Genomic DNA, 57,671 nt, shown 5'->3' with positions numbered 1-57,671 from the left:
CAGGAGGTGTAGTAGAGCTGCTGGAAGCTCCTCGTCCCCCTCGTCATCCGCGGCCCGCCTTCGGTACCGAACCGAACTCGCTCAGCAGCCACAGCAGCGGGTCCGCGACCCGGTAGGGCTGGATGCCGGTGTCGGCGACCCGGGACTCGGGCGTGGCGCTGTTGCCCAGCGCGGAGACTCCGAAGTAGCGGTAGCGGGCGAAGGTGTTCTCCAGGGACTGGTCGATGGGCACGCCGTCCCACTCCTTGAGCAGCTGGCGCACCTCCTCGTGGACGCTGAGGCTGTCGCCGACGTCGAAACGGCCGCGCGCGGGTGCGTGCGACCGCAGCGGGCTGCCGTTCTCCATCAGATGCCAGAACGCGTCCATCTTGGAGAAGACCACCGCGATCGGGGTGTGGACCTTCGCCGCCCTGCCGCCCTGCGCGGCCAGCAGCATGCTGCTCACCCGGCTCAGCACGTTGATCGGCGGATCGATGCCGTCCGCGTGGGGCAGCGCCGTGCCGGGTGCCGCGCTGTCCCGGGCGCCCGGCATCTGCAGCGGGTCGAGCAGCAGGATGATGCCGTCCGCGTTGGTCAGGTAACGGGTGTTGAGCTCCACGCTCTCCCGGCTGTTGAAGTCCTCGCCCGCCGTGTCGAAGAACGACAGCACGGTGTGCTGCGGCCGCTCCCCGAACAGTCCCTTGCGGCGCAGCCCGAACCGGAACACCAGCGGTTCGACCCGGTTGGCGTTGGTCGTCGCGGTCTGCGTGGGCGGGAACATCTGCCGGTCGCGGTAGAGCCGGTCCTCGTACTCCGAGCTGTAGCGGCGCATGGTGGTGTCGTCCAGGCCCATCAGGGAGGCGCCGTAGGCCTCGCCGACCTGGTTGCGCATCTCGTGCAGCAGCACGGTCATGTAGATCGTCTTGCCGGAGGACCGCGCGCCCACCATCGCGATCAGCCGGTTCTCCACCATCCCGAACTGCACCGGCAGCTCGACGTGACAGACCGGGCAGATGCGGTACGTCGTCTCGCCGTCGCAGTCCGGGCACACCGCCGTCGACCTGCGGCCGTCGGCGCCGAAGTCCGGACCCACGTCGTGGCTGGGGCGCTTGCCGAAGCGTTCGTCGAGGACCGGGTCGCGGCGGCGCGGGCACTGCTTGCGGGTGCGGCTGAGCCGGCTGTTGCAGCGGAACCGGATCTCCCGCGGGGCGAAGGTCTCGTAGCAGTAGGGGCAGGTGAGTCGTCTGGCCATTCAGGTCACTCGCAGCCGGTGCAGCGCCGTGGGGCGGATGTCGATGTCGCGTTCTTGGTCGGGGCCGGGGCCGGAGTCGGGGCCGTCCGCCGGGAAGCAGACGAGCCAGGAGGGGCCCTTGGTGCCGGGGAGCGGGAACTCCACGGTGAGGGGGGTGCCGGCGGTCAGGCGCTGGGCGGGGACCTCGTGCAGGACGGTGCCCTCGGCCGTGCTGGTGGGCCGGTAGCGGCCGAGGCCGTGGACGATCCGCAGGGCGGGCAGGTCACAGCCGGTGCGGGCGGTGAAGGTGACGGTCGCGACGCGGGCGCCGGTGAGACGGCGGCGTACGGAGGGTTCGTACTCGACGATGGGGGGTTCGGCCGGGATACGGAGCGAGGCCGCGCCCTCGGTGTCGACGGCGGGGTCGGGGACCAGCGCCTCGACGGTGAGCGTGACCGCGCCCCGGCCGACGGGCAGGTCCAGGCCGCCGTCGTGTTCGTAGACCCGGCGCCGGCAGTGGATGTCGCCGTCGCGGGGGCCGTCGCCGGCCGCGGTCGCGTCCTCACGGCGCCAGCGGACGCGAGCGGTGAGGGCGGAGTCGGGCCAGGCCCACAGGACGAGGAGGTGGTCGTCCCGGCGGATGTACTGGAGCTGGGTCACCGGGACGGAGCGGAGGGTGGGGGACGGGGCCGGGTGCGGGTGAGTCCCGGGGTGTGGCTCCGGCTCCGGCTCCGGTTCTGGCTCCGGTTCTGGTTCTGGTTCGGGTGTGGGGAGGGGCGGGGTGGTTGCGGGGGGTGGTTCGCGGCGGGGCGGTGGGGGCTCCTCGCGGCCACGCGGCGGAGGCGCACATGTGTCGGCCTCGCGCCCCTTCGGGGCGCCTTTTGGTTCGGGATCCGCTACGGGAGCGGGCCAGGACTGCGGTTCCGGGTCCTCCAACGGCGGAGGGAAGTCGGTCCTCGTCGGTGCCGGGCCCGTGGCTATGCGGAGGAGGCCGAAGTCCTCCAACAGCAGGAGGCCGTGCACGACGGCCAGTTCGGGGGTGGTGCAGCGGACCGTCACGCCCTGGGCCCCGGGGAGGTTCTCGATGTCCTCGCGGCGGGCCGGCGTGGCGTACAGGTCGCCGGAGAGGAGTACGGCGTCCGGGGTCGCCTCGGACAGTTCCCGGGCTGTCGCCGTACGGGCGTGGTCGTCCGCCAACTCCTCGGTGCGCGTGGTGAGGACGCGTACCGTCAGGTCCGGGGTGACGGCCAGGACCGTCAGCTCCACCGTTGCCCCGGACTGGTTCACCACCAGGACCGTGCGGTGCACGCCCTCGTCGATCGCGCCGTAGTGCAGGGCCACCGCGACCGGTTCCGGGACGATCCTGTGGACGCGGAGGCCGGCGTCCTCGGCGGCGCGGCGGAGCCGGGCCTCGGCCTCGCGGCCGGCGGCTGCGGGCAGGGCGAGGACCGCCTCCTCACCCGTGGCTCCGTCGAGGAGCGCGGCCAGTGCGGCGGCGGGGTCGGCCACGCCGTCCGTTCCGGCCAGGTCCGCCACCGTCACGGTGGGGCGGCCCTGCGGGCCGGGCCGGCCGGCGCGGGCGACGCGGTGGCCGATGTCGATGCCGAGCATGAGTTCAGCCGTTCCCTTCCTCGGTCCTGACCCACGGGGTGCCGTCGGTGGCGGTGCCGAGCCGGATCCGGCTGCCCGGGGCGGGGCGGTGCGCCAGGAAGTGTGCGACCACGGCCGCCCGCAGCCGCTCCAGTTCGTTGCGGATCTGGCGGCCGCCGTAGGCCTGGTGTTCCGGGTCGCTCATCCGCCCGGTGATCCAGGGGTGCAGGCTGCCCGTGTCGGGGACCAGCTCGACCTGGTGGCGTTCGCGGACGGACTCGGTGAGCTGGCCCAGCAGCCGGTCGGCGATCTTCACGATGTGCTCGCGGCGCAGCATGTCGAAGACGACCACGCCCGGCTTGAGGCGACCGTAGATCTCCGGGCGGCCGATCGCCCGGAACTTCTCCTCCACGGCCCGGGTGAAGTGCGCCTCCAGGGCGGAGTACGGCACTTCTTCGCCGCCCTCGGACAGCAGACCCTGGACCGCCTCCGCGCCCGTGTTGGAGGTGAAGATGATCAGGCACTGGGAGAAGTACGCGGTCTGGCCGCGGCCGTCGGTGAGCCGTCCGTCCTCCAGGATCTGGAGGAACTTGTCCAGCACCCGCGGGTGCGCCTTCTCGATCTCGTCGAAGAGGAGCACGCTGAACGGCCGCTCCTGGACCCGGCGGGTCAGCTCGCCGCCCTGTTCGTGGCCGATGTAGCCGGGCGGGGCGCCCGCGAGCCGCTCGGCCGCGTGTTCCTGCTGGTACTCGCTCATGTCGAAGCGGGCGTACGCGCTCTGGTCGCCGAACATCAACTCCGCGACCGCCTTGGCGAGTTCGGTCTTGCCGACGCCTGTCGGGCCGACGAAGAAGAACGCGCCCCGAGGGCGTGCCGTGCCGGAGCCGCCGAAGTCGACGCCCACGAAGGCCGCCTGCAGCGCGGCGGCCACCGCGTCGACGGCCTTGGACTGGCCGACCACCCGGGCGCCCAGGACGCCGGCGGCGCGGGCGACGGTCTCCCGGTCCAGCTGGGTCCACGGGTCGACGCTCACGTTGAGCCGGTGCAGTTCCAGGAGCTTGTCCGGCTTCTGCAGGGGCGCGTCGCGCAGCCAGGAGGTCCGGGCGAGCGCGTCGATGTCCCAGCCGGACATGCCGTCGGTCGCGCCGACCAGGGCCTCGATGTCGTGGCGTGCGGCGTCCGGGGCGCCGTTGAAGTCGCCGCGCAGCCAGGTCAGCCACAGGCGGCGCTCGCTCGGATCCGGTGGGCCGATGTGCAGGGTGGCGATCCGGGGGTCCTCCAGGTGGAACCAGCCGGGCAGCCGGCCGACGTCGCCCACCGCGCACAGGACGGCGTTGCGGGCGTGCGGCGGCCTGCCCGACAGGGCCGAGCGGGGGGTCACGGCGTCCGTCATCGCCGCGCGCAGGCGCAGATAGCCGGCGTTCGATTCCGGCTGGCCGGGCGGGAGGTGGTGGTCGACGTCCTGGAAGACGAAGGCCGTGGCCGTGTCGGGGGAGGCGGTGATCCGGTGCACGGTGGCGACCACGTCGTCGAAGGCGCGCGGGGGGCCGGCCGCGCGGGGGGAGAGCAGGCCCGACCGGTCCCGGTCGCGTTCGGCGGCGCGCTGGGCGCGCGGGCGGGACCGGTCTTCGCCCGGGTCCGCGCTCCGGTCCTCACCGCGGTTCTCACCCCGGTTCTGACGCCGGTTCTCGCCCCGGTCCTGCCACGGGCGGGGCTCTCCTCGGTCACCGTTTCCGCCGGCCGTGCGCGGCCGGTTCGCCTCCAGCCGGGCGAAGCGCTCCGCGTGCCCCGGCAGCGGGAAGGTGAGCCCGGCCACCGGGTCCCACCAGCCCACCACATCGGCGCCGCGCACTTCCAGCACCCCGGCGACCAGCTCCCGGAAGGAGACGGGCCGGTCCTCGAACCACCAGCGGTCCCGGATCTGCCCGTTGAGGATCACCTGCCGGCCGCGCCGCAGCTCCCAGCCGAGGGACACCGCCCACAGGGGCATCATGCCGTCGGCGGTGACGGGTCCCGTACCGTCCTCCCCCTTGGTGAAGCCGGCCGTGCTCACGGGGTCGTCCACCTCCAGGAGGCCTCGCGGGGCAGCGGCTCGGCACGCCGGCCCGGCGGTTTGCCGTCCCAGGTGAGCTCGCCCGCCACGAAGCCGTCGTCGCCGCCCAGCGCCTCGTGCACGCGCTCCAGCAGCGCCTCGGTGGTGTCGCACACCGGCTCGTCCTGCGGGGCGTGCAGCGTCACGTCCGGCTCGCCCTCCACGTGGTAGACGAGGACGGGCGTGCCGTCGTCCTCGGTGGCGACCGTGGTCTCGTACGCCGCCCCGGTCGGCCGCGTGAAGTGCAGCCGGAAGCTGCCGCCCCGGTCCTCACCGCCCTCGAAGGCGAACCCCTCGCCGGTCATGGCGTCCCGGAGGGCCTCCACCAGGTCCCGGCGCCGCTGGTAGGCCAGCTCCAGTTCGTCCAGCCGGCGCTCGGCGTCGGGGAGCCGGTCCTCCAGACCGGCGACCGCCTCCAGGGCCTCGGTCGCCGAGCGCGCGGTCAGCGCGTCGGTGACGGCACTCAGGGCGTCCCCGATCTCGCCGGCGAGGTCCGGGTCGCCGAGATCGACGGCGGTGTCCACCACGTCCTGAGCGGCCGGGCGTACGACGCCGAGCCGCTCGGCGGCCTCCGCCAGGGCCAGCTCCACAGCCGCCTCGGCCGCCTCGGCACGCTCGCGCCCGGCCGCCTCGGCCGACTCGCGTTCCTGTTCCGCGAGGGCCTGCCGCCCGGCTGCTTCCCGCGCCTCCGCGATCGTCGCCGCATGCCGGGCGAGGGCGTGTTCGACCGTGCCGAGCAGGGCCTCGAACCGGACCTCCTGGCCCGGTCCGGTGGCCGTGCGCAGCCGGCCGAGCAGATCGGTGCAGCGGCGGTGGCCGTCCGCGTCGAGGGTGGCGCCGTCCGGCCCGGCGGCGGCGAGCCGGTGCTCCAGGCCGGCCAGGACGGCGGCGCGGTCGTCCGTACGGCCCCCGGAGGCCGCCGGGCGCAGGCTCACGGCCCGGCCGCGCAGTTCCTCCACCGCGTTCCCGAGCTGCTCCCCACGGGCGGCCCGTTCCCGCAGCGCGGCCAGCTGCCGCTCCAGGGCCCCGATGCCCGACCGGTCCCCGGACCGCTGGGCCTCGGCGATCAGCTCCCGTACCTCTTCGAGACCGCGCTCGTCGGCCCGGGTCTGGTCCGCCTGCGCACGGGCCACCCGGGCGCTGCGCTCGGCCGTGCGCCGGGCCGCCGCCTCGGCTTGCTTGCGGGCGATCTCGGCGCGGGCGCGCTCCCGCCGGGCGGCCGCCTCCTGGGCCAGCCGGGCCCGCTCGGCGGCCCGCCGGCGCTCCCGGGCCCGGCGCTCCTCGGCCCGGCGCCGGCGCTCCGCCGCCTCCCGCTGGGCGTACAGCGCGCCGACGCGGACGCTGCTGTACTTCGGTGATCCGCTCATCGTCCCCTCCGTGCCTCGGTGTGCAGCACGAACCCCCGCGCCGCGAGCCGTTCCTCAAGTCCCTCCCGGAATCCCGGGGTGGGCGGCACCCCGGCCCAGGAGAGGGATCCGTCGGCGTCCGCCGACAGTTCGATCCCGGCCGTCGTGTCCGGCTCGGCCAGGGCCCGCAGGTACCGGTCGGTGAGCGGGATCAGCCGCTGGTTGTCCGAGCCGCGCCAGCGCAGGCTGCCGTGCCGTGCCGCGCGGTACGGCCCGTCGACCAGCAGATCCAGCCGTTCCAGCAGAGCCAGCCGGTCCGGGCCGCCGCGCCGCAGTGCCTCGTGGCGGAAGCCGGAGTACGCCATCGCGCCGAAGTCCGGGCGCCGCTCCCGCACGGCGTCGAGCAGCTCGGCCAGCGCCCCGGCCTGGCTGAACGGCTCACCGCCGGAGAACGTGACGCCCTCGATGCCGTCCAGCCGGCACAGCCAGTCGGCGAGGTCGGCGACCGTGCGGCTGGTGCCGCCCTCGAAGGGCAGGGTCTCGGCGGCCACGCAGCCCCGGCAGCGCAGCGGGCAGCCCTGGACCCACAGGACCGCGCGGGTGCCGGGGCCGAGGACCGTGCAGCTGTCCAGCGTCCGGGCGACGGACAGGTGGGTGGTCACATGTCCTCCCTGGTCACATGTCCTCCCTGGTCATCTGTCCTCCCTGGTCATACGTCCTCCCGCGGCGGGCCGGGGTGGCTTTCGGCGTCCCGTTCGGCCAGGTCGCACCACGGGCACCAGGGCCGTTCCACGGTGTGGAGGTGGCGGGCGTTCACCGCGCACACCTTCAGCCGGCCCGGCGCCAGCTCGGCCGCGAGCGCCTGGGCCCACTCGGCCGCCGTCGGGCGGCGCGCCTTCCCGAACGCCGTGCGGAACAGCTCCGCGAGCCGTCTCGGCAGCAGGTCGGCGGGCGGCGCGGTGCGGGGCAGCAGCACCGACGTACGGTCGACGATCCGGCAGCGGCCGTGCAGCACGTTGTCGTCGTACGACAGATAGTCGGCGCCGTCCGCCGGGTGGCCGGCGAAGGGGTGCAGACCGGCCATCAGGAGCTGGTGGGCCAGCACGGCCAGGGCGAAATCGTCGGACGCGGTGTCCGGTGGCGTGCCGGCGGGGGCGCCGATCCGCTCGGGGGCCGTGTAGCCGGGGGTGCGCATCCGGCCCGGGAACACCTCGCGGCCGTCCGTGAACTGCCAGGAGTCGACGTCCGCCATACCGACCCGGCCGGTGTCGTCGACCCAGAGGTTGTCGGGCTTCAGGTCGCCCACCACATAGCCCTCGGCGTGCAGTTCGCCCAGCAGCCGGGCGAGGGCGAGGGCGGCGCGCAGGGCGGTCGCCCAGGTCGCCCGGGGCAGGAACGCCCGCCGGGCGGAGGGGGTGAGGAGGTGGTTGAACGGCTGGTAGGCGTGCCGCATGTCGGTCATCACATATCCGTCGACGCGGTCCGCCCCGGTGCGGTGGGCCGCGTGCACCGCGACCAGCGGCCAGGCCAGCCGGACGGGCGTGCCGGAGAGCAGGCCGACGGTGCGCGGTTCGCGGCGCTGGCGCACCAGGCGGGCCACGCGGCGCCGGTAGGCCTCGGGGTCGGGCGGGTCCGGGACGAGCTTCGCGACGAGGGGCCGGGCGTCGTCGACGCCGTACACGAATCCCTCCGAGCCGCTGCCGATCTGCTCGGTGAGCCGCCATGTGTGTCCGGTGCCGGACACCACGGTCAGTCCCACGGTCACCCCCCTTCCACGAGCGCACACAGGACGGTCAGATCGTCACCGGTCCGGCCGGCCTGCGGTCCGGAGAGCCGGCGTCGCAGGGGCTCGGCGTCTCCGTGGTTCTCGCGGAGCGTGGCGGCGAGGCCGAGGAAGAAGCGCTCAGCCGGCAAGGGTCCTGCCTGCGGCGGGAGTTCGCGGACGGAGGGATGGTCGAGGGTGAGCGCGGCGCAGCCGTCGGTGGCCAGGACCACCCCGCTGAGTTCCGGTTCCCAGACGACGAAGCTGCGTAAGCGCAGCGCCGCGCCGGGGGAGGAGAGGAAGGGGGCTGGGCCGGTGGGCGGGGGAAGGACCAGGTGGCAGCGGTCGTCGCGGGTGAGAAGCGTGCCGAAGCAGTCGCCCAGCGAGAGGAAGGCCACCCACGGGGGACGTACGGCCGCCGCGGCGACGGTGGCTGCCAGGGCGCCGGGATCCTCGGCACCCGATGCGCCCAGCACCCCGGTCACCGCTCTCAGGTACTCCTGGACCACCCGCTTCCCCCGCCCGGCGATCCACGCCGTCCACGCCTTTGGCGTTTCCTCCGCGTCCGGTATGTCTTCCGTCAGCAGGCGGCAGGCCGCGTCGACCGCTATGTGGGCGCCCAGTGCGCTGCGGTCGCGGCTGCTCGCGCCGTCGGACACCGCCAGCACCGCCGTGTCGCCCAGTTCCACCGCCTTGAACGCGTCCTGGCAACCCTGCCCGGTGGCGAGATGGGCGGTGCCCTGGACGGAGGCGCCGGCGACGATCACAGCAGGTCCCTCTCCAGCCTGTCCATGCGCGCGAGCCGGGCGGCGCGGTCGTTCACCTGCTGGTGGATGAGGTCCGCGTCCTGGTCCGGGCTGCTGCCGTCCGTGCTCTGGAAGAGCAGGTCGAGGATCCGGCCGAAGTCCAGGTTCTCCAGCGGGGACGTGGCCTTCGGCGCGAGGACCCGCAGCATCGGCAGGTCGGCGCCGCGTACCCCGATCACCTGGAAGACCCACTCCCCCTTCTCCTCGCCCTGGCGCACCCGCCCCGCCGTACCCGCCAGGGCCGTTGCGTCCAGGGGGCGGCCCTGGGCGTCGCTCGGGGCGCCGTCCGTCAGCACCCACAGGAAGGGGCGCCGGACCGGCACCCGCTGCCGCTGCAGCGTGCGGTAGCGGCTGCGCGCCAGGTCGAGAGCCGTTTCCACGGCGTCCGTCAGCCGGGTCAGGCCCTCGGCGCGCAGGGTGGGCGGGTGCATGCTGTCCACCGGGACGAACAGCCGGTCGGGGCCGGCTTCCTCGACCGGTACCAGGCGGCCCTGGACGGGGTCGTGGACCCGTACCACCGAGTCGAAGGTGATGAGACAGACCTCCACCCGGGTGCGCAGCCGTTCCTGTGTGCGCACCTCACCGAACCAGCGGGCCAACGCGTCGTTCAGCTCGTCGATCCGCGGGTGTTCCGCGGGGCGGCCCATGGACGCGGAGGTGTCGAGGAGGAGGACGACGGGCTGCCGTTCCTCGAAGCCGGCCCCGAACTCGATGCCGTGCACGCTCATTCGGCCACCGCCCCGGTGCCGTCGGCGTGGGCCACCAGCCGCCGCCGCTGCGGATCGTGGCGCACGGTGACGGCCGTACCCGGAGGCAGCCCGGGCGGCTCGGGAACCATGCGCAGCAGGACGCCGTCGACGAGTACGTACGTATCCGGGGCGGGCCAGGTCACCGTGCGACCCGCGCAGCCGTGCGCCCACTCAACCATCCCCCTGGTCATGCGGCCACGGTATGGGACATCGGCACCAACCGGCCTTCCGTTTCCATGAATTGACATGGTGTCGACACCGCCGGAACCCGGCCGGCGCGTGCGAGCCGCCCAGGGGGGAGGCTCCCCCGGTACCCCGCCCGAGCGGCCCGCTCCTCCAGTCAAACGGACCGGCCGGGCGCCGACCGGTCGCGCGCCGGGCGGATCCTGGACGGGACCCGCTCCACGACGCGCGCCGCCTCCGCGTCCCGCACCACGAAGTGCACGTCCCAGCGCGCCCCGCGCGCCAGCTCCGCCTCGACGGCGCTCCACACCGCGGCCGCGCTCACCCGGTACGGAAGCCCGCCGCGCCCGGAGCCGAGCAGCGGGAAGCACACCGAGCGCAGCGGCGGGGTGTGCCGGTCGCGCTCCTCGGCCAGCAGCGCGAGCGCGCGCGAGGTGGCGCGGGTGATGTCGGCGGGCAGCACGTCGTAGTCGTTGGTGCCGGCCCGGGGTACGGCCACCGCCGCGTGGTAGATCCGCCGTACGCCGTATGCGGCCATGGCACCCGAACCGGTCGCCGCCACCGTGCCCGGCACCACCGGACGCCCCGACGTGCCGTGCCGGGCCGCCCAGGTGCGCAGCTCGTCGTGGACCGGGTCGTCCAGCAGGTCGCCGGTGACCCCGCGCACGGAGGCCGCCCGGCGCAGCGAGGCGGAGACCGAGGACTTGTACGGCTCGGGCAGCGCGAAGTAGGTGTTGGCCGGGGAGACCACCACGTCCACGTCCCGCAGCAGGTCGACGGGGTGGATGTGCAGGGTGAGGCGTACCGTCCGCTCGCCCGCCAGGACGTCCACGCTCCGGTGGGTCTCGCCCGCCCGGTCGCCCTCGCCCGGCTCACCGCCGCCCTCCACCAGTTCCACGATGTGCTCGGCCACCTGCCCGAGCACCATCACCTCGTGGTGCTTGCGGAAGCGCTCCTCGCTCACCCGGTACACCTCGGCCGCGCGGGCCCGGCGGGAGGACGCCGGCCAGTCCCGGGTGCCCTGGGCCAGGCCCAGGGTGTACTCGGCGGCGGTCCGCAGCGTGCCCGCGTCGAGCCGCTCCACCGCGCGGCGGAGCAGCGCCTCCACGGCACCCTCGCGGGTGCGCGCGGGTGCCAGCGAGGCCGCGGCCGACTCCAGGGCGGGCAGCTCACGGCCGCGCAGCCTCAGCAGTCCCGCCCGCCGAACCGCCTGTAACTCCACGAGAATTGACGCATGGTCAAGGGACGGTGGGGCCATGGCGTCAACGATGGCACCCCGTGTGACACGTGAACAAGCGGGCGGCGGGCGGGACGCCGGGCCTCAGCGGTGCAGCGGCTCCTTGATCGCGGAGCGGAGGGGCGCCAGCAGCTGGTTGGCCTCCCCGATGCCGTCCGGGGAGCCGAGGTCCGGGATGCTGCGGTACGGCAGTGCCTCAAGCGGTCCGTCCGCGTGGTCCGTGAGGCGGTCCCCGAAGAGCACCAGGGCCCGCTGTGACGGGTTGCGTTTCGAATCCCAGATCATCCCCATGGCTTCGGGCGCCTGGGCCCGGAGCTCCCGTGCCCAGTTCCGGGTGCTGCCGTAATGCTTCGCCCCCTCGTTCTCCAGCAGGCGGTTGTCCTGGCAGACGGCGGCCAGGGCCGCTCCGGAGCACAGCGAGACCAGCTTCAGCTCGCACCGGGTCCGCACCACGTTCAGCGACTTGCCCCGCACCGACGCCCAGGGAACCAGTCGCATACCGGTCTCCCGGTGGAAGGGGACCGAGCGCAGCAGGGTCTCGGCGAGCGCGGTCTCCGGGTCCGTCGCCGCGTACAGACAGGGGTACGGATCCTCCGGCGTGGCGTGGAAACGGCCGGGGTTGCGGTCGTCGGGTCTGAACGGCTTGAACTCCTCGGCCGCGAACCGGGACGAGTGCATCCGCCACAGCTGCGTACCGGCGGGCAGCACCTCCCAGTGCGGCCGGAAGCGGTACACGGAGGGCGACACGGTTTCCTCGTGCATCAGTCCCCCTCCACCAACGCGACGGCCGCATCCACCAGTTCGCGGTCGGGCAGGACACCGAGCAGGGAGGCGGGCGGCCCGCCCAGCCAGGCGTTGTCGCTCAGCCACCAGTCCGCGGCGCCCCAGGGGTCGGCGTCGGCCAGCAGCACCCGGTTGACCTCCAGCACGACCTCGTACGGCGTTCCGCCGCCGGGAGGGAACTGGAACTCGGGGTAGCAGTCGCCGAACTGCGGGTCCACCAGCCGGATCAGTTCCGGTGGTGGTGGCGAGGCGCCGTACCGGGCGCGGAGCTCGGCGGCCGAGAAGGCGGGGGCCTGGAGAAGCCTGCGCTCGACGGCGGCGACGACGGCCGCGGTGTCCGGGGGCGGAGCCGGAACGGCCGTGAGCCGGGCCAGCAGATCCCGCGTCCGCAGGACGACCGGGGGTCCGGCAGCCGCCGTGGCGACCAGCCGGACGGAGTCCAGCGCCTGCCGCACCGGATGGTCGAACGGCAGCGGTACCAGACACAGGCGTACGCCCTGGAAGGCCCGGCGTACGGCCCTGGAGTCCTCCGGCAGGGTGTCGGCGAGCGCGCGCAGACGGGTGAGCAGGAGCTGGTACTGCTCGTCGGTCAGCTGGGCGCGGATGCTGTCGAGGTGTTCGTCGATGAGGCCGAGCACCCTCGACCCGCTGTCCTCACCCGGGTTCATACGGTCTCCTCTCCCCGGCCGGGGTGGCCCTGATGGATGAACGCGGCCCAGAGCGCGGGCCGCCCGAGGTCGGGCCGGCCGATGTCCGGCCGCAGCTGGTCGCTCAGCCCGCCCGGATCCTTCCGGTCCGGGTCGAGCATCCACAGCTGTGCGGCCCGCAGTGCGTCGACGGGGCTGAGCCCGGCCCGCAGATGGTGGTGGAAGACCGCCATCAGCAGCGCCGACGCGCCGTCCGCGGCCAGCCACCGCGACCCCACGACATCGCGTGCGCCGCCCGAGACGAACGCCGTCGTGAGGGTCAGGGCCTCGTCGTGGTCGCGGGTGCTCAGATCGGTCTCGCAGGCGCTCAGGACGATCAGCGGGCCGTCCTCCTGTTCAGCGGGCTGCGGCCGGTCGAGCAGCCGGGTCACGGTCAGCCGGCCGTCCCCCTCGCCGCCGTCGGGGGGAGCGAGGTACAGGGCCGACTCCGTCGGTCGCAGCCCCGCCATGCCGTGCGTGACCAGATGGACCATCGAGTGGTCCTGGGCGAGCAGGGCCAGCAGCTGGTCGGGGGTCCCGTCCGGTACGGAACCGTCCGGGAAGGAGGCGAAGCCGCCGTACAGCCGCGCCCCCGGATAGAAGGCGTTGCGCAGCTCCAGGACCTCCAGCTCGGCAAAGGTCAGGTCGAAGGTCGGGTCGGCCACCAGGGCGGGGGCGGAGACCGGGCGGCGCGGCGCCCGCCTGACCGTCCGCAGGAACTGGCTGCCGGAGGCCGCGTAGCTGATCACCAGGGCCTGGCAGAGGTAGTCGTACGGCGCGTCCGCGGGGAAGCGGGCCGCGTGCCACGGGACGATCCCGAGCCGGCCGCAGGGGACCAGGACGACCCGGGGCGTACGGCGGCCGGGCTCGTCCGGCAGGTGTGCGCGCAACCCGGCGAGCACATGGTCGAACACCTCGTACGCCCAGTCGCACAGGTCGGACAGGGCCTCCTCCCAGACCGCTTCCACCCGTGCGTCGCCGGGGGCCCGGGAGCGGGCCAGGGCCGCGTCCAGGTACCGCTCCAGCGGCCCGTTCTCCGTTTCGGTCAGCATGGGCAGGCCGCCCACGCCGATGCCGATCTCGGGGCCCACGGCCAGCACCATGCCCGGGGCGCCGTCACCGCCGGGGACCAGATAGATCAGCGCGTCCGCGCCCGCCTCGCCGACGCCGTCCGCGAGTTCGCGCAGGGTGGGGGTGCCGAGCAGGCCTCCCCGCTCCCGGTAGCCGAGGGCCTCCAGGGCCTCACGGCGCAGGGTGCTGGGCAGCTCGGCGGGCAGCTCGTCGGTTTCCGAGGCGCCGGACGCCCGCCAGGCGGCGGCGAGCCCGGGATGCCCGCGCTCCTCCAGCAGGTCCGGTACGGCCCGCGAGGTGGCCGCCGCCTGCAGCACCAGCGCCCGGCCCAGCTCCAGGGCGGCCACCGCGTCGTCCACCCTCCCGTGGGCGGCGGCCCACAGGGCGGCCCGTACGCCGAGCGAGGCGCCGTTGCGGGCGGTCGCCAGGCGGTGTTCGGCACCGTGCTGGAGGAGGACGTCCGCGGCGAGGGTGGCCAGGGCCTCGTTCGCCGCGTCGGTGGCGGCGTCCGCGTCGGACTCGTTCTGCTCCCGGTGCCAGCGGGCACGGTAGGACTCGGCGAGCGTCCACAGGGACTGGGCGGCGACGCGCGGGGCCCGGCCCTGCCGGATGTGCTCGCGGAGCCGTTCCAGGGTGGTGATGACGGCCGCGAGGTCCGCCGGGTCGTCGGTGCAGCTGTAGCGCATGCCGAGGCGGTACGCGGCGGACTGCAGCTCGTCGGCGGGGGCGTCCGGCGGGGGCAGGTCCACGTCCGGGACGTTCGCCGTGTCGCCGGCGAGGTAGGAACGCATGGCCGCGAGGTCGGGAACCCAGGCGTCCAGCTCCTCGTGCCCGATCGGGAGGCCGCTGTTCCTCGCCGCGGCGCCGGCGTTCTCGAAGTCCGTGACGCCGCTCAGGAGCAGCTCCCGGTCCATGGTGAACCGGCCGAGCATCAGGCGGGCCATGGCGCGGGCGGTGAGGGCCATGGCGTGGAAGTCGTGGTCCTCGGGGACCGTGCCGGCCAGGGCCTCGGCCCGGGGAAGCAGGTCGCGGAGCCGCTCGACGTCCTCGGCCTGCCCGGCGGTACGGACGTCGGTCATCAGGCTCAGCACGTCCGCCATGACCGCGAAGCCGTCTGCCATGGGGACCGAACGATCCGACTGGCGCCGCAGGTAGTCCGTGACCGTCCGGGTGTGCGCGAAACCGAGTTCCTGGTCCTGAAGGGTGCCGCCGGCGCCGTCGCTCAGGTTGAGCAGCATGGCCATCTGCCCTTCGAGAGCGTCCTTGCCCGGCATGCCGTCCGGCAGGCCGTCCAGCGCGGCGCGCAGCCGCCCGAGCTGCTGGTTGAGGGCGGCGGGGTCGCCTCCGCCGGTGTGCTTCAGGAAGTCCACGGACGTGGTGTTGACGGCCTGCCACGCGGCGATGAGCCGACGGAAGTCCTCAGGGGTACGGGGCACGGCCTGGGTGCCGTCGTCGGCGGGGGCCTTGCCGGAGGGGGCCGGGGCGGTGTGCGTGTCACTCGTGCGCGGGCCGGTACCGGGCGCCGTGCCCGAGCCGCCGTTCGGACCCGGGCCGCTCTCCGGGTCCGTGCCGCCGGTCGTCGTCGTCAGCCAGGTCCCCATCATCTGCCGCAGCTGATCGGCGAGCGGATGACCGTCGTCGGGTATGAGGCTGTCGAACAGGCCGGCCATCCCGTCGGCCGAGGGACGGGCATAGAAGTCGCGCACCTGCCTCAGCTCACTCAGGGTCTGTGGTGGCAGGGGGAGTTCGGCCGCCTCGGTCACCAGCTCCTGCAGCTCGGCCGCGAAGGAGGCCATCCCGCCCGGCCCCTCCCGCATGATCATGTCGAACATGGCGGTCACGTCCGGCTCCGGCGCGAGCCCGCCCAGCATCTCCTGCAGCGGCATCGCATGTGTCAGCAGGAACAGCGCGGCCCACCGCCGGTCCTCGGCACAGGCCGCGGCTCCGGTCCTCGTCGCCGGGTTCCGTACGTCCCGCAGCAGACCGTGCGCCCGCTCCCGGTCCTCGGGCGTCCCGCCCCCGGCGGCGTGCCGCAGGGTCAGGGCACCGCCGAGCCATAAGCTCACCGAGCTGCGCAGCGGTGGATCGTGGTCCAGCAGACGGGAGAGCGCGTCGAGTTCGGCGATCGAGTCGTCATGGGCGCGGGAGGGCTTGACGACCGTGTCCGGCGCCGGCAGCAACGCCTTCGCCCGTCCGATGGCCCCACCGGCCCAGGCCCGCAGCGCCTGAACACCACCGCTCTCCTCTTCTTCCCCCACCGGCCTTCCTTCTTCCCCCACCGGCTCTCCTCCCGTCCCGAGGGCATCAACGGCCCGCCGCCGTCTCCATGATGGCGAGATCTCCGTCACAACGACGCCCGATCACCGAGCTTTTCCGTGCGGCGCCCGATCAACACCCGGAAACCGCCCGGGATGTGCCCGGATCGAGTCGGGAGGGGCTCGGCTGCGACGGGTTCGGCCGGGACGCTCCCGACGCCCCCAGATCCGCCCGCATCCCGCGCCGCAGCTCCCGCAGCCGTTCCCACAGCGCGTCGATCTCCTCCTGGGCGGCGCCGAGCGAGTCGCCCGGGCGGGGGACGCCGTCGTCCAGGAGCCGGAGCCGGCCGTAGAGCGTGCCGAGTGCGTGGGTGACCTCGCCGGCCAGGACGAGTACGGGGTCGGGCAGCCGCATCTGGGCCTCCGCGTACACGTCCCGGTGCAGATCCCGGGCCTCGGTCAGGCGTTGCCGTACCGCGCGCGGATCCTCCGTGCGGCTCAGGGCGTGCAGTTGGTCGGTGAGGGCGGCCAGATACTGCCGGGAGGCGGTGTTGAGGGCGACGTAACAGGTGCGCCGCTCCTCGTCCTCCCGGGCCCGCGCCCGCGCCCGCTCGGCGCGCTCCCGCTCACGCTGCCGGCTGCGCTCGGCCGCGCGCTGGGTGAGCAGCGCCGACAGCAGGGTCCCGACCACCCCGACGACCGCCACGACCGGTGCACCCGCGCCATTGACGTCCATCGCGCCCACCCCCTGTGTCGCCGTCCCCCTCCAGCGAACCGGTGCGCATCCCCCCGGGGAACCCCATGCCCGGGCCCCGCCCGGCCTTCGCCCGGCTCCCGCCCGAGCGGCAGTCGCCGTGACCCGGTACACCGGCCGGGCCCTTCGTCCTGGCCTCGCGTGAGGGTCAGGCGGGTGACCGGCCTATCCGGCGAAAACGACCGGGCCCCTCCGGTCACCGAGAGGTGACCGGAGGGGCCCCGGACTGCTGCTGAGCACCACGCACGGACCGGACCGGGCCGGACCAGGTGGACTGAACCGGACTGGGGCGCTACTGGTCGTCCCGGTCCGCGGCGTCATCCTCCGCCTGCTTCGCCTGCACCTCCGGGTCCAGCCCCGAGGCACCGCTGCCGTCCACCGAGCTGAGCCGGCCGCCCGACTCGGGCACCTCCGTCGCGGCGGGCGGTTCCACCAGCCAGTCGGGGTTGGCCTGCTTGTCCCACCACTTCCACGCCGCGAAGGCACCACCGGCCAGCGTGGTCAGCACCGCCAGCACCTTCACGGCCCGGCCGGCCCTGGACCGGCGAGCCTTCCTGCGGGCCAGCTTCTGGATCTCCTCCGCCGAGACCTGGCCACGCAGCGCGGCCAGGGCGGCGGCACCGCGGGCCGCGGCCTCGTCGCGGACGGGACCGGTCGCGGCCACGGCCTGCTCGATCTTCGGACGCGAGTACTCGGCGGCCTGCCGGGCCGCCCTACGGGCGCGCAGCGCGGCCTCGTGCGCCGCCAGGTCCACCTTCGGCGGCACATGCGCACGGGCCTGTTCCAGACGTGGGGCGAGCCGGGCGTCGTACTGTTCGCGGGCCTGTTCGGCGGCCTGCGACACCACGGGCGCCAGCCGTACGCGTGCCTCATGCGCGTAGAGCGCGGCACGCTCCTTGGCCGTGTCGGCGTAGGGCGCCACCACTTCCGCGGCGTGCAGCACGCTGTCCTTTGCCGAGCCGGTCGCGGCGCGCACGCTGTCGATGCGGGTCACGGGTTCCTCCTCCTCGGTGGCGTACGGTATTTCGACTTTCCACCCTTTTACGGATCATGCCTGTCCACGGTCCGCGCGGCATGCGAGGGCGGGCATATGGGTGCCGATCGCTCCCATCAGATCGATCCGGGCCATACCCGGGCAACCCGAGCCTGTCTCGACCCTGCCACGAATCACCGCCCGGCGCTGCCTTCCGGGCGGAACTCGCGGCCTCGGACGACGTACGGGCCCGGCCGTGCGAGGATCGGGGTGTCACAGAAAGACAACGGAAGGCAGATCGTGGCCGAGCAGCTTTACGCCACCCTGAAGACCAACCACGGCGACATCGTGGTCGAGCTTTTCCCGAACCACGCGCCCGAGACGGTCAAGAACTTCGTCGAGCTGGCCCAGGGCGAGCGCGAGTGGACGCACCCCGGCACGGGTGAGAAGAGCAAGAAGCCGCTCTACAACGGCACGATCTTCCACCGCGTCATCAGCGGCTTCATGATCCAGGGCGGCGACCCGCTGGGCAGCGGCATCGGCGGCCCCGGCTACAAGTTCGGGGACGAGTTCCACCCGGACCTGTCCTTCAACAAGCCGTACCTGCTCGCCATGGCCAACGCCGGCCCGGGCACCAACGGCTCGCAGTTCTTCATCACCGTCTCCCCCACGACGTGGCTGAACCGCAAGCACACCATCTTCGGCGAGGTCACCGACGAGGCCAGCCAGAAGGTCGTCGACGCCATCGCCGGTGTGCCCACCGGCCGCAACGACCGCCCGGTCAACGACGTCGTCATCGAGTCGGTCGTCGTCGAGAAGCGACAGGGCTGAGCGCCCCACCGGCTCCTCGGCCGGCATGACCCGCAGGGACCGGCCGGTACATCCCGCAGGGAACCATTCGCCCCGCTCGTCCGTACCAAGGATGAGCGGGGCGGGGCATTGCCGGGGGCAGTCCCACGACGAGCAAGGGGAACAGATGGACGAGGCCGCAGCCGGCACACAGGGCGCCCACCGCGTGCCCCTGTGCTACCGCCATCCGGACCGCGAGACCGGCGTGCGCTGCACCCGCTGTGAGCGCCCCATCTGCCCCGAATGCATGATCAGCGCCTCGGTCGGCTTCCAGTGCCCCGAGTGCGTGCGCGCCGGCAGCGGCACCGGACACCCGCCGACCGCCGCCCAGCCGCGCACGATCGCCGGCGGCACGCTCACCTCCGACCCGCGGCTGCTCACCAAGGTCCTGATCGGGATCAACCTCGCGCTGTTCCTGGTGCAGACCTCCCTCGGTGACCGCTTCACCGACCGGTTCGAACTGATCGGACAGGCCTACACCCCCCTGCTCACCGGGGTGCAGGGCATCGCCGAGGGGCAGTACTACCGCCTGCTGACCGCGATGTTCCTGCACGGCGGCTACGCCCACATCCTCTTCAACATGCTCAGCCTGTGGTGGATCGGCGGCCCCCTGGAAGCGGCCCTGGGCCGCGCCCGCTATCTCGCCCTCTACTTCGTCTCGGGCCTCGCGGGCAGCGCCCTCACCTATCTGCTCGCCGCACCCAACCAGCCCTCCCTCGGCGCCTCCGGAGCGATCTTCGGCCTCTTCGGCGCGACCGGCGTGCTGATGCGCCGGCTCAACTACGACCTGCGCCCGCTGATCGCCCTGCTGGTGATCAACATGGTCATCACCTTCAGTCCGGGAATGAACATCGCCTGGCAGGCCCACATCGGCGGCCTGGTCGCCGGTGTCGTCACCGGGTACGCCATGGTCCACGCCCCGCGCGAGAGGCGGACGCTGGTCCAGTACGGCACGTGTGCCGTCGTACTCGCCGTCGTGGTGGTTCTCACGCTGGTCAGGACCGCACAGCTCACCTGATACCGAACCGTTGTCCACAGGCTGTGGCGAATCTTGTGCACGGTGTGCGGGCACAACTGCGCCCCCTGTCACCCGGATGTGTTTCCGCAGGTCAGGCAGGGGGCGAACAGATGTACCGGGAACGTTGGGCCAGTCACACCGGCGTCAACGCCCGATGAGTTATCCACAGATGGTCGTTCTTTTTCCCCAGGGCGCTTTTCCCAGGTGAACAGCCTGTGGATAACTCAGTGGACTACTTCCACTGCGTGGAGACGCCGAAGCCGGCGGCGATGAAGCCGAAGCCGACCACGATGTTCCAGTTGTCCCACGAGTCGATGGGCAGCGAGCCGTCGGTCACGTAGAAGACGACGATCCAGGCCAGGCCGATGACGAACATCGCCAGCATGACTGGCGCGACCCAGGTGCCGCTGGTGAGCTTGATGGCCTGTGCCTGCTTCGCCGGCGGCGGCGTGTAGTCGGCCTTCTTGCGGATACGTGACTTCGGCACGAGGGTCTCTCCTGTCGATGCGCTGCGTGGCCGCGCAGGTAACTGGGTCGGGCGCGTCCGTTAGCGTAGTGCTTCCGTGGCGCCGAAGGAGATAAGGGTACGTTGAGCAATTCTGCCGACTCCCCCGGGACGGGGGCAACGGGCTCCGGCCCCGGCCGCGTCCGGCGTCTGCGCCCGGTGCGGGTGCTCACCGCGGCCGTGTTCGCCCTCGCGGGGCTCATCTTCTTCACCAGCTTCAACACGGCCAAGGGCACGGACATCCGGCAGGACGGCTCCCTGCTGAAGCTGTCGGACCTCATCCAGCAGCGCAGCCGCAAGAACAAGGAGCTGGACGAGTCCAACGCGGCCCTGCGCGGGAGCGTGGAGTCGCTCGCCGAGAGCGACGACGGCAGCACCAAGGCGCAGGACCGCAGGCTGAGCGGACTGGAGAAGAGCACCGGCACCCAGAGGCTCACCGGCCGGGCCGTCACCGTCACGCTCAATGACGCGCCGCCCAACGCCACGGCGAAGCTCCCCGGCTATCCCGAACCACAGCCCGACTACCTGGTCATCCACCAGCAGGACCTGCAGGCCGTGGTGAACGCGCTCTGGCAGGGCGGTGCCCAGGGGATCAAGGTCATGGACCAGCGGCTGATCTCCACCAGCGCGGTGCGCTGCGTCGGCAACACGCTGATTCTCCAGGGCCGTGTCTACTCGCCGCCGTACAAGATCACGGCGGTCGGGGACCCGGACAGGCTGCAGCAGGCACTCGCGGCGAGCAAGGCGATCCAGACCTACATGGTGTACGTCAATGTCTACGGCCTCGGCTGGAAAGTCACCGACGACGGAACGGTGACTCTTCCGGGCTACTCGGGCACAGTGGATCTGCACTACGCGAAGCCCGTGCAGTAGCCAGCCGTCCGTCGCGGAGGCGCCGGTGCGCATGATCGTCCGGACCGTCAGCGAGCTGTGCATCACCGTCGGCGCCCTGATCGTGCTCTTCGTCGCCTACGTGCTGTTCTGGACGGGTGTGCGCGCCGAGGGGGCCATGAACGACCAGATCGATCAGCTGCACCGGCAGTGGTCGAGGGGGAGCGGGCAGCCGGTCGCCGTGACGAAACCGGCGCCGTACCGCTACGGCGAGGCTTTCGCGATCATGTACATCCCGCGGCTTGGTTTCACGTGGAACAAGCCGGTCCTGGAGGGCACCGGCCGGGACGTGCTGGCGAAGGGCCTCGCCCACTACCGGGGAACCGCCCGGCTCGGCCAGGTGGGCAACTTCGCGGTGGCCGGGCACCGGCGGACCTACGGCGACCCGTTCCTGGACTTCCCGAAGCTGCGGCCCGGGGACGCCGTCGTGCTCACCGACGGGACGACCTGGTTCACGTATCGGATCGACAAAGGCCCCTACAAAACCGTGCCGACGGACGTTGAGGTGATCGACCCTGTGCCACGTAAGTCCGGGTACACGCGTCCGGGACGCTATCTGACGCTGACCACGTGCGATCCCGAATGGGGGCACAGTCACCGGCTGATCGTCTGGGCGCACCTGGACTCCGCCCAGTCCGTGGAGGCAGGAGAACCGAAGGCTCTGCGCCGTTAGTCTGGTGGCGTACGGCGTGCGTCCGGTGCCGTGGGGAGAGGGAAGGAACGGCATGTACGGCTGGATCTGGCGGCATCTGCCGGGGAACGTGTGGGTGAGGGCGCTGATCTCACTCGTACTGGTCCTGGCCGTGATCTACATCCTCTTCCAGTACGTCTTCCCGTGGGCCGAACCGCTGCTGCCCTTCAACGATGTGACGGTGGACAACCAGTGAGTGCGCGGATTCTCGTCGTCGACAACTACGACAGCTTCGTCTTCAACCTCGTCCAGTACCTGTACCAGCTGGGTGCCGAGTGCGAGGTGCTGCGCAACGACGAGGTGTCGACGGCGCACGCCCAGGACGGCTTCGACGGGGTGCTGCTCTCGCCCGGGCCGGGAACGCCCGAGGAGGCAGGGGTGTGCGTGGACATGGTCCGCCACTGTGCCTCGACCGGAGTGCCGGTCTTCGGGGTGTGCCTCGGCATGCAGTCGATGCAGGTGGCGTACGGCGGTGTGGTGGACCGGGCGCCCGAGCTGCTGCACGGCAAGACCTCGCTGGTGGAGCACGAGGGCAAGGGCGTCTTTTCGGGCCTGCCCTCCCCCTTCACGGCGACCCGCTACCACTCCCTGGCCGCCGAGCCGGGGACGGTCCCGGCCGAGCTGGAGGTGACCGCCCGCACGCACGACGGCATCATCATGGGCCTGCGGCACCGGGAACTCAGGGTCGAGGGCGTGCAGTTCCACCCCGAGTCGGTGCTGACCGAGCACGGGCACCGGATGCTGGCCAACTGGCTGGTGGAGTGCGGCGACCTGGGTGCCGTGGCGAGGTCGACGGGGCTGGCCCCGGTGGTGGGCAGGGCCACGGCGTGACCGCGCTGCGCCCGGAGCCAGAGACCGATGCCTCGTACGGGGATCAGTCGTACGAGGCTTCCGGTGCGCTTGGGGACTGGGACACGGCGGGCGCGGCGTACCAGGAGTCGTACGGGGTGCCGTACGGGGATCAGCACGGCGATCGGTACGGGGATCAGCACGGCGATCGGTACGGGGATCAGCACGACGATCGGCACGGGGAGCGTCAGCGGGAACCGCAGGGGCAGCCTTACCGGCCGCCCCTGGACGACGAGACGATGGCGCTGCGGCTCACCGATCCCTCGGCGGGCCCGTCGAGCGGGTCCATACGCGCCTCTGCGGCCTCTGGCGCCCCTTCCGGCTCCTCCGCCACTCAAGGCGCGGCCGGCGGGCGAGCGGCCCGCAGAAAGGCCGCCAAGCGCCGCGGTGGGCGCCATGGCGGCGGCCGGGAGACGGCGCCCGCCGAGACGCGGGAGTCCGGCAGGCCGCTGTCCCGGGTGGAGGCGCGGCGGCAGGCGCGGCTGCGCAAGCCGAGCCCGGCCGTCGTCGCGAGCCGGGCGATCGGCGAGGTGTTCATCACCACCGGCCTGCTGATGCTGCTGTTCGTCACCTACCAGCTGTGGTGGACCAACATCCGCGCCCATGCGCAGGCGGGCAGCGAGGCGCATCAGCTCCAGGACGACTGGGCCAGCGGAAAGCGCAGCCCGGGTGTCTTCGCGCCGGGGCAGGGCTTCGCCATCCTGCACATCCCCAAGCTGGACGTGGTGGCGCCGATAGCGGAGGGCGTCAGCAAAGCGAAGGTGCTCGACAAGGGCATGGTCGGGCACTACGGCGAACCCCCGCTGAAGACGGCGATGCCCGGCGACAGGACCGGCAACTTCGGACTCGCCGCCCATCGCAACACGCACGGTGAGCCGTTCCGGTACATCAACACGCTCAAGGCCGGCGACGCGGTCGTTGTCGAGACACAGGACACGTACTTCGTGTACAAGGTGACCTCGATGCTGCCGGTGACCTCGCCGGCCAACACCAGCGTCCTGAGCCCCGTCCCGAGGGGCTCGGGTTTCACCGAACCCGGCCGCTACATCACCCTCACCACCTGCACGCCGGAGTTCACGAGCAAGTACCGGCTGATCGTCTGGGGCAAGATGGTCGAGGAACGCCCGCGCAGCAAGGGCAAGCCGGACGCGCTCATCGAGTAGGGCATCGTAGGGCCGAAGCGAGTAAGGGCAAGGAACTGTGGCAGCGACCGCCGACGACACCGAAGAACACACGGACGCGTCCGATCCGAATCCCGCCCCGCGCGGCCGGCGTCCCGGCCGTGTCGCCACGGCGGTCAGCGTCCTCGGTGAACTCCTCATCACAGCGGGCCTGTTGCTGGCTCTCTTCGTCGTCTACTCCCTGTGGTGGACGAACGTGATAGCGGATCGCAAGGCGGACAAGCGGGCCGACCAGGTCCGTCAACACTGGGCCCACGCGACGGACTCCACTCCGGGAGCGCTGGACACCAAGGACGGCATCGGCTTCCTGCATGTGCCGTCGATGCACAACGGCGAGGTCCTGGTCGAGAAGGGCACGGGCACAGATGTCCTCAACGACGGTGTGGCCGGCTACTACACGGACCCGGTCAAGGCGACCCTCCCCATGACCGGCAGGGCCGGCAACTTCACCCTCGCCGCCCACCGCGACGGCCACGGCGCGAAGTTCCACAACATCGACAAGATCGAGAAGGGCGACCCGATCGTCTTCGAGACACGGGACGACTGGTACGTCTACAAGGTCTACTCGGTCCTGTCGGAGACCTCGAAGTACAACGTCAAGGTCCTCTCCCCGGTCCCGAAGGAGTCCGGCAAGAAGAAGCCGGGCCACTACATCACCCTGACGACCTGCACCCCGGTCTACACCTCGGAGTACCGGTACGTGGTGTGGGGCGAACTGGTCCGGGTGGAGAAGGTGGACGGCAAGCGGACGCCGCCGGCGGAGTTGCGGGGCTGACAGACGAGGACGGGTCCGCCCAGGAACCGGAGTTCCCGGGCGGACCCGCTGTCGGTGGATGGGTCAGCCGTTGGGGCCGGCGATGATCCCACCGTTGCCGTTGTCGCCGCCGCCCCCGAAGTCCAGGGTGTTCAGGACGATCGGGGTGTTGCTCGGATCGGCCTGGGTTCCGGCCGGCGGGTTCTGCTGGATGACCCGTGCCTTGTCGTCCTTGGACCCGTTGACCTGGATCTGTGTGTAGCCCTGCTGCTGCAGGATCTGCTGGGCTTCCTTCAGGGTCCGGCCGGTGACGTTCGGGACCTGGCCCTGTGTCTGCTGGCCGCCCTGGAACTTGCCGACGTTGAGCGTGACGGCCGTGTTCTTGGGCACCTGCTGGTTCGCCTGCGGGCTGAACGAGAGGACCTTGCCGTCGTCGTCCTGGTTGGGCGTGGGGGTGTCGGTGCAGGTGGCGGTCAGGCCCAGGTTCTGCAGCTCGGCCTTCGCGTCGTCACAGGACTTGCCGACGAGGTCGCCGGGAATGGTGACCTTCTCCACGGGCTTGGCGACCGTGAGGGTGATCGTGGTGCCCTTCTGCTTGCTCGTGCCGCCGCGCGGGTCCTGCTCGATGACCAGGCCGGCGGCCCGGTCCGACTCCTGGGTCCGCTGCTCGACGTTGAAGCCCTTCGCCTTGAGCTGGGACTGGGCGTCGGTGAACTGGATGCCGCGGACGTCCGGTACCTGCACCTTGGGTGCTCCGGTCGACACGGTGAGGTCGATCGTGGTGCCCTTGTCGACCTTCCCGTTCTTCGGGTTCTGGTCGCAGACGTTGCCCTTCGGCTGGTCGTCGCAGGGCTTCCTGCTGATCGACACCTTCAGGTCGACGTTCGCGGCCATCTTCTGGGCCGTTTTCTCCGGCTGGCCGATGAAGGCCGGCACCGGCACCCTGCCGTCGTCGGTGTTGTGGTTGGTCGCCACCCACTTGCCGATCAGGATCGCGCCGACCAGGACGAGGATGCCCGCGACCACCAGGAGGATCGTGGAGGTGTTGGACTTCTTCTGCTGCCGGCCGCGGCGGCCGGAGCCGTCGTCGTAGCCGTAGCCGCCGTCGTCCGGGTTCATCGGCGGGAGCATGCTGGTGGCGCCCGCGCCGGCGTCGGGGCGCAGGGCCGTCGTCGGCTGGTCGTCGGGGTAGCCGCCGTAGCCCACCGCGCCCATCGCGGCCGTCGCCGCGACCGGCTGGCCGTCCAGACAGGCCTCGATGTCGGCACGCATCTCGTCGGCCGACTGGTAGCGGTAGTTCGGGTCCTTGACCAGCGCCTTCAGGACGATCGCGTCCATCTCGGGGGTGATCTCGGGGTCGAAGACCGACGGGGGCTGGGGCTCCTCGCGGACGTGCTGGTAGGCCACCGCCACCGGGGAGTCGCCCACGAAGGGGGGCCGTACCGTCAGCAGCTCGTAGAGCAGGCAGCCGGTCGAGTACAGGTCCGACCTCGCGTCGACCTGCTCGCCCTTCGCCTGCTCCGGCGACAGGTACTGGGCCGTGCCGATGACCGCCGCCGTCTGGGTCATGGTCATGCCGGCGTCGCCCATGGCGCGGGCGATACCGAAGTCCATCACCTTGACCTGGCCGTTGCGGGTCAGCATGACGTTGGCCGGCTTGATGTCGCGGTGGACGATGCCGTTGCGGTGGGCGTACTCCAGGCCCTGGAGGATGCCGATGGTCATTTCCATCGCACGCTCGGGCAGGAGCTTGCGGCCGGAGTGGAGCAGCTCACGGAGCGTGGAGCCGTCTACGTACTCCATGACGATGTACGGGATCGAGACCCCGTCGATGTAGTCCTCGCCCGTGTCGTAGACCGCGACGATCGCGGGATGGTTGAGCGAGGCGGCCGACTGGGCCTCCCGGCGGAACCGGGCCTGGAAGGACGGATCACGCGCGAGGTCCGCGCGCAGCGTCTTCACCGCCACGGTGCGACCGAGCCGGGTGTCATGCGCGAGGTAGACCTCCGCCATGCCACCACGGCCGAGCACCTGGCCCAGCTCGTACCGGCCGCCGAGGCGACGCGGCTCTTCCATAGTTCCCTACCAGCCCTCTCCGTCGGTCTCGGCCGCCCACGTGTCGTGTGCGGCCAGAGGCTGCCGTCCGGGCCTACCGTACCCGGCTCGCTTTGTATGACCTGGCCAAGCCCGCAACCCGATACAGGACCGGTATCGCAACGTGCGGCGATGTGAAGGAGACGTGACGGTTGTCACTCTCCGGGGCAGGCGCCGTCACTTTTTGGAGCTGATGACCGCCTGCATGACGCTCTTCGCGATCGGAGCCGCCAGACCGCCACCGGAGATGTCGTCGCGGTTGGCGCTCTCGTCCTCGACCACCACGGCCACGGCGACCGGCGAGCTGCCGTCGGACAGCTTGGCGTAGGAGATGAACCACGCGTACGGGTTGGCGCTGTTCGCCACACCGTGCTGAGCGGTACCGGTCTTGCCGCCCACGGTGACGCCGTCGATCTGCGCCTTCGTACCGGTGCCCTGCTTGACGACCGTCTCCATCATGTCCTGCAGGATCTGCGCGTTGGCCGGCGACAGCGGCCGGCTCATCTCCTTCGGCTCGGTCTTCTCGACCGGGTCGAGGTTGGAGGACTGCAGTGTGTCGACCATGTACGGCTTCATCAGCTTGCCGTCGTTGGCGACCGCCGAGGCGACCATGGCCATCTGCAGGGGGGTCGCGGCGGTGTTGTACTGGCCGATGGAGGACAGCGCGGTCTGCGAGGGGTTCATGTTGTCGGAGAAGACCGACGCGTAGGCGCGGACCGGGACGAACTGCTCGGAGTCGAAGCCGAACTTCTTCGCCTCCTCCAGCATCTTGTCGTTGCCGAGGTCGGAGCCGATCTTGCCGAAGACCGAGTTGCAGGACCAGCGCAGCGCCTCGCGCAGGGAGGCGTTCCTGCAGGGGATGTTGCCCTCGTTCTTCAGCGGGGTCGTGGTGCCCGGCATGGTCCACGGCAGCGGCGACTTCGTCTGCTCGGTGTCCGACTTGTACAGCCCGTTCTCCAGCGCCGCCGCCGCGGTGACCACCTTGAAGGTGGAGCCCGGCGGGTAGGTCTCGCGCAGCGCCCGGTTCAGCATCGGGTCGGCCGGGTTGTTCTTCTTCTGGAGCTTGTTCCAGGCCTTGGCGTCGCTGTCGGAGTAGCCCGCGAAGGACGAGGGGTCGTACGACGGGTAGGAGGCCAGCGCCAGGATCTTGCCGGTGGACGGCTCCAGGGCGACGACCGCGCCCTTGCCGCCCTGCCGGGACAGCCCGTCGTACGCCGCCTTCTGCGCGGCCGCGTTCAGCGTGGTGACGACGTTGCCGCCCTGCTGCTGCTTGCCGGTGACCATGTCCAGCGTCTTGCGGAAGAAGAGCCGGTCGTCGTTGCCGGTGAGGATGCCGTCCTCGACACCCTCCAGGAAGCTGCTGTTGAAGGCCTGCGAGGAGTAGCCGGTGACCGGGGCCCACATGGGGCCGTTCTTGTAGGTGCGCTTGTACTTGAAGTCACCGTGCTTGGTCTCGACCGAGCCGGTTATGGGGTCGCCGTTGACGATGATGTTGCCCCGCTGGTGCGCGTACCGCTCGATGTTCACGCGGCGGTTGTCCGGATCGGCGCGCAGTTTGTCGGCCTGGACGTACTGAAGCCAGTTGTCACGGATCAACAGTGCGAGGACGAGAAGTCCGCAGAAGATCGCGATTCGGCGCAGTGGCTTGTTCACATCCGGCCTTTCCACAAGCTAACAGGTGCGCCTGTTGCTTCAGTCTCTCGGTGCCGATGGTCCTGGCGCTCATCCTTGGCCGCCCACAGTTTAGAGGCAGCCGCTGTGTGTCCCGGGCGGGCCGTCCACAACGACTGATCAGTAGACGCGCCTCGGGCGCGACGGGTTCCGGAAAACGACGGACGGCTTCCGGTTCCGGCAGATGCCGGTCCCGGAAGCCGTCCGTCAGGAATGCGCCGAGGGGCCGTTCAGCACTTGGGCGGGTTGCCGCTGGCCACGTTGAAGTAGTAGTCGGAGGTGTAGCCCCAGACGTTCGCGCTGGAGCTGTTGTCCTTCACGTACCACCAGATGTTGTCGCCGTAGACGCCCTCGCCCCGGACCCAGCACTTCACGAAGGCGCCGTCGCCCTTGTAGGCGTGGTCCACGACCGGCATGTCCGTGCTCGGTCCCTTGCGGATCTTGACGTTGTCCGTGGTCCAGCTGCCCCCGTACGCCCCGGCGGCCTGTGCGCTCGTCGCGCTGGTCACCGTGAACAGTGCGGCGCCGAGTGCGGCGGCCGCGCCCACCGCGACGCGCTTGCCGCGCGTACCCATGCGAAGCATGAGATCCCCCAATGTGTCGGTCGTCCCGTCCCGTGGTCACGGGACGGGGATGGTCGTCCGTCACTCTAGTGGGTGACCCGCAGCGCAACGATCTTGATGTAGGTGATCAGGATCACTCGACGGGACCGGCGCCGCCGGGGCGAACCACCTGGGTCATCTCGGCGTCGGGGTTCGTGGCCGGGGTGGGCGCAGGGCGGCGGGCCGTGTCGCTGATGCGGATCAGGATGCCGATCAGCGCCCAGTTGGCCAGCACGGAGGAACCGCCGTAGGCGAGGAACGGCATCGTCATACCGGTCAGCGGGATGAGGCCCATCACACCGCCGGCGACCACGAACACCTGCAGGGCGAAGGCGCCGGACAGGCCTACGGCGAGCAGCTTGCCGAACGGGTCGCGGGCGGCGAGGGCGGTGCGCAGGCCGCGCTCCACGATCAGGCCGTAGATCAGCAGCATCGCCATGATGCCCGCCAGGCCCAGTTCCTCGCCGAAGGTCGCGAAGACGAAGTCGGAGTTGGCGGCGAACTTGATCAGGTCCGAGTGGCCCTGGCCCCAGCCGGTGCCGAGGGTGCCGCCGGAGCCGAACGCCCACAGGGACTGCTGCAGCTGGTCGGAGTGGGGGATGCCGTCGTGGGTGATCTGGCGGCTGAGCTTGAACTCGCGCATCGGGTTGAGCCAGGCGTTGACACGCGTCTGGATGTGCGTCTCGAAGCTGGCCACACCGACGGCGCCGACCGCGGACATCAGCAGACCGAAGACGATCCAGCTGGTCCGCTCCGTGGCGACGTACAGCATGATCACGAACATGCCGAAGAACAGCAGCGACGTGCCGAGGTCGGTCTCGAAGACCAGGATCAGGATCGAGAGCGCCCAGACGACCAGGATCGGACCGAGGTCACGGCCACGCGGCAGGTACAGGCCCATGAAGCGGCGGCTGGCGAGGGCCAGGGCGTCGCGCTTCACCATCAGGTAGCCGGCGAAGAAGACGGCGAGGACGATCTTCGCGAACTCGCCGGGCTGGAGGGAGCCCAGGCCGGGGACCCGGATCCAGATCTTGGCGCCGTAGATGTCGGCCCCGAGGCCCGGCACCAGCGGCAGGAGGAGCAGGACCAGAGCGCCGGCCATGGAGATGTAGGTGTAGCGCTGCAGGACGCGGTGGTCCTTGAGGAAGATCAGCACGACCGTGAACAGCGCGATGCCCAGCGCGGTGTAGAGCAGCTGGCGGGGCGCGGCCGGGGCGTAGCCCTTCAGCGACTGCAGCAGCTTCGACTGGTCCAGCCGCCAGATCACGACGAGCCCGAGCCCGTTGAGCAGAGTGGCCAGCGGCAGCAGCAGCGGGTCGGCGTACGGCGCGAACTTCCGGACGCCGAGATGGGCGACTCCGGCCAGCAGGCCCAGTCCGAGGCCGTACTCCAGCAGCCCGGCGGGCACCTTGCTGCTGATGGCCAGGCCCACGTTGGCGTAGGCGAACACCGGGATGGCCACGGCGAAGACCAGCAGGGCCAGCTCGGTGTTGCGGCGGCTCGGAGCGCCGATGGCGCCGATCGTGGACGTGTGGTGCGTCGGCGAGTTAGTGGTACTGCTCATCGTGTGACAGGGCCTCTCACGGCTCGGCTACTGCTTGCCGCACTGATCGACGACCTTCTGCTCATCCTCGGAGAGGCTCGGGCCGGGATTCGGAGTGGGGGACGTGGACGGGGGCTTCGACGGCGAGGTCGGGGGCGTCGTCTTCGTCGCCGACGGGTTCGGCGTCGGTGATGCCTTGGACGTGAAGGCGGTACGGGTGGTTCCCGTGGTGCCTCCGGCCTCGCCCTGGCCCGTCTTCGCGTTCCGCTCGGACTCGGCGGCCTGGTGCTCCGCCTTCTTCCTGCACGCGGAGGCCTGCACGGACAGTGCCTCGATCTTCGCCTGGGCCTGCTGCAGACCGCCCGCGGCGATCGTGGCCTTCACCTGCTTCTGCTGGTACGGCGGCAGGTACTTGAGTTCGATCTCCGGATGGTCCTTCTCCACCGTCGACAGCGACACCCAGGCCAGATCCTGGCTGATCCCCCGGTACAGGGCCACGTGCTCGCCCTTGGCGCCGACGTAGTACTGAGTCTGCGTCCAGCGGTAGCCGCCGTAGAGGCCGCCGCCGATGACGGCGAGGGCCAGGGCGCTGTACAGGGATCTCTTCAGCCACCTGCGCCCGCCGCGCGGCTTGGTGAAGTCACCGTCGGCGTAGTCGCCGAAACCGCCCGCCGGGATGTACCCGGTGGTGTCGCCGGAACCGGGCGGGCCGAACTCGCCGCCGCCGTGCCCGTGGTGCTGCCGGCCCAGATGGGAGGCGCGGCCGGCCGGGGTCTGCATGATGCCGTTGTCGTGCAGGTGGTGCTGGTTCTCGGCGACCGCACCGACCACCACCGGCTGGTCGGACAGCTGCCCGGCCATGGTGTCACCGGTGTCCAGGTCGAGGACGTCGGCGACGATGACGGTGATGTTGTCGGGGCCGCCGCCGCGCAGCGCGAGCTGGATCAGCTCCTGCACGGTCTCCTGCGGGCCCTGGTAGCTGGCGAGGGTCTCCTCGATCGTCTGGTGGGAGACGACGGTGGACAGCCCGTCGGAGCAGATCAGATAGCGGTCGCCGGCCCGGACCTCGCGGATCGACAGGTCCGGCTCGACGTGGTCGCTGCTGCCCACGGCGCGCATGAGGAGGGACCGCTGCGGATGCGTGGTCGCCTCCTCCTCGGTGATCCGGCCCTCGTCGACGAGCCGCTGCACCCAGGTGTGGTCCTGGGTGATCTGGGTGAGGACCCCGTCACGCAGCAGATAGGCCCGCGAGTCACCGACGTGCACGAGACCGAGCCGCTGCCCGGTCCACAGCAGCGCGGTCAGGGTCGTCCCCATGCCTTCGAGCTGGGGGTCCTCGGCGACCATGGCGCGCAGCTGGTCATTGGCGTGCTGCACGGCCGCGCCGAGGGAGGTCAGGATGTCGGAGCCGGGCACGTCGTCGTCGAGCGTGACCAGGGTGGAGATCACCTCGGAGGAGGCGACCTCGCCGGCGGCCTGGCCGCCCATGCCGTCGGCGATCGCGAGGAGCCGCGGACCGGCGTAACCGGAGTCCTCGTTGTGCCCGCGGATCATGCCTTCGTGCGATCCGGCGGCAAAGCGCAGTGACAGACTCATGCGCACCTCGCCCGTCGGCTCCGAATGCAGCCGGTCGTGTCGAGCCACACTGCCCACCCTCCGGTCGGGAGCGCGCCGGAGACCAGGGTGCGGCCTGCCGCTGCGTGCTCGCTCCGCTCGCTCATTGTCGTACTACTTCCGCAGCTCGATGACGGTCTTGCCGATGCGGATCGGCGCGCCCAGCGGGATCGGCGTGGGAGTCGTCAGCCGGGACCGGTCCAGGTAGGTGCCGTTGGTGGAGCCCAGGTCCTCGACGATCCACTGACCGTCGCGGTCCGGATAGATCCTGGCATGGCGGCTGGAGGCGTAGTCGTCGTCCAGCACGATCGTGGAGTCGTGCGCCCGGCCCAGGGTGATCGTCTGGCCCTGCAGCGCGACCGTGGTGCCGGTCAGTGTGCCTTCCGTCACGACCAGCTTGGTGGGGGCGTTGCGACCGCGCCGGCCGCCGCCCTGCTGGCCACGCTGCTGGCCGCGCTGCGACGGGGGCGCGGCGGCCTGCTGCCGGGGCGCCTGCTGCTGGCGACCGGCCTCCCTACGCGATCCGCGCTGGGTGACGCGCGTACCGAACAGGTCGCTCCGGATGACCTGCACGGCCACGATCACGAACAGCCACAGTACGGCCAGGAAACCCAGCCGCATGACCGTGAGGGTCAGCTCTGACATTGCCCCCGCTTCACCCTTCGGCTTGCCTATAGATAACGGTGGTACTGCCCACGACGATCCGCGAGCCGTCGCGGAGCGTAGCGCGGGTGGTGTGCTGCCCGTCCACCACGATGCCGTTGGTGGAGCCGAGATCCTGGATCGTCGAGGGCGTTCCGGTCCGGATCTCGCAGTGCCGGCGGGAGACGCCGGGGTCGTCGATCCGCACGTCGGCGTCGGTGCTGCGGCCCAGCACCAGCGTCGCGCGGGAGATCTGGTGGCGGGTGCCGTTGATCTCGATCCAGTAGCGGGTGTGCCCGCCGCTCATCGGGGCGGCCGCGGGCCGCTGCGTGGCGGGCTGGGGGTAGCCGTAGCCGCCGGGGCGGGCGCCGGGCGGGGGCGCGGACGGCATCGGGGGCGCCCCGGCGGGCGCGCTCGGCGGGTAGCCGTAGCCGCCGCCCGGGGCACCCTGCGCGGGGCGGCCGGGGGCCGGGGCCGCGGGGGCCGCCTGCTGGCTGCTGGAGGAGGCGAGGGTGCGCGAGCGCACCCGGTACAGGCCGGTGTCCAGGTCGTCGGCCTTCTCCAGGTTGACCTTGATGGGGCCCATGAAGGTGTAACGCTGCTGCTTTGCGTAGTCGCGCACCATGCCGGCCAGCTCGTCGCCGAGCTGCCCGGAGTAGGGGCTGAGGCGCTCGTAGTCCGGCGCGCTCAGCTCCACGATGAAGTCGTTGGGTACGACGGTCCGGTCGCGGTTCCAGATCGTGGCGTTGTTGTCGCACTCACGCTGGAGCGCGCCGGCGATCTCCACGGGCTGCACCTCGGACTTGAAGACCTTGGCGAAGGTGCCGTTCACCAGACCTTCGAGACGCTGCTCGAACTTCTTCAGGACTCCCATGGGGCACCTCCTCCGTCCCTGCCGTTGCCTTGCCCTGCTGTGTGCGCTGCCTTGCCCGGTTGTGCCGGTACTGCTTACTGATCGTATCTACGCGTCCGGCAATCAGCCGGTTCCCCCAGCGACTCCCCTTCGAACTCCCGGCGGGCACTCCTGCTGCCATGGATCGTAGAGGCGGGCGAAGACCAGTGTCCCGCACCCTGCTGTGGACCCGACCCGCCTCCTGGGGAGATACCCGGGACCGGTACGAGGTTGATACGTGAAGCAGGTCTCCCTGAGACGTGGGGGACGGTGCGGGCCTTGGACGCGGGGCGGCTGCGGGGCCGCGGGCGTGCGCGGCGGGTGCGGGGTGCCGCCGGGTGGTGGGCCGGAAGGGATGTGAACCCACCCCGTACGACGTGCTAATGTTCTGGGTGTCGGAAGGGGCCAGCCCGAAAGGGCCGGAACCGGAAGACACACCCAATGCGCGGGTGGCGGAATAGGCAGACGCGCTGGATTCAGGTTCCAGTGCCCGCAAGGGCGTGGGGGTTCAACTCCCCCCTCGCGCACAGAGAGAAACCGACGAAACGGGTCTCTGCTGGTGACGAAAGTCACCGCAGGGGCCCGTTTCTCGTTGTGTCCGGGTTTGTGAGGGATCGCACAGCCTGGCCCCGCCTGCCCGGCTCATGCGTGCCCCCCGGCCCGCCGGTGCTCATGTTCTTGCCTTGCACGTTGGTGCCCGTTGGAAGGCATGGACGGTTCTCCGGGCCAACGGAAAGAGTGTCCCCGTAGATGGAGAGCGAAATCCAGGGGGCAAGTTGATGTCAGAGCAAGTCGCGCAAAGGGACGTGTGCCCAAGCGCTGCTGAGCCGTACCAGGATTCCGGCGAACTTCTTTATCTGACCCGGACCGACGTGGCACTGGCGCTGAATGAGATCGACCCCGTCGCGGTCGCTGCGGACACCTTGCGGGCCCATGCGCGAGGGCAGACGGTCGTCCCCGACGAGGGCTATCTGGGCTGGGTCACATCGGATGGACACAGTGCCCGCAGCCTGAACATGCCGGGCCTGGTCGAGGGTTCCCCGCGAGCGGTCGGAACGAAGATAATCAACGCGTCCCTCGGAAATGCCGGCCGGGGAATTCCGCGCGCCGACGGTCTGACGCTGCTCTTCGATCCGGAGACCGCGCACCCTTACGCCATGATGGACGCCGCACTCATCAGCGCCACGCGTACGGCGGCGGTCTCCGCGGCCGCGATCGAGACCTTCACGGTCCGCCCGGTGCGGCACCTCGCGCTCGTCGGCTGCGGAGTGCAGGCCGACACCCACCTCAGGCTGCTGCTTCCCCGGCTCGCCGACCTGACAGGCGTCCGGGTGCAGGACCGGGACCCCGCGGCGGCCGCCGCCTTCGCCGAGCGCCACCGGGAGGCCGCGGACCGGTACGGGGTCCGCATCACGGTCGAGGCCGATCCGCGCGCGGCCGTCCAGGGCGCCGACGTGGTCATCCCGGTGACGACGGTGACGGACGGCTACATCCGGTACGACTGGCTCAGCCAGGGTGCCGTCGTGGTCCACGTCTCCCTCGACGACCTGCTTCCCGAGGTCGTGCTGCGCGCCTCCCGGGTCGTGGTGGACGACTGGAACCTGGTTCGGGCCGACTCCCGGCGGTTGCTGGGGCGCATGTACCGCGACGGCCTGCTCCACGGTCCCGGGGAGCCGCCCGCCGGCCCCGGCTCGCGCGCGGTGGACGGCGAGCTGGGCTCCTACCTCCTCGACGCGACCGGGCCGGGCATCCCGCCGGCGGACGGCGTGACCGTGGTGAACCCCTTCGGCATGTCCGTCCAGGACGTCGCCCTGGCTCACCGGGTCGTGGCGGTCGCGCGAAAGTTGGGCCTCGGCATGCGGCTGCCCAGGTGATGGTGGAAAACTCGTGATCAACAACTCAATCGCCGAAGCGGTCGGAAACACCCCGGTGGTGCGCCTCGGCCGGCTCTTCTCGGCGGAGTCCTTCGACGTTCTCGCCAAGCTGGAATATCTGAATCCGCTGGGCAGCATGAAAGACCGGGCGGCCCGCCATGTCATTGAAAGCTGGCTGGCCGATGGCACCCTGAAACCGGGAAGCCATCTGGTGGAAAGCTCCTCCGGGAACTTCGGTATCGCTCTCTCGGCACTCGCACCCCTTTATGACCTGAGTGTCACCTGTGTGCTCGACCCCAATGTCTCCTCGGTCAACCTGAAAATCCTTTCCGACCTCGGTGCGCGGATCGACATGGTCTCGCAGCGGGATCGCATGGGCGGATATCTGGAAACCCGGATCGCCCGTGTCCGCGACATCGTCGAACGCGACCCGAAGGCCGTCTGGGTCAATCAGTACGCGAACGACCTGTGCTGGCAGGCCCACTACCGGCACACGGCGAACGAGATCCTCGAACAGGTCACCGGAACCGTCGACGTACTGGTCGCCGCGGTGAGCACGACCGCCACGCTGCAAGGGCTCGCCCGTCGTCTGCGAGAGCGATGGCCGGCGCTGCGCACGGTCGCGGTCGACGCGCGCGGATCCGTCGTCTTCGGCGGGGCTCCCGGACCTCGTCGCCTCCCGGGCCACGGTTCGAGCATGGCGCCGGAGCTGGCGTCCCGGTTCCGTCCCGACGACGTCGTGTACGTGGGCGAGGACGAGGCCGTGGCCGGCTGCCGTGCGCTGCTGCGCAGCGAAGGCATCCTCGCCGGCGCCTCCTCGGGCGCGGTGGTCAGCGCCATCGGTGCGATCGCCCCGGGGCTCCCGCCCGGAACCCGGGTGCTCACGCTCTTCGCCGACCGCGGTGAACGCTACATGGACCTGGTCTACGGCCAGGTCCCCGTGCCCGCCGGGAGCGTTCATGGCTGACCCGACGCCGCCCCCGTGGGCCGGCCCCGGCTTCGACGCCGCACGCCATGCCGACCGTCTCTCCGCAGCACTGCGGGGTCTTCCGTACGTCAGCGACGACAATCTCGCTCTGCACCCGGTCGTCGTCCCCCGTGCGGCGCACGACGGTTACTACGCCGTCGTGCAACGGTTCGTCCGGCTCCTGGAGCGCACCTGCTGGGAGGACGAGGCAGGCCCCTTCGACCTGTTGGAACGGCTCGGTGTCCCACGCGAACGGCACCGGCTGCTCACCCCAGACCCGCGCGAGCGTGCCTGGGCGGCCTGCATGTCCCGCACGGACGCCGTCCTCAGCGAGGGCCGGCTGCGCATCCTGGAGTGCAACATCGGCGGAGCGATCGGGGGGCCGCCGCACGTCCGCATGATGACCGACTGCCACCGCGCGGCGTTCCGCGGCCCGGACGACTCACCCCTGTACGACGGGCCCGACCCGTTCGCGGTGCGTCATGAACTCTTCGCCCGCGCGCTCGCCGAGGCCGGCGACGAGGCGGGGGGTGTCGGACTGCTGGGCACCATGCGGGATCCCGACTACCCCGGCACCCGCTTCTTCGATCTGGAGGTGGAACACCTCCGCTCCGTCGGCGTGCCGGCCGAGTTCCTCGAGCCGGAGCAGTTGGTCACGTCGGACGGCGGAGTACGCCGCCCGGTCGTACTGAGTCACTTCATGCAGCTCGACTGGGACCGCCTGGGCGTCGATCTGGCCCCGGTGGCCGAGGCGGTGCGCCGCGGTGCCCTGCTGCTCGCCCCCGAATCCGCGTTCCTCCTGCAGAACAAGACGGTTCTGGCATGGATGTCACAGGGGCGGCCCTGGATGACCGATGACGAACGCGCCTTCGTCGACCGTCATCTGCCGTGGACCCGGGTGGTCGCCGACGAGGAGGTCCGCTACCGGGGCGGCACTTGGCAGCTGCCCCTGCTGCTGCGGTCCCGCCGGGACGACTTCGTGCTCAAGCCGGTCTCCGACTACGGCGGCCACGGGGTGGTGATCGGCTGTGAGGCGACGGACGGGGAGTGGCGCAAGCGCGTGGACGAGGCGCTCCAGGGCGGCGGCCACGTGGTGCAGGAGTTCGTGCGCCAGGACTCGGTGGTCGTGAGCCACTACCGGCGCTCCGCGTCCCGGCGCCGGGAGGTGTCGGTCCGGCCCGTCTACGGATTCAACGTCTTCGACGGCAAGCCCGCGGGCTGTCTGGTCCGGCACGCCCCGGACGACGCGGGAGGAGTCGTCAACGCCGGTCTCGGCGCGTCGATCAACGTCTTGATGCACCCCGCCGGCTGACCGGCGCGCATGCCGTGCACGGCAACTCATGGAGGACCTGATGAACTTCATCGCGACAGACGTCGCGCGCACCGTCGACGAGGCACTGCTGGGCTCGGCACCGGCACGACGGGACAGTTGTGAGCGGGCCGCACGCCTCGACCGGCACATGGGGGCGACGGACGAAGGCGCCGAAGGGATGTACCGGCACCCGGCCGCGCCGGTCCCGCTACGTCCCGTGCTGCTCACGCAGCGGGCGGCCGCCGGCATGGTCGCCGCGACGCGACGCCTGGTGCGGCTCATCGCCGCGGTGGGCGACCGGCGGGCGCCGGACTTCCCCACTCTCGTGGAGCGGCTCGGCTACCGGGTGCCGCCGTGCAGCGTGCTCACCGACCGGCCGTCGTGGAATCGCTGGGCGTTCGCCATGGCGCGGCCGGACATCGTGGTCAGCGGCGGGCGGCCCTGGTTCGTGGAGTGCAACCTCGACAGCGCCGTGGCGGGCATCGAGCACCTGTCGGCCATCGACGGCTTCTACTGGCGCGAGCCGACGTTCGCACCAGTCGCCCGGGCGCTGCGCATGTCGTCGATGGACAACTTCGGCCCCCGCCGGGACGTCGTGGCCGCGGCCGCGCGCGCCCGGGGCGCCACCCGGCCCACAGTAGCCCTTCTCGGCCACCGGCGCGGCCCGGGGTTCGGCGGCGAGGAGTACTTCGAGGACGTCGTCAACGACTTCGCACGCCATGGGACGCCGTGCGTCTTCGCCGTACCGGACGAGCTGGAACACGGCCCGGCGGGGCTGGAGTTCCAGGGGATCCCGCTCGATGTGGCGCTGCGCATGTTCACCATCGTCAACGCGCACGAGGACCCGCTGGACGTCACCGCGATGCGCGAGGCGGTTCACCGTGACACCACGCTCGTCCTCGCGCCGGAGGCGGGCGGCGTGTACACGAACAAGAAGCTGCTCGCCTGGCTCAGCGAGGACGCGGCCCATCTGTCCAGCGGGGACCGTGCCTTCGTCCGGCGCACCGTGCCGTGGACCCGTGAGGTCGCGGACACGCGGGTGGAATGGCAGGACGGCCATACGGGTCTGCTGGACCTTCTGCTGAAGGAACGGGCTCGCTTCGTGCTCAAGCCGGCCGACCTGTTCGGTGCCCGCGGCGTCGTCGCCGGGCGGGAGACCTCCGACTCCGAGTGGCACGACGCGGTCGCGGACGCGCTGGCCGACGGCCATTACATCGCACAGGAATTCCATCGCCCGGACACGTTCATGCAGCCGGTCCGGCAGCCCGGATCGGAGGAGCCGGACATCGTTCCGACCACCGGGGTGTTCAGCCCGCTGGTGATGGGCGGAAAGGGATCCGGAATTCTCGTGCGGCAGAGCGCCGACCCCGGAGCCACGATCATCAACACCCCACGCGGAGGCGTGATGAACACTGCTTTTGTTTGCCCGTAAAAAACACTTGGAAAGGAGGAAGAGTTATGGCACTGAACAAGTTCGCCAGTCTTGTGGCGCAGTCGGCCGACACGGTGGGTGAGGTTTCCCCGGTCCGTCGGACGACCTACAACGAGCAGGCGCTCCCCCTGGTCGTCGAGGCGGCGCCGGACACGGACCTGATCGCTTGGATCTCGGAGAACCGGGAGGACCTCCGGGCCGAACTGCACCGACACGGCGCTCTGTTGTTCCGGTCCCCGGTCCGGCCGGACTTCGATTCGCTCGTGAACGCGTTCGGCGGCCGGCCTGTCGACTACCAGGGCGGCGCTGCCATCCGTAGCCGTGTGAACCAGAACACCTACACGGCAAGCGAGTATCCGGAGGAGCTGGATATCCGCCTGCACAGCGAGTTCTGCTACTCCAACGACTGGCCGATGCTGCTCTTCTTTCAGTGCGACATCGCTCCGGTGGACCGCGGCCAGACCCCCATCGCGGACAACCGGAAAATCTTCCGGGAAATTCCGGAAGAGATCCGGAAAGAATTCACCGAGCGTGGGCTGATGTATGTACGGGGATACGGATACAACCGGACCTGGCAGCGCTCGTACGAGACGGACGACCGCAAGGCGGTCGAAGATCTGTGCGCGCGTGAGGGACGCCGTGTCGAGTGGATCGGCTCAGATCGCCTGCGCACCTATGAGAAGCGCGCGGCCACGGCCGTCCACCCGTACACCGGTGAAGAGGTGTGGTTCAACTACGCCCACGGATTCCACATCTCCCGCATGGACAGCGGTATCCGCGAAGCGCTGTCGACCTCCCCGGACGACTCCGACGAACAGCTGTGGCCCAACAACGTCTTCTGGGGCGACGGTTCCGAGATCGATGCCGAGGTCATAGCGATCGTCAACGACGTCGTGGAGCGGAACTCGGTCCAGTTCGACTGGGAGGTGGGCGACACCCTCGTCGTCGACAACATGCTCGCCGCCCACGGTCGCCGCCCCTTCAGCGGGCCGCGCCGCATCCTGCTCAAGACCGCCGAATCCTACCTCTCGCTGCGAAAGGACTGAGATGTCGAACGAGACGGGCAACCCGCACGCCCCGGCCGGCGAGGACAAGCCGGCCCGGCTGCACGAACTCAGTCCCTTTCAGCAGGCCGCCCTCGGCCGCGCGGACCGGGAGCTGCTTCTCCACGTACGGGTACCGGGTGCCGGCACGACCGGCCTGCGCGACGCCCTGTACCGGGCCCTGTCCGCGAATCCGGCGCTGACCGGAGACCACGAGTGGGTCGACGGCGCGACCCAGCCGCTGCAGCGCGGTCAGAAGGTGCACCGGCAGGCATTGCCCGACGGCTCCGGATGGGAACTGACCGGCGGGACCCTGCGGATCACCGTCACCGGCGGCTGGGACGGGCCGGAAGTCCGTATCGCGTGCGGCGCGGGTTTCGCCGACACCCGGTCGATCGGCATGCTGTTGGCCGATGCTGCCAGCACCCTTGAGGGTGCGCCTGCCGCCGCCCTCGCCCGGCCCGACTACCTCGCCGTCGCCACGGCCCACCGGGCCATGATCCGCAAGGGGGAGCTGGCGGAGGAGGAGCGGTACTGGGCCCTGCGGCAACCGGACGGGCCGGGCCGTGCCACGGTGTGCGACGTGGTCCCCGGAAGCGCGGACGACGCTCCCGCGGACGGCGCCGGCGCGCGCCACCTGCTGGACCGGCGCACCGGCGAGCTGATGGCGAAAGCGGCCGCCGAGGCAGGATGTTCCGGCACGGACCTCGCCGGTTTCGCGCTCGCCGTCGTGCTGCGCCGGCTGGCCCTCGGCCATGCGTTCGCGGTCGCCGCGGACGCGCGGGAACTCATGGGGCTGGACACGGTCTGCGGCCCGCTGACCCAGGTGTTCCCCCTCGTCGAGGACATCGACCTCGGCCAGGGCGGCGCCGAGGCTCTGAGCCGGTGGCTGGTGCGGCTGGACGAGGCCCGTGCCATGCTCGGCGTTCCCGCCCTGCCCCACGGCACCGCACAGCCGGAACTGGTCTTCGACACCACCGGCGAGCCCGCTCTGCCGTCCGGCTGGTACCGGGTCGCGTGGCGGCACCCGCTCGGTGCCCGGTTCACCTGTTCCCTGCGCGAGGACGACGGCAGCGGGGGCGCCCTGCACATCGACGCCACCGGTCCCGCGCCCCGCAGCCGGCTCGACGCGCTGCTGAACGCCTGGGGCGGGCTGCTGGCCGATCTGGTCGCCAGACCGCAGACGCCCGTCGCGCAGCTGGCGCTCCTTCCTGCGGGCGCCCGGGAAGAGCTGACCGAGCGCATGGCGGCCTCGGCCCGGCACACCACGGCCGAGCCGCTCGGCGAACGGTTCATGCGGCACGTGCGGGACACTCCCGACGCCCTTGCCTGCCGCCAGGGCTCGCAGCGGGCCACCTACCGGCAGCTGGAACACCGGGTGTCCGCCGTGGCGGCGGCCCTGGGCGAGGTGCGCCCCGGCACGGTGGTGGGCGTCCTGGCCGAGGCCGAGCCCGATCTGCCGGCCGCGCTTCTCGCCGTGCACCGGCTGGGTGCGGTCTTCCTCCCGCTCTCGCCCCACGAGCCCCCCGCCCGCCTGGCCGACGCGGTCCGGCTCGCCGGAGCCACGGTCGTCCTGACCGGCCGTGGCACGCCCGACATCACCTGGCCCGACGGCTGCCGTGCCGTGGCGCTGGCCGACATCCCACAGACCGCGCAGGCCGTCGCCCCGGCGGCCGCCGTCCGGCCGCAGGACCCCGCCTATCTGCTGCGGACCTCCGGATCCACCGGCGTACCGAAGCTCGTGGAGATCAGCCGTGCGAGCCTCGACAACTACCTGCGCTGGTGCGCCGAGGAGCTCCTTTCCCGGCAGTCGGTCCTCCCGGTCCTGTCCAGCCCCGTCTTCGACGCGTCGCTGAAGCAGACCCTCGGCGTGCTGTACGGCGGTGGCTGCATCACCCTGCTGACGGCCGACCGACTCGACCTGGAGGCGGTCCGGGCCGAACTCGCCGCCCTGCAGCGTCCGATCAGCCTGAACTGTGTACCGAGCTACGCCTCCGCTCTGCTCACCGCGTTCGAGGCGGCACAGCCTCAGCCCCTGCCGTCGGTCCGGCGGTTCCTCCTCGGGGGTGAACCCCTCGACCCGTCCCTGGTACGCCGTATCGGCGCGCTGTTCCCCGAGGCGGAGATCTGGAACCTCTACGGACCGACCGAAACGACCGCCACCGCCACCGCGGGACGGGTGACGGAGGGCCGGACGATCAGCGTGGGCACGGCCGTGGCCGGCGCCGGCCTCGCCGTCGTCGACAGCCAGGGGCTGCCCCTGCCCCACGGCATCCGGGGCGAGGTGGCCATCGGTGGTCCCGGGGTCGGAGGCTATCGCGCCGCTCTCCCGGGGGAGTCCCCGTTCGGGCGGCTCGATCTCGGCGAACGCTCGTTCCCGGTGTACCGGACGGGTGACCTGGGCGTACTCGACGAGGGCGGTGCGCTGCGGGTGGCGGGCCGCCAGGACCACCAGGTCAAGCTCAACGGCTGGCGCATCGACCTGGGCGAGGTCGAACAGGTGGCCCTTGCCGCCGACGGCGTACGGGAGGCGGCAGTGGTACTGGACGACCGCGGGGACCCCTGTCTGCGGGCTTTCGTCACCGGAAACACCTCCTCGCACCTGGTCCTCGCGGCCTTCCAGCGGCATCTGCCGCGCCCGATGATCCCCGCCTCGGTCACCGTGCTGCCGGCGCTGGACACCCTGGTGAACGGCAAGGTCGACCGGAAGGCTCTGCTCGGGCGCGCCGAACGGTCCGAAGAGGCTGTTCCGGAGGAGTACGACACGTACGAGCGGATCGTCGCCACGGCCTGGCGGGAGATCGTCGGACAGGGCTGGCCACGGCCGGACGACGAGTTCTTCAACGCCGGCGGGCACTCACTGCTGCTGGCGCGACTGGTCAACCGGCTGCGCGCCGGCGGCCACGAGACGCTCTCGCTGCAGCAGGTCGTCGTCAGCCCGACGGTTGCGTCCATCGCCGCTCTGATCCGTACCGCCCATGCCGGCTGAACAGCTCACGCGGAGCCGGCGCACCCTGGTCCGGCTGCGCGGGACAACGGGCCGGCCGCTGCTCTTCGTCCACCCGTCGAGCGGCAGCGCCGGCGGCTTCCGCCGACTGCTGCCGCACCTTGCTCCCGGATACCCGGTCGCGGCGTTCGAGGCGACGGAACCGGGACCGCCGGACGAGTGCAGTGTGCGCCGGGTGGCCGAGTCGTACCTGGCAGAAGCGGCCGAGGCGGGGCTCGTCGAGGGGGCCGCACTCGTCGGCTGGTCCTTCGGGGGCGTCGTGGCCGTGGAGATGGCCCGGATCGCCGAGCGCGCGGGCCACCGCATCGGATCCGTGGTGCTGCTCGACAGCGCGACGCCGGATGTTCTGGCCACCCGGCCCCGCTCCGCGGTCCAGGAGTACGCGGGGCTCTTCGGGGCCGATCCCGAGGCGCTCCGGATCCCCGGGACGGAGGACAACCCGGAGCGGATCCTCGAGGCGGTGGCCGGCCTGCTGTCGCGGGAGTCCGGGATCGCCTACACCGCGGCGGACCTGCGGCCGTATGCCGAGGTCCACGCATGGCACGTACGTGCGCTGCAGACCGGCCCCGCGCCGGCTGCCTGTCAGGCGCCGGTCACCCTGTTGCGCGCGGCGCAGGAGAGCGCGTGGGGTGACGTGCCCGAGGACCTCGGCTGGTCCGCGCTGCTGGGGCGCCCCGTGCGCACCCGGTGGGTTCCCGGCACCCACCACTCGCTCACCGAGCAGCGTCACGCCGCCTCGCTCGCCGGCCTGTTGGAGGAGCTCGTGCAGTCCGGACCCCGGACGTGCGCGGACGGTCCGCCCGCTCCCTGACCAGACTTCTCGAAAGGATCGATCGATGCTGGACACCTCGCTGACGGAGACCAGTGCGCCCATGGGCGCTGCCGTCCGTCCGGAGAACGTGCACCGCACCCTCGGCCGCCACCTGCTGACCGACGGCTTCCCCTTCCCCCTGGACCTGGAGCGCAGCCGTGGGTCGTGGCTGGTCGACGCGAGCTCGGGGGAGAGCTACCTCGACATGTACACGTTCTTCGCTTCCAGTCCGCTGGGGCTCAATCCTCCGGAGATCGTCGAGGACGCGGACTTCATGGCGCAGCTGGCGGCCGTCGCGGTGAACAAACCCGCCAACTGCGACATGTACACCACGCACCTGGCGGAGTTCGTGGAGACCTTCGTGCGGGTGCTGGGGGACCCCGACCTTCCGCACCTGTTCTTCGTCGAGGGCGGTGCCCTCGCCGTGGAGAACGCGCTCAAGTGCGCCTTCGACTGGAAGAGCCGGCACAACGAGGCGCGTGGCCGTGCGGCCGGCCTCGGCACCAGGGCCATGCACCTCACCCGGGCCTTCCACGGCCGCAGCGGCTACACCATGTCCCTGACGAACACGGACCCGGACAAGACCGACCGCTTCCCTGTCTTCGACTGGCCGCGGATCGACGTACCCGCGATCCGCCACCCCCTGGACGCGCGGTCCCTCGCGGATCTGGAACAGGCGGAGCGCCGCGCGCTCGACCAGGCCGAGGCCGCCTTCCGCGCCCATCCGCACGACATCGCCTGCTTCATCGCCGAGCCCATCCAGGGCGAGGGCGGTGACAACCACATGCGCCCCGCCTTCCTCCAGGCCATGCAACGCATGTGCCACGACCACGACGCCCTCTTCGTCCTCGACGAGGTGCAGACCGGCGTCGGTGTGACCGGAAGCCCCTGGGCGTACCAGCAGCTGGGACTCGCCCCGGACGTCGTGGCCTTCTCCAAGAAGGCTCAGGTCGGCGGCATCATGGCTGGGCGCCGGGTGGACGAGGTCCCCGACAACGTCTTCCGGGTGAGCAGCCGGATCAGTTCCACCTGGGGCGGCAACCTCGTCGACATGGTCAGGTCGCGCCGCCTGCTGGAGGTCATCGAGCGCGACGGGCTGATCCCGCGCGCCAAGGTGCTCGGCGACCGCTTCCGCACGGGGCTGGAAGACCTCGCCCGCCGCCATCCCCGGCTGGTGACAGCGGCCCGGGGCCGGGGCCTGCTGTGCGCCTTCGACATGCCGACCAGTGAGCGGCGTGACGTGCTGCTGACCCGGCTGCGGGAGGAGGAGCGGGTTCTGATGCTGCCCGCCGGCCCCTTGGGCGTGCGTGTCCGTCCGTCGCTCGCCGTCCGTGCGGAGGAGCTGGATCTCGTGCTCGGAGCGCTCGACCGGGTGCTGCACCTCATGGACCGAGAGGAGGCGGCCGCATGACCACGCGTGTGACGCCGGTGGTGTCGTCGGTGGTCGCAGGGCGGGCGCCGTCCGCGGAACCGGAGACGGCCGAAGCCACCCTGTACCGGTCGGTCAATCCCGCGCGACTGGACGAGACCGTGGCCGAGGTGGCCCTGTCGCAGGCCAGGACGTTCGCCGAAGCCTGCTCGGCCGCCCGCGCCGCCCAGCGCCGGTGGGCCGATGTGCCGTCGCCGGTGCGCGGCAGGGTGGTGGCAGCCATGGGACGGCTGGTGGAGGCCAACAAGGAGAAGCTCGCCGCCCTGGTCACCCGGGAGATCGGCAAGCCGTACGCGGAAGCCCTGGGCGAGGTCCAGGAGATCGTCGACACCTGCGACTTCTTCCTCGGCGAAGGGAGGCGGCTGTACGGCCAGACGGTCCCGAGCGAGATGGCCGACAAGCAGCTCTTCACCTTCCGCGAGCCCGTCGGCGTGGTCTCCGTGATCACCGCCGGCAACTTCCCGGTGGCTGTGCCCGCCTGGTACATCGTGCCCGCCCTGCTGTGCGGCAACACGGTGGTCTGGAAGCCCGCTGAGTACGCCGCGGCCACTTCGGCGGCCCTGTTCGACCTGATGACACACGCGGGGGTGCCCCAGGGGGTGCTGAACCTGGTCTTCGCCGACGGCGAGCAGACCTGGCACGGTCTGGAACGGTCACTGGAGGCAGGAGACCTGGACAAGATCGGCTTCACCGGGTCGACCGCCGTGGGCAGCCGGATCGGCGCGCTGGCCGGCCGGTACCTGCAGAGTCCCTGCCTGGAGCTGGGCGGCAAGAACCCCCTGGTGGTCGCCGAGGACGCGGACCTGGACCTGGCCGTCCGCGGAGCTCTCTTCTCGGGCTTCGGCACCGCGGGGCAGCGCTGCACCTCGCTCGGTACGGTGCTCGTCCAGCGGACGGTGTACGACGAGTTCCTGCACCGGTTCTCCGAGGCCGTGGAGAACTGCCCGATCGGCGACCCCACGCAGGACGTTCTCTACGGTCCGCTGATCGATTCCAGGTTCGCGGAGCGCTTCGAGGGATTCCTGGACTGGCTCCAGCCGCATCACACCCCCCGCGGCTCGACCGCCCTGGGCCGCATCACGGCGTCCCAGCCCCGCAGGAACTTCCTGGGCGACGCCGACGCAGGCCTCTTCTACCACCCGACCATCGTTCAGGGCGTCCGTCCGGGCGACCGTGTCTTCCAGGAAGAGACGTTCGGTCCTCTGGTGGGGGTGATGCCGTACGACCACCTCGACGAGGCCGTAGAACTGGCGAACGCCCCCGGCTACGGGCTCTCCGCCGCGATCTACACGAGCGACGCGGCAGCCGCCTTCCGGTTCCGCCGGGGGGTACGGGCCGGGATGGTCAGCGTCAACAACTCCACCTCGGGGGCCGAGGCGCACCTGCCGTTCGGCGGGAACGGCCGCTCCGGCAACGGCTCTCGGCAGTCGGGTATGTGGGTGATCGACCAGTTCACCCGCTGGCAGGCCCTGAACTGGGACTACTCGGGGACTCTGCAGCGGGCTCAGATGGACGTGCCGACCATCGCCGGTGATCAGGACTTCAGGCTGGGCTGAGGCGGGCGCACGCGGAGGCGCGCTACGGCTTTCCGGACGACGGTGCACTGCCCGCCGGGCGCTGGCTGCCCATCAGCCAGCCCAGCTGGAAGCGGCTCTCCGCGCCCATCTCCTGCATGATCACGGCGATGTGCTTGCGCAGGGTGCGGACGGACATGCCGAGGCGCCGGGCGGCGACCTCGTCCTTGACGCCGTCGGCGAGGATGTCGACGATCCGGGAGTGGATCTCCTCGGAGTGGGCGCGGGCATTGAGGTAGCCGTCCGCGGTTCCGCTGTAGGACTCCGCGCCGCTCCAGACCCGGTCGAAGACACCGCACAGGAACTCGACCAGCGCGGGCTGCCGTACGACGACGGCCTCCGTCGGCCGGTCGGGTACCGCCACAAAGCACAGCTTCCGATCAAAGATGATCATCCGCTCGAAGAACTCGGAGAGCGTGCGCACCTCCGCGCCGACGCGTGTGACCTGCTCGACGTACAGCTGTGTGGGCGGGTCGAAGCGAGTGGTGTGCTGGTACAGCATGCGCATCCGGACGCCACGGCGCAGTAGTTCCAGATCCCGGGGCAGGGCCTCGTCGAGCACGTTGGCCGACTGCGCCCCACCTGGCTGAGCCGCGAGTACCTCCCGCTCGCAGTCCCGGGCGGCCACGGCGATGTGCGACAGCACGATGTCGAGGTCCCGGATCCACTGCACCGAGCAACTGTCCTGGTCGTCACGGCTGTTGTCCGTGAAAGCGGCCGTCAGCTCGGCCAGCCCGGCCCGGAACGAGTCGACCTCGCGCTGCTGCTGCCGGACCGCCAGCTCGGCCGGTGCCAGCACATGTGCGGCCGCGAGCCGGGGGTCCGCGGCGACGACCGTGCCCTCGCCGTCCTCGTCGGCGCGCAGGAGCCGCATGGCCAGCAGGTCCGCGACAAGGGCGTCGCTCTCCTCCCGGCTCAGACCCGTGTCGCGCGCCAGCAGTGCCACGTCGGACCGCTCGCGGTGCAGTACCGCGCGGTAGACGGCCGCATGGCTGTCGCTCCACCCGTCGAAGGGGAACGCCCCGTTTCCCCCGTTTGCTCCCCCCATAGGTGGCCCTCACATTCCTGACGTGCAGCTTCATGAAGATCAAAGACTGTGGCTCCGAGACTAGACGGTCGGTCAATGTTCCTTCGAGGCCACGAACCGATCGAATTTAACGGGGAAAGTCATGAACTTTCGTAATAAGTATCGTTCGCTGCTGATGGTTCCGGTGCTGGCCGCCGTGGCGCTGGGACTGGGGTGCTCTCACCCCACGACCGGACCGACGGCCGACCGGAGCGTCTCGGCGGCCGCCCTCGATCACACGGGCTGGGGCGGATGAGCAACTCGCCCCGGACGGGGCCCCGCACGGGAGTGACCGTACGGGACCCGCAGGCCGCGGTGCCGGGCACATGGCGGATCGTCGCGCCGTTCGGGGTCTCGTTCCTCGGCGACGGCTTGTCGACGGTCGCCCTGCCCCTGCTGGCGTTCCAGGCGTCCAGAGCGCCGTTCGCCGTGGGGCTGGTCGCCTTCTGCCGCAGCGTGCCCTGGGCGTTCTTCGCCCCGTTCGCCGGCGTGCTGGCCGACTACTGGGACCGCCGGCGGATGCTCGTGACCGCCAGCGCGCTGCGCTGCCTGCTCCTGCTGGCCGTCGCGGCCGCACTGGCGGCCGGCGGCCTGGGACTCGGCGCACTCGTGGTCGTGGCCGTCCTGCTCGGCGTGTGCGAAGTCGGCTACGACACGGCCGCGCAGACGGTACTGCCGTCCCTGGTCCCGGCCGACCGGCTCGGCTCGGCCAACGCCCGGCTCTCGGCGGTGGAAACGCTGAGCAGTCACCTGGCGGGACCGGCCCTGGCGGGCCTGCTGGCGGCGCTGACCCTCGGCCGGCTGACGGTCGGCACGGCAGCCGTCTACGCCGTCGCTCTGCTGCTGCTGAGCCGGTTGCGGAGCCCGCGCACGCCCCCGCCGGAGAACCCCAGGGTGCTGGCGGGAATCCGGGAGGGATTCGGCTTCCTGTGGAGTCACCGCCCCCTTCGCACCCTGACGTGGAGCACAGCGCTCGGCGCGACGGCCTACACCGGCTGGTTCGCCCAGTTCACGCTCTACGCCGTCAGCCCCGGGCCGATGGGGCTGTCGTCCCGGGCCTTCGGTGTCGTACTCGCCGTGTCCGCGGTGGGAAGCCTGGGGGCCGCCCTGATCGTTCCCCGGCTGCAGCGGGCCGTGCCGACACGGTTCGTCCTCGTGCTCAGCAGTGTGCTGGTGGTGGTGGGGCTGCTGCTGCCCGTGGCCGGGCGTGCGCCCGCGTTCGCGACGGCCGGTCTGTCCGTGTACGGGGCCGCCGTCGTCCTGTGGAACGTGGCCAGCGTCACGTACCGGCAGCAGGAAGTCCCCGCCCACCTCCTGGGACGCGTCACCGCCGCCTACCGCACAGTGGCCTGGGGGGCCGCGCCCCTCGGCGCCCTGGCCGGAGGCGCGCTGGGCCAGTTCCTGGGCCTGAACACGTGCCTGATCACACTCGCCGCCCTTCCGCTCCTGCAACTGCCCGCCCTGTTCCGGTTCCCGCGGCTCGCGGCCCGCTAGGGGCGTCTCCCTCCCGGCTCACGCAGCACAGCCGGGCAGCGGTTCGCCCACCACCCATTTCCTTCGTTCGTCCCACCCTGCTTTGGAGGACTCATGCACAAGCTCGTTCTCGACTCCGCCGAGCTGGCCGCCGTCAACGCACTCGCCCGTCGCTCACTGGACCGGTACGGTTCCCCGGTCGACCCCGGGTTCCTCGTCGACGCCGCTGCGATCGCCGCCGAACTGCCCTCCTCCGTCCACCACTTCCTCAACCGGTACCGCCGCGAGGAGCACGGCGTCTGTGTCATCGGCGGCCACGACGTCGACGACGCGGCCATCGGACCGACCCCGGAGCACTGGAACAGCACGGGCGACCCGGAGCGCACCGCCGTCTTCGAGACCCGCATGGTGCTGTACTCCGCCGTCCTGGGCGAGGCGTTCGGCTGGGCCACCCAGCAGGACGGACGGGTCATCCACGATGTGCTGCCCATCCGCGGCAACGAGCACAAGCAGCTCGGCTCGGCCAGCGAGGCCCTCATCGAATGGCACACCGAGGACGCCTTCCACCCGCTGCGCCCGGACTTCGTCATGCTGGCCTGTCTGCGCAATCCCGTCGGCGCGGCGACCACCGTCGCGGACGCGGCGGGCCTCGGCCTGGACGCCGAGGACGTGAAGATCCTCTTCGAGGAGCGCTTCGTCATCCAGCCCGACGAGTCCCATCTGCCCGCGAGCAACTCCGCCGAGCTCAGCGCCGACTTCGCCCGGATCGAGTCCATGCTGCAGCGGCCGACGCCGGTGGCCGTGCTGTACGGAGACCACGAGCGGCCGTACATCCGCGCGGACCGGTACTTCTGGTCGGCGGTCGAGGGGGACGACCGGGCCGCCGAAGCCCTCGCGAACCTCACCCGGGCGCTGGACGCCCGGCTCCAGGACGTCACGCTCACACCGGGTGACTACTGCTTCATCGACAACCACGTGGTCGTGCACGGACGCAAACCGTTCACCGCTCGCTACGACGGCACGGACCGCTGGCTGAAGCGCATCTGCATCACCCGGGACCTGCGCAGGTCCCGCGAGTCGCGCAGCAGTCTGCTGAGCCACGTCACGCACTGACCCGAGGACGCACGGAGAAAAGGAGACGGAGCAACCATGGTTGTGGGCGCGCACCGTCCTGACGAAGCACCGGACATCCTCGCTCGCTTCGGCGAACAGGTCCTACGGCGACCAGACGCCCTCGCGCTCGACGGCGGACCGGTCCGTCTGACGTACGGCGGACTCGACCGGGTCACCCGCGAGCTGGCCGACCGGTTCGCGGCCGCCGGCGTCCGCCCGGGTCACCGCGTGGGGTTCCTGTTCGGCTCCGGGCTCACCCTGGCCGCCGCGGCGGTGGCCGCCCTGCGGGCCCGTGCGGCCTTCCTCCCGCTGGACCGCAGGCAGCCACCGGGACAGCTCGCCGAGGTGGTCGAACGCGCGGAAGCGCAGCTGGTCGTCTGCGATCACTCGACGGAGGCACTCGTCCCCGCCGGCTGCCACAAGCTCGTCCTCTCCCTCCCGGGGGAGCGACCGCAAGCGCCGGCCGCACCGGACCCGTCCGCGATGCCCGCCCCCGAGCCCGAGGACCTCGCCTACGTCTTCCACACCTCCGGCTCCACCGGCCGGCCCAAGGGAGTCGCCGTGGGCTACCGCGAACTCTCCTCCTTCAGTACGGCGTTCGCCGACAAGGTGGGCCTGCGCTGCGACGACGTGGTCCTCCAGGCGGCCGCCCTGGGATTCGACGTCGTCATCGAGGAGATCTTCCCAGCCCTCGCCACCGGAGCGACGGTCGCCTTCGCGCCGACGGACGACCCCCTCGCCCCGGAAGAGCTGAGCGAACTGATGGAACGGCGCGGGGTGACCTCCGTCGAACTGGCGACGGCCTACTGGCACGAATGGGTGCGCCACCTGGTCGCGCAGGGACGACGGCCCCCGCGAGCCCTGCGCAGAGTGCTCGTCGGCAGCGACCGGCTCGACCGGGAGCTGGTCGGTCAGTGGCTGAGCTGGGGCGTTCCCCTGCTTCATGTGTACGGCACCACCGAGAGCGTCGTGACCAACACCGTCCACACCGTGGACGAGGAAGCCGTGACGGCGCCGGACCGACCGGTACCGGTGGGGACTGCCCTGGCGCACTGCGCCGTCCACATCCTCGACGAGGAGCAGCGGCCCGTGGCGGCCGGGGACACGGGTGAGATCGCGATCAGCGGATCCTTGGCCCGCGGTTATCTGGGGGCACCCGAGCTCACCCGCGACCGTTTCGTGGAGATCTCGCCCGGCGAGGGCGCCGGTCCGCTGCGGGTGTACCTCACCGGCGACCGCGGGCGACTGCGCCCGGACGGAGCGCTGGAGTTCCTCGGCCGCGAGGACGCACAGATCAAGATCCATGGATACCGGCTCGAACTGGGACACGTCGAGACCGTCCTGGAACGGGTCGGCTGGGTCGAGCGGGCCGTCGTCGTCAAGACGACCCGGGGAGAGACCGCACAGCTGGTGGGCTTCGTGAAGACGACCGGGACCCCGCCCGCCGCTCCGCCGGACGGCGAACTCACCCCGGAACAGACCGCCGAACTGCGCGCCCACTGCCGGAACGAGCTGCCGGCGCACGCCGTACCGGCGCGTTTCCTGCGCGTCGGCACCTTCCCGCTCACCGTGAACGGCAAGGTCGACCGCGTCGGGCTCGCCACGACGGCCGAAACGGCTGGGCCCCGGACCCCGCCCGCCGCAGCCGTGGCCCAGGACCCGGTGTGCGCCGCGGTCCTGCACACATGGCAGGAAGTGCTGGGTACGACGGACCTCGACGCCGGCCGGGGATTCATCGCGCAGGGCGGCAGTTCGCTCGCCGCGATGCGCGTGATCACCAGACTGCGCGCCCGATTCGGCGTGCCCGTCCCGCTCTCGGTGTTCCTGCGTTCCGGGTCCGCACACGAGGTCGCCCGGTACATCGGCGACCGCCTTCCCAGTCCCTCGCCCTCCGGAGCCAGGAGCTAGCCGACCGCCATGACCACCCGTGCGGAACAACTCTCGACCATGCAGGAACGGCTCTGGTTCCTGTGGCAGCTCGATCCCTCGGCGACCCACTACAACATCACCTTCGGCTGGCGCGTCACCGGCCGCAAGACACCGGCCGTCGCACAGGCAGCCCGTACGCTGCTCACCCGGCACCGCGTGCTGCGCGGCGCCTACCGGAGCGACGAGCAGGGCACGCCTCAGCGCGTGACGCTGCGCCCCGACGAGGTCCCCGTCCGGTACCTGGCGCTGACCGGTGACGACGACCGAGCGGCCCGTACCGTCCAGGAACTCGTCACCGAGATGCATCGCACCCCCTTCGACCTGGACAAGGGATCAGCCAGGTGTCTGATCGCCGAAGAGCCGGGCGGCACGACGAGCGTGGTGTGGACGTGCCACCACATCGCCGTGGACGCCTGGTCCATCGGAGTGCTCAGGGACGAGCTCTGCACCCTGCTCGACGGCGAGGCCACCGGACTTCCGGACCAGCCGGCCCAGTACGAGGACTTCGTGGCCTGGGAGGAGGACGTGCGCCGCGGCCCCGACGCGGCCTCCGCCGTGTCCCGGCGGGCGCGGATCGCGACGGCGACACGACCCACCACCCCCTGGCCGCGGCTCCCCGGGCCCGGCCCCTCGGCCACGGCCGCCGGCGAGGCCCACGCCGTGATCGACGGCGCCGGCTTCCAGGCCCTGAGCCGGCTCGCCGCCACGGAGGGCGTCACCCTGTACGGGCTGGGACTGGCCGCCTGTGCCGTGGCGCTCGCCGAGTGGTGCGCCGCAAGCGAGGTGACGGTCGGAGCCAACATCGCCAAGCGGGCGTTCCCCGGCGGGGAGTCGGTCGTCGGCATGCTGGTGGACCCCCTCGTCCTGCGCCTGGCCGTTCATCGCGGCGCTCCGCTGCGGCGGACGGTGCAGGACGTCTGGGACCACTTCCTCGACCTGGTCGAACACTCCGACGCACCCCATGTGGACGTCCTGCGAGCAGCCGCGGACATGGGCGCCGACACCCGCGGGCCGCTCTTCGACGTCATCGTCACCTGCTCGGAGGAGGAGGTGACGGTCCAGCACGGGGCGGTCCGGCTCGACCCCTTGCCCGCGCCGGCACCGACCACGGTGAAATTCGGACTCAGTGTGGAGTTCGTGACCTCGCCCGGGCGGCTCCGCCTCCACGTGATCCATCCCGACTCCGGCCAGGAGGCCGCGCAGGTAGCCCGCTTCGTCGACCGGCTGACCGGCGTCCTGCGCGCCATGGCCGCCGAGGGCCTGGACACGCCCGTTCCTCCTCCACCCGTCCCGCGGCGTCCGGTCGGGCGCTTCGCCGGGCTCCTCGACACTCCGACGCCCCGCCCGTGAACGGCGCGCAACCCGAAGGGACCACCCATGCAGCTCCGACGCGCTCCACTAGAGGACTGGTTGCGCGACTCCTACTTCGACGCCCGGATCGACATCAGCTCCAGCGGCGTCGAACCCTACTCGATGGCCGAACTGTTCGAGCTGACCGGCCTGGAGCCCCGGCATCTCGCCGAGGTGACGTTCCGCGACAGCCGGTCCTGCGGCGCTCCCGAACTGCGTTCCGCGATCGCGCAGCGGTGGGGCGACGGTGACCCGAGCAGGGTCATGGTGACCCACGGCTCCGGCGAGGCCCAGTACATGGTGCTGACCACCCTGCTGCGGCCCGGCGACGAGGTCGTGGTCGTCGAGCCCGCCTACCACACCCTGGTGGGCATCGCCGAGGCCATCGGCTGCACCGTCGTACCGTGGCGCCTGCGGTTCGAGGACGGCTTCGTCCCCGACCTCGACGCACTGGCCTCCCTGGTCACCCCGAGGACCCGGGCCGTCATCGCCAACTTTCCGCACAACCCGACCGGGATCAGTGTCGACGCGCAGGCCCAGCGTCGCATCGTCGACATCGCCCGGGCTCACGGCGCCCACCTCATCTGGGACTCCGTCTTCGCGGACATGAGGTACGACGGACACCTGCCGGCCAATCCCGCCATGGAGTACGACCGCGCCATCAGCTTCGGCACCTTCTCCAAGGGACTGGGCCTGCCGGGACTGAGGGTCGGCTGGTGCTTCGCCCCCGAACCGCTCATCGACAAGCTCGTCGTGATGCGTGACTACACCACGCTCGCCCTGTCACCGCTGGTCGAACAGGTGGCCCTGCACGCCGTGCGCGGCGCGGACGCCCTGCTGGTGCCGAAGATGGAACTCGCGCGCAGGAACCTCTCCGTCCTCGACTCCTGGATGGCCGAGCACGACGAGAAGGCGGACTGGGTACGCCCGCACGGCGGTGTCGTGGCCTTCCCGCGGCTCCGCGGCGTCGACGACGAGCAGTTCTGCGACCGCCTGATGCGTGAGCACGGAGTGCTGCTGATCCCTGGCCGCTGCTTCGGCATGCCCGGCCACGTGCGGCTCGGATTCGGCGTTCCCACCGACCAACTGAGGGACGGGCTGGACCGCATGTCCCGACTGCTGGACGAGACCCGGTGAGGAGCCGCACCGTGACAGCCCGCAGCAGCCGTACCGTCGCCTGCGTCACCTGCACCCGCCTGCCCGGACTGTGCGAGGACGATCAGCCGCTCCTGTCCGCTCTGCGGTCGCGCGGCATCGAACCGGTCCCGGTGGCATGGGACGACCCCACGGTCGACTGGAGCGCCTTCCCCCTCGTCGTCGTGGTCTCGCCATGGGACTACCCGGACAGATCAGCCGAGTTCCTCGCCTGGTACGAGCGGGTCGCCTCCGTCACCACGATCGCGAACTCCCTGGACGCCGTGCGCGCGAACCATCACAAGAGGTATCTCGCGGATCTTGCGGCGGCAGGGGCTCCGGTGATCCCCACCGAGATCGTCGACGATCCCGGACACGCCCGGGCCGTCGCCCGCCGTCACGGCTGGGCCGACGCCGTGGTGAAACCCGCGACCGCCCTGGGCGGACGCGGGGTCACCCTCCTGTCGGCCGTGTCCGCCACCTCGTTCGGAGACGCCCCGGGCAGCGGGGAATGGTGTCTGCAGCCGTTCCTGAGCAATGTCCGCGGCGAGGGCGAGATATCCGTCGTCCACATCGACGGCCGGCTGAGCCACGCGCTGGTGAAACGGCCTCCCGCAGGAGAGATCCGTGTGCACGAGGGATACGGCGGCACGCACGAGCCGTACCCGGTGACCGCCGAACTGGCCGAGGCCGCCGACGCGGTGATGGATGCCGCCGGCTGCCGTGACGAGCTGTACGCCAGGGTCGATCTGATCAGAGCCGACGACGGGCGGCTCCAGCTCGTCGAACTCGATGTGACCAGCCCTTGTCTCTTCTTCTGCCACCGGCCGGAGGCGGCCGCAGCCTTCGCCGAGGCCGTCGAGCTACGGCTCGTCCGCCAACCGGCCTGATCACAGCGTGTCCGCTCCGCCGCCGCAAAGACCGCGGACGATCTCCCCCGGCGGACGGCACTCCACGGAAGGTACGCATCACCATGGACCACACACCATTCCGCGCAGGCAGCGACCTGCTTTCCATGCGCCAGTTCGGAAGGGTCGAACTGGAGGCGTTGTTCGACCGTACGAGCCTCATCGCCAAACGGCCCCGCGAGGAGTCACTGCGCTCCCTGCCCGGGCGCGTCCTCGTCAGCGCCTTCTACCAGAACAGTACGCGTACCCGCCTCTCGCACGAGTCCGCGATGCTCCGCCTGGGCGGGCGTGTGACCGGCTTCGCCGACCCCTCATCGACCAGGGCGGGGGACTACTTCCAGGAGTCGATGGGCGACATCGCCACCATGCTCTCCTGCTACGGCGACGTCATAGTGGTCCGGCACCCGCAGACAGGAGCCGCCGAGACGTTCGCCGCGCATGCCGGAGTCCCGGTCATCAACGCCGGAGACGGCTGGGGCGAACATCCCACCCAGGCCATGGCCGACCTGTACACCGTCCGTGAGCACCATGGCGGGATGGACGGCACCACCTGGGTCCTGAGCGGCGATCTGAGGATGCGCACCATGCGATCGGTGCTGCTGGGACTGCGCCACTACGCGTGCCGCATCCTCCTGGTGCACCCGGACGACATGCGGCCGGACCCCGCGCTCATCGACGAGGTGACGGCGTCGGGTTGCGCGGTGGAGCGCGTGGAGTCCCTCGCCGCCGCACTGCCCAGCGCGGACGTCGTCTACCTGGAACCGGTGGTACAGCCCGACTACGAGGTCGGACGCCACCTTGCCACGGAGGGCAAACCGACGACCCCCGACACCTACCGGGTGACCCGCGAGCTGCTGGAGCGCACGGCCCGCCCCGAGCTGCTCGTCCTGCACTCCCTGCCCCGCCAGGACGAACTGGCGACCGACGTCGACACCACCCCGCACAACGGCTACTGGAGAGAGGCAGCCAACGCCGTTCACATCAGGATGGCACTGCTCGAGGAAATGCTCGGAGAGTAGGGCGACGGGGCGGTCAGCTGCCGGCCAGGGCGATGAGGAACCCGGTTTCCGCGTCCTCCCGTCGCGCGCAGATCCTGGGTATCGCAATGAGGGGGGACAGAGCCCGGCACCAGCCCCTCACCCGATCGGGAGACTGGCCAGGAACCATCTCCGCCAGTTTCTCGATCCTTCCTTCCAGCACGTCGAGATCCAGGACGCCATCGAGTACCCAGTCCACAGCGTCGAAGTCCGGGTCGCCCCACGCGGGCCTCGGATCGATCGCCACCATGCGGGCGCCCGGACCGGACAACGCGTTGGCCGGGTGCAGATCCCCGTGCACCAGGCCCACGGGCCCGGTGGCGGCAAGTTCGAGGGCCGCCTCCCGAGCCCGGACCAGTGCCGCCGAGGTGAACAGACCGCTCCTGTCCGCTGCCGCCAGCATGCTCTCCGCCAGCCCGAACAGGAAGTCGACCCGGTGCGACAGAGGTTTCAGCACCGAGTGCTCTCCTGGCGTGACAGGAGCGGCCCGAAGCTCCCTCAGCAACGCCGCGGCGTCGGACAACTTCCAGGGAAGCTGCTTCACAGGCACTCCCGGCTCCACGTTCTGGAGCAACAGCGCCCCGTGGCTGAGATCTTGTGCCAGCAAAGTGACAACGGACGGCGTTTCCACCCAAGCCCGCAGGGCTTCGGCCTCCTCGCCCGCAATCGTGTGATCCGGCGTAAGTTTCAGCCACACGGAGGCACCGGTGTCACGCTTCACACAGCGGAACACCCGTGAGGTGCCTCCCCCACCCGCCGTCCCGACATCCAGCCCCCAGCGAGCGGTGAGTTCGCCGACGAGAGCGGGCAACTCGTCACACCAGGCGAGCACCTCAGGTCCGAACCGGACAACCAGCCGGTCCCTGACATCCGGTGTGACATGGACCAAGTCTCTCAACACACACCCCGCAGTCGGCCG

At 71.2% G+C, this 57,671-nt stretch carries 51 protein-coding genes and 1 tRNA gene (1 of these 52 only partly in view); 26 read left to right on the top strand and 26 right to left on the bottom strand.

What is annotated here, in order from left to right; translation table 11 throughout:
* The 16 genes from ACIGXP_RS11140 to ACIGXP_RS11065 form a co-directional block, all read right to left on the bottom strand.
* A protein-coding gene (locus tag ACIGXP_RS11140) for a GTPase-associated protein 1-related protein (RefSeq protein ID WP_399766732.1) crosses the window boundary here: on the bottom strand, positions 1–47 show its beginning. The gene continues 2,413 nt to the left of window position 1, outside the view; 47 of the gene's 2,460 nt are visible here — the first part of the coding sequence; it begins with the start codon at positions 45–47; the stop codon falls past the left edge of the window.
* Positions 44–1,231: a hypothetical protein gene (locus tag ACIGXP_RS11135; protein ID WP_399766730.1), complete on the bottom strand. Its 1,188-nt coding sequence runs from the start codon at positions 1,229–1,231 to the stop codon at positions 44–46. The genes ACIGXP_RS11140 and ACIGXP_RS11135 overlap by 4 nt, the downstream gene beginning before the upstream one ends.
* Complete coding sequence (locus ACIGXP_RS11130; protein WP_399766727.1) at positions 1,232–2,821, bottom strand: Hsp70 family protein; 1,590 nt, start codon at positions 2,819–2,821, stop codon at positions 1,232–1,234.
* A 4-nt stretch (positions 2,822–2,825) separates the two neighbouring features.
* Positions 2,826–4,853, bottom strand: coding sequence for an AAA family ATPase (locus ACIGXP_RS11125; protein ID WP_399766724.1), 2,028 nt, complete (start codon positions 4,851–4,853; stop codon positions 2,826–2,828).
* The gene (locus tag ACIGXP_RS11120) at positions 4,850–6,259 is read right to left on the bottom strand and encodes a hypothetical protein (protein WP_399766722.1); all 1,410 of its coding nucleotides are present in this window, start codon (positions 6,257–6,259) and stop codon (positions 4,850–4,852) included. The genes ACIGXP_RS11125 and ACIGXP_RS11120 overlap by 4 nt, the downstream gene beginning before the upstream one ends.
* Positions 6,256–6,900 (bottom strand): 4Fe-4S single cluster domain-containing protein, encoded by a 645-nt coding sequence (locus ACIGXP_RS11115; protein WP_363217686.1) that lies wholly within the window; start codon positions 6,898–6,900, stop codon positions 6,256–6,258. Before ACIGXP_RS11115 ends, ACIGXP_RS11120 begins: the two co-directional genes overlap by 4 nt.
* Before the next feature lie 47 nt (positions 6,901–6,947).
* Complete coding sequence (locus ACIGXP_RS11110; RefSeq protein WP_399766718.1) at positions 6,948–7,997, bottom strand: hypothetical protein; 1,050 nt, start codon at positions 7,995–7,997, stop codon at positions 6,948–6,950.
* A gap of 2 nt (positions 7,998–7,999) precedes the next feature.
* Positions 8,000–8,767 (bottom strand): protein phosphatase 2C domain-containing protein, encoded by a 768-nt coding sequence (locus tag ACIGXP_RS11105; RefSeq protein ID WP_399766715.1) that lies wholly within the window; start codon positions 8,765–8,767, stop codon positions 8,000–8,002.
* Positions 8,764–9,534, bottom strand: coding sequence for a hypothetical protein (locus ACIGXP_RS11100; RefSeq protein ID WP_363217683.1), 771 nt, complete (start codon positions 9,532–9,534; stop codon positions 8,764–8,766). The genes ACIGXP_RS11105 and ACIGXP_RS11100 overlap by 4 nt, the downstream gene beginning before the upstream one ends.
* A complete protein-coding gene (locus tag ACIGXP_RS11095; protein ID WP_363217682.1) occupies positions 9,531–9,746 on the bottom strand; it encodes a hypothetical protein in 216 nt (71 codons plus the stop codon). The genes ACIGXP_RS11100 and ACIGXP_RS11095 overlap by 4 nt, the downstream gene beginning before the upstream one ends.
* A 149-nt stretch (positions 9,747–9,895) precedes the next feature.
* A complete protein-coding gene (locus ACIGXP_RS11090) occupies positions 9,896–10,996 on the bottom strand; it encodes a macro domain-containing protein (protein WP_399766711.1) in 1,101 nt (366 codons plus the stop codon).
* A gap of 63 nt (positions 10,997–11,059) precedes the next feature.
* On the bottom strand, positions 11,060–11,737 hold the full coding sequence (locus ACIGXP_RS11085) for an RES family NAD+ phosphorylase (RefSeq protein WP_399766709.1): 678 nt from the start codon (positions 11,735–11,737) through the stop codon (positions 11,060–11,062).
* On the bottom strand, positions 11,737–12,426 hold the full coding sequence (locus ACIGXP_RS11080) for a hypothetical protein (RefSeq protein WP_399766707.1): 690 nt from the start codon (positions 12,424–12,426) through the stop codon (positions 11,737–11,739). Before ACIGXP_RS11080 ends, ACIGXP_RS11085 begins: the two co-directional genes overlap by 1 nt.
* Positions 12,423–15,773, bottom strand: coding sequence for a CHAT domain-containing protein (locus ACIGXP_RS11075; protein ID WP_399766704.1), 3,351 nt, complete (start codon positions 15,771–15,773; stop codon positions 12,423–12,425). Before ACIGXP_RS11075 ends, ACIGXP_RS11080 begins: the two co-directional genes overlap by 4 nt.
* A gap of 130 nt (positions 15,774–15,903) precedes the next feature.
* On the bottom strand, positions 15,904–16,506 hold the full coding sequence (locus ACIGXP_RS11070; protein WP_399766701.1) for a hypothetical protein: 603 nt from the start codon (positions 16,504–16,506) through the stop codon (positions 15,904–15,906).
* A gap of 310 nt (positions 16,507–16,816) precedes the next feature.
* On the bottom strand, positions 16,817–17,518 hold the full coding sequence (locus ACIGXP_RS11065; RefSeq protein WP_399766698.1) for a DUF5324 family protein: 702 nt from the start codon (positions 17,516–17,518) through the stop codon (positions 16,817–16,819).
* A gap of 279 nt (positions 17,519–17,797) precedes the next feature.
* Here ACIGXP_RS11065 and ACIGXP_RS11060 point away from each other — a divergent pair, with 279 nt between their 5' ends.
* Both ACIGXP_RS11060 and ACIGXP_RS11055 read left to right on the top strand, forming a co-directional pair.
* Complete coding sequence (locus ACIGXP_RS11060; RefSeq protein WP_399766697.1) at positions 17,798–18,328, top strand: peptidylprolyl isomerase; 531 nt, start codon at positions 17,798–17,800, stop codon at positions 18,326–18,328.
* Between the two features lie 145 nt (positions 18,329–18,473).
* Positions 18,474–19,364 carry a rhomboid family intramembrane serine protease gene (locus ACIGXP_RS11055; RefSeq protein WP_399766694.1) on the top strand — a complete coding sequence of 297 codons (891 nt, stop codon included), beginning with the start codon at positions 18,474–18,476 and terminating at the stop codon, positions 19,362–19,364.
* Positions 19,365–19,596: 232 nt separating this feature from the next.
* Here the strand turns inward: ACIGXP_RS11055 and crgA are convergent, their stop codons facing one another.
* A complete protein-coding gene (gene crgA, locus ACIGXP_RS11050; protein ID WP_363217673.1) occupies positions 19,597–19,851 on the bottom strand; it encodes a cell division protein CrgA in 255 nt (84 codons plus the stop codon).
* A gap of 102 nt (positions 19,852–19,953) precedes the next feature.
* Here crgA and ACIGXP_RS11045 point away from each other — a divergent pair, with 102 nt between their 5' ends.
* From ACIGXP_RS11045 to ACIGXP_RS11020, 6 genes are read left to right on the top strand one after another with little or no spacing between them, the layout of a single operon-like run.
* Positions 19,954–20,742 (top strand): DUF881 domain-containing protein, encoded by a 789-nt coding sequence (locus tag ACIGXP_RS11045; protein WP_399766690.1) that lies wholly within the window; start codon positions 19,954–19,956, stop codon positions 20,740–20,742.
* A gap of 25 nt (positions 20,743–20,767) precedes the next feature.
* Positions 20,768–21,433, top strand: a complete 666-nt coding sequence (locus ACIGXP_RS11040; protein ID WP_399766687.1) for a class E sortase — start codon at positions 20,768–20,770, stop codon at positions 21,431–21,433.
* Positions 21,434–21,485: 52 nt separating this feature from the next.
* Positions 21,486–21,647 carry a hypothetical protein gene (locus tag ACIGXP_RS11035; RefSeq protein ID WP_208614037.1) on the top strand — a complete coding sequence of 54 codons (162 nt, stop codon included), beginning with the start codon at positions 21,486–21,488 and terminating at the stop codon, positions 21,645–21,647.
* A complete protein-coding gene (locus ACIGXP_RS11030; RefSeq protein ID WP_399766684.1) occupies positions 21,644–22,282 on the top strand; it encodes an aminodeoxychorismate/anthranilate synthase component II in 639 nt (212 codons plus the stop codon). The genes ACIGXP_RS11035 and ACIGXP_RS11030 overlap by 4 nt, the downstream gene beginning before the upstream one ends.
* Positions 22,279–23,463, top strand: coding sequence for a class E sortase (locus tag ACIGXP_RS11025; protein ID WP_399766681.1), 1,185 nt, complete (start codon positions 22,279–22,281; stop codon positions 23,461–23,463). Before ACIGXP_RS11030 ends, ACIGXP_RS11025 begins: the two co-directional genes overlap by 4 nt.
* Positions 23,464–23,500: 37 nt before the next feature.
* On the top strand, positions 23,501–24,256 hold the full coding sequence (locus ACIGXP_RS11020) for a class E sortase (protein WP_399766678.1): 756 nt from the start codon (positions 23,501–23,503) through the stop codon (positions 24,254–24,256).
* Between the two features lie 63 nt (positions 24,257–24,319).
* Here the strand turns inward: ACIGXP_RS11020 and pknB are convergent, their stop codons facing one another.
* From pknB to ACIGXP_RS10985, 7 genes are all read right to left on the bottom strand, one after another.
* Positions 24,320–26,311 (bottom strand): Stk1 family PASTA domain-containing Ser/Thr kinase, encoded by a 1,992-nt coding sequence (gene pknB / locus ACIGXP_RS11015; RefSeq protein ID WP_399766676.1) that lies wholly within the window; start codon positions 26,309–26,311, stop codon positions 24,320–24,322.
* A 195-nt stretch (positions 26,312–26,506) separates the two neighbouring features.
* Entirely contained in the window at positions 26,507–27,982 is a 1,476-nt protein-coding gene (locus ACIGXP_RS11010) for a penicillin-binding transpeptidase domain-containing protein (protein ID WP_363217666.1), read from the bottom strand.
* Between the two features lie 248 nt (positions 27,983–28,230).
* Complete coding sequence (locus ACIGXP_RS11005; protein ID WP_363217665.1) at positions 28,231–28,575, bottom strand: hypothetical protein; 345 nt, start codon at positions 28,573–28,575, stop codon at positions 28,231–28,233.
* A 121-nt stretch (positions 28,576–28,696) separates the two neighbouring features.
* Entirely contained in the window at positions 28,697–30,166 is a 1,470-nt protein-coding gene (locus ACIGXP_RS11000; protein WP_399766672.1) for an FtsW/RodA/SpoVE family cell cycle protein, read from the bottom strand.
* 27 nt (positions 30,167–30,193) lie between these two features.
* Positions 30,194–31,741, bottom strand: coding sequence for a Stp1/IreP family PP2C-type Ser/Thr phosphatase (locus tag ACIGXP_RS10995; protein WP_399766670.1), 1,548 nt, complete (start codon positions 31,739–31,741; stop codon positions 30,194–30,196).
* A 132-nt stretch (positions 31,742–31,873) separates the two neighbouring features.
* Positions 31,874–32,404 carry an FHA domain-containing protein gene (locus ACIGXP_RS10990; protein ID WP_399766667.1) on the bottom strand — a complete coding sequence of 177 codons (531 nt, stop codon included), beginning with the start codon at positions 32,402–32,404 and terminating at the stop codon, positions 31,874–31,876.
* Positions 32,405–32,414: 10 nt separating this feature from the next.
* Complete coding sequence (locus ACIGXP_RS10985) at positions 32,415–33,275, bottom strand: FhaA domain-containing protein (RefSeq protein ID WP_399766664.1); 861 nt, start codon at positions 33,273–33,275, stop codon at positions 32,415–32,417.
* 461 nt (positions 33,276–33,736) lie between these two features.
* Between ACIGXP_RS10985 and ACIGXP_RS10980 the strand changes: the two genes are divergently transcribed.
* The 10 genes from ACIGXP_RS10980 to ACIGXP_RS10935 all read left to right on the top strand — a co-directional run bounded on the left by ACIGXP_RS10980 (position 33,737) and on the right by ACIGXP_RS10935 (position 46,724).
* Positions 33,737–33,820: transfer RNA gene (locus ACIGXP_RS10980), tRNA-Leu, on the top strand.
* Positions 33,821–34,165: 345 nt separating this feature from the next.
* Complete coding sequence (locus ACIGXP_RS10975) at positions 34,166–35,167, top strand: ornithine cyclodeaminase (protein ID WP_399766661.1); 1,002 nt, start codon at positions 34,166–34,168, stop codon at positions 35,165–35,167.
* A 13-nt stretch (positions 35,168–35,180) separates the two neighbouring features.
* Complete coding sequence (gene sbnA, locus ACIGXP_RS10970) at positions 35,181–36,134, top strand: 2,3-diaminopropionate biosynthesis protein SbnA (protein ID WP_399766658.1); 954 nt, start codon at positions 35,181–35,183, stop codon at positions 36,132–36,134.
* A complete protein-coding gene (locus ACIGXP_RS10965) occupies positions 36,127–37,446 on the top strand; it encodes a hypothetical protein (protein WP_399766656.1) in 1,320 nt (439 codons plus the stop codon). Before sbnA ends, ACIGXP_RS10965 begins: the two co-directional genes overlap by 8 nt.
* A gap of 40 nt (positions 37,447–37,486) precedes the next feature.
* The gene (locus ACIGXP_RS10960) at positions 37,487–38,878 is read left to right on the top strand and encodes a hypothetical protein (RefSeq protein ID WP_399766653.1); all 1,392 of its coding nucleotides are present in this window, start codon (positions 37,487–37,489) and stop codon (positions 38,876–38,878) included.
* A 26-nt stretch (positions 38,879–38,904) separates the two neighbouring features.
* Positions 38,905–39,924 carry a TauD/TfdA family dioxygenase gene (locus ACIGXP_RS10955; RefSeq protein WP_399766651.1) on the top strand — a complete coding sequence of 340 codons (1,020 nt, stop codon included), beginning with the start codon at positions 38,905–38,907 and terminating at the stop codon, positions 39,922–39,924.
* A gap of 1 nt (position 39,925) precedes the next feature.
* Positions 39,926–42,910 (top strand): AMP-binding protein, encoded by a 2,985-nt coding sequence (locus ACIGXP_RS10950; protein WP_399766648.1) that lies wholly within the window; start codon positions 39,926–39,928, stop codon positions 42,908–42,910.
* Positions 42,900–43,739: an alpha/beta fold hydrolase gene (locus ACIGXP_RS10945; RefSeq protein WP_399766646.1), complete on the top strand. Its 840-nt coding sequence runs from the start codon at positions 42,900–42,902 to the stop codon at positions 43,737–43,739. Before ACIGXP_RS10950 ends, ACIGXP_RS10945 begins: the two co-directional genes overlap by 11 nt.
* A gap of 25 nt (positions 43,740–43,764) precedes the next feature.
* Positions 43,765–45,150: an L-lysine 6-transaminase gene (gene lat, locus ACIGXP_RS10940; protein WP_399766643.1), complete on the top strand. Its 1,386-nt coding sequence runs from the start codon at positions 43,765–43,767 to the stop codon at positions 45,148–45,150.
* The gene (locus ACIGXP_RS10935) at positions 45,147–46,724 is read left to right on the top strand and encodes an aldehyde dehydrogenase family protein (protein WP_399766639.1); all 1,578 of its coding nucleotides are present in this window, start codon (positions 45,147–45,149) and stop codon (positions 46,722–46,724) included. The genes lat and ACIGXP_RS10935 overlap by 4 nt, the downstream gene beginning before the upstream one ends.
* Before the next feature lie 22 nt (positions 46,725–46,746).
* On the opposite strand, the gene ACIGXP_RS10930 is transcribed toward ACIGXP_RS10935, so the two are convergent.
* Positions 46,747–47,790 carry a LuxR family transcriptional regulator gene (locus ACIGXP_RS10930; protein WP_363215801.1) on the bottom strand — a complete coding sequence of 348 codons (1,044 nt, stop codon included), beginning with the start codon at positions 47,788–47,790 and terminating at the stop codon, positions 46,747–46,749.
* A gap of 121 nt (positions 47,791–47,911) precedes the next feature.
* On the opposite strand from ACIGXP_RS10930, the gene ACIGXP_RS10925 reads away from it, so the two are divergent.
* The 8 genes from ACIGXP_RS10925 to ACIGXP_RS10890 all read left to right on the top strand — a co-directional run bounded on the left by ACIGXP_RS10925 (position 47,912) and on the right by ACIGXP_RS10890 (position 56,734).
* Positions 47,912–48,064, top strand: a complete 153-nt coding sequence (locus ACIGXP_RS10925; protein ID WP_363215802.1) for a hypothetical protein — start codon at positions 47,912–47,914, stop codon at positions 48,062–48,064.
* The gene (locus ACIGXP_RS10920; protein ID WP_399766635.1) at positions 48,061–49,302 is read left to right on the top strand and encodes an MFS transporter; all 1,242 of its coding nucleotides are present in this window, start codon (positions 48,061–48,063) and stop codon (positions 49,300–49,302) included. Before ACIGXP_RS10925 ends, ACIGXP_RS10920 begins: the two co-directional genes overlap by 4 nt.
* A gap of 93 nt (positions 49,303–49,395) precedes the next feature.
* Positions 49,396–50,394 carry a guanitoxin biosynthesis L-enduracididine beta-hydroxylase GntD gene (gntD, locus tag ACIGXP_RS10915; protein ID WP_399766632.1) on the top strand — a complete coding sequence of 333 codons (999 nt, stop codon included), beginning with the start codon at positions 49,396–49,398 and terminating at the stop codon, positions 50,392–50,394.
* 36 nt (positions 50,395–50,430) lie between these two features.
* Entirely contained in the window at positions 50,431–52,302 is a 1,872-nt protein-coding gene (locus tag ACIGXP_RS10910) for an amino acid adenylation domain-containing protein (protein WP_399766629.1), read from the top strand.
* 9 nt (positions 52,303–52,311) lie between these two features.
* Complete coding sequence (locus ACIGXP_RS10905; protein ID WP_399766626.1) at positions 52,312–53,673, top strand: condensation domain-containing protein; 1,362 nt, start codon at positions 52,312–52,314, stop codon at positions 53,671–53,673.
* Between the two features lie 27 nt (positions 53,674–53,700).
* Positions 53,701–54,810 (top strand): capreomycidine synthase, encoded by a 1,110-nt coding sequence (gene vioD, locus ACIGXP_RS10900; RefSeq protein WP_399766623.1) that lies wholly within the window; start codon positions 53,701–53,703, stop codon positions 54,808–54,810.
* 11 nt (positions 54,811–54,821) lie between these two features.
* A complete protein-coding gene (locus ACIGXP_RS10895; protein ID WP_399766620.1) occupies positions 54,822–55,697 on the top strand; it encodes a RimK family alpha-L-glutamate ligase in 876 nt (291 codons plus the stop codon).
* An 83-nt stretch (positions 55,698–55,780) separates the two neighbouring features.
* The gene (locus ACIGXP_RS10890) at positions 55,781–56,734 is read left to right on the top strand and encodes a hypothetical protein (protein WP_363215809.1); all 954 of its coding nucleotides are present in this window, start codon (positions 55,781–55,783) and stop codon (positions 56,732–56,734) included.
* A 13-nt stretch (positions 56,735–56,747) separates the two neighbouring features.
* Here ACIGXP_RS10890 and ACIGXP_RS10885 read toward each other — a convergent pair whose 3' ends face one another.
* Positions 56,748–57,653 (bottom strand): aminoglycoside phosphotransferase family protein, encoded by a 906-nt coding sequence (locus ACIGXP_RS10885; RefSeq protein ID WP_399766615.1) that lies wholly within the window; start codon positions 57,651–57,653, stop codon positions 56,748–56,750.
* Positions 57,654–57,671 lie beyond the last annotated feature (18 nt).

The organism is Streptomyces sp. NPDC053069 (assembly GCF_044546895.1).
GTDB lineage: Bacteria > Actinomycetota > Actinomycetes > Streptomycetales > Streptomycetaceae > Streptomyces.
Note: the sequence above shows the minus strand (reverse complement) of the source record. Positions and strands in the feature narration are given on the sequence as shown.

Bases quoted from the DNA above. Each gene is read 5' to 3' on its own strand.
- ACIGXP_RS11135 (WP_399766730.1), bottom strand. From the start codon at position 1,231: ATGGCCAGACGACTCACCTGCCCCTACTGCTACGAGACCTTCGCCCCG.
- ACIGXP_RS11130 (WP_399766727.1), bottom strand. From the start codon at position 2,821: ATGCTCGGCATCGACATCGGCCACCGCGTCGCCCGCGCCGGCCGGCCC.
- ACIGXP_RS11120 (WP_399766722.1), bottom strand. From the start codon at position 6,259: ATGAGCGGATCACCGAAGTACAGCAGCGTCCGCGTCGGCGCGCTGTAC.
- ACIGXP_RS11100 (WP_363217683.1), bottom strand. From the start codon at position 9,534: ATGAGCGTGCACGGCATCGAGTTCGGGGCCGGCTTCGAGGAACGGCAG.
- ACIGXP_RS11095 (WP_363217682.1), bottom strand. From the start codon at position 9,746: ATGACCAGGGGGATGGTTGAGTGGGCGCACGGCTGCGCGGGTCGCACG.
- ACIGXP_RS11090 (WP_399766711.1), bottom strand. From the start codon at position 10,996: ATGGCCCCACCGTCCCTTGACCATGCGTCAATTCTCGTGGAGTTACAG.
- ACIGXP_RS11085 (WP_399766709.1), bottom strand. From the start codon at position 11,737: ATGCACGAGGAAACCGTGTCGCCCTCCGTGTACCGCTTCCGGCCGCAC.
- ACIGXP_RS11080 (WP_399766707.1), bottom strand. From the start codon at position 12,426: ATGAACCCGGGTGAGGACAGCGGGTCGAGGGTGCTCGGCCTCATCGAC.
- ACIGXP_RS11070 (WP_399766701.1), bottom strand. From the start codon at position 16,506: ATGGACGTCAATGGCGCGGGTGCACCGGTCGTGGCGGTCGTCGGGGTG.
- ACIGXP_RS11055 (WP_399766694.1), top strand. From the start codon at position 18,474: ATGGACGAGGCCGCAGCCGGCACACAGGGCGCCCACCGCGTGCCCCTG.
- ACIGXP_RS11035 (WP_208614037.1), top strand. From the start codon at position 21,486: ATGTACGGCTGGATCTGGCGGCATCTGCCGGGGAACGTGTGGGTGAGG.
- pknB (WP_399766676.1), bottom strand. From the start codon at position 26,311: ATGGAAGAGCCGCGTCGCCTCGGCGGCCGGTACGAGCTGGGCCAGGTG.
- ACIGXP_RS11005 (WP_363217665.1), bottom strand. From the start codon at position 28,575: ATGGGTACGCGCGGCAAGCGCGTCGCGGTGGGCGCGGCCGCCGCACTC.
- ACIGXP_RS11000 (WP_399766672.1), bottom strand. From the start codon at position 30,166: ATGAGCAGTACCACTAACTCGCCGACGCACCACACGTCCACGATCGGC.
- ACIGXP_RS10995 (WP_399766670.1), bottom strand. From the start codon at position 31,741: ATGAGTCTGTCACTGCGCTTTGCCGCCGGATCGCACGAAGGCATGATC.
- ACIGXP_RS10990 (WP_399766667.1), bottom strand. From the start codon at position 32,404: ATGTCAGAGCTGACCCTCACGGTCATGCGGCTGGGTTTCCTGGCCGTA.
- ACIGXP_RS10985 (WP_399766664.1), bottom strand. From the start codon at position 33,275: ATGGGAGTCCTGAAGAAGTTCGAGCAGCGTCTCGAAGGTCTGGTGAAC.
- ACIGXP_RS10965 (WP_399766656.1), top strand. From the start codon at position 36,127: ATGGCTGACCCGACGCCGCCCCCGTGGGCCGGCCCCGGCTTCGACGCC.
- ACIGXP_RS10960 (WP_399766653.1), top strand. From the start codon at position 37,487: ATGAACTTCATCGCGACAGACGTCGCGCGCACCGTCGACGAGGCACTG.
- ACIGXP_RS10955 (WP_399766651.1), top strand. From the start codon at position 38,905: ATGGCACTGAACAAGTTCGCCAGTCTTGTGGCGCAGTCGGCCGACACG.
- ACIGXP_RS10950 (WP_399766648.1), top strand. From the start codon at position 39,926: ATGTCGAACGAGACGGGCAACCCGCACGCCCCGGCCGGCGAGGACAAG.
- ACIGXP_RS10945 (WP_399766646.1), top strand. From the start codon at position 42,900: ATGCCGGCTGAACAGCTCACGCGGAGCCGGCGCACCCTGGTCCGGCTG.
- lat (WP_399766643.1), top strand. From the start codon at position 43,765: ATGCTGGACACCTCGCTGACGGAGACCAGTGCGCCCATGGGCGCTGCC.
- ACIGXP_RS10935 (WP_399766639.1), top strand. From the start codon at position 45,147: ATGACCACGCGTGTGACGCCGGTGGTGTCGTCGGTGGTCGCAGGGCGG.
- ACIGXP_RS10930 (WP_363215801.1), bottom strand. From the start codon at position 47,790: ATGGGGGGAGCAAACGGGGGAAACGGGGCGTTCCCCTTCGACGGGTGG.
- ACIGXP_RS10925 (WP_363215802.1), top strand. From the start codon at position 47,912: ATGAACTTTCGTAATAAGTATCGTTCGCTGCTGATGGTTCCGGTGCTG.
- ACIGXP_RS10920 (WP_399766635.1), top strand. From the start codon at position 48,061: ATGAGCAACTCGCCCCGGACGGGGCCCCGCACGGGAGTGACCGTACGG.
- gntD (WP_399766632.1), top strand. From the start codon at position 49,396: ATGCACAAGCTCGTTCTCGACTCCGCCGAGCTGGCCGCCGTCAACGCA.
- ACIGXP_RS10910 (WP_399766629.1), top strand. From the start codon at position 50,431: ATGGTTGTGGGCGCGCACCGTCCTGACGAAGCACCGGACATCCTCGCT.
- ACIGXP_RS10905 (WP_399766626.1), top strand. From the start codon at position 52,312: ATGACCACCCGTGCGGAACAACTCTCGACCATGCAGGAACGGCTCTGG.
- vioD (WP_399766623.1), top strand. From the start codon at position 53,701: ATGCAGCTCCGACGCGCTCCACTAGAGGACTGGTTGCGCGACTCCTAC.
- ACIGXP_RS10890 (WP_363215809.1), top strand. From the start codon at position 55,781: ATGGACCACACACCATTCCGCGCAGGCAGCGACCTGCTTTCCATGCGC.